The sequence below is a fragment of the Cohnella fermenti genome (assembly GCF_004801405.1).
GTDB classification, from domain to species: domain Bacteria; phylum Bacillota; class Bacilli; order Paenibacillales; family Paenibacillaceae; genus Cohnella; species Cohnella fermenti.
In genome coordinates, this window is sequence record NZ_SSOB01000029.1 from 1 (window position 1) to 57,671 (window position 57,671).

Sequence of the window (57,671 nt, forward strand, 5' to 3'; positions counted from 1 at the left end):
CCGCCTCAAGATGAGATTTCCCAGTAGGTAAGACCCCTGGAAGAACACCAGGTAGATAGGCTCGGGGTGGAAGCGCGGCAACGTGTGGAGCTGACGAGTACTAATCGGTCGAGGGCTTATCCTAAGAAGCAGACGCAAGGCAGGAAGAAGATGCTGAATACACGCTAACTCGTTTCGTATCCGGTTATCAAGGCGCAAGCTTTGAGACGGCGCAAGCCATTCCTATTCCCTGATAGCTCAGTTGGTAGAGCACTCGACTGTTAATCGAGTTGTCACAGGTTCGAGTCCTGTTCGGGGAGCCATATGGAGAGATACCCAAGTGGCTATAAGGGGCTCCTCTGCTAAGGGAGTAGACTGCGTAAGCGGTGCGAGGGTTCGAATCCCTCTCTCTCCGCCACTTCGGTGGCGCAAGCAAGTAAGCAAGTTGTACATAGCGCGGAGCCGTGGTGTAGAGGCCTAACATGCCTGCCTGTCACGCAGGAGACCGCGGGTTCGAATCCCGTCGGCTCCGCCACTTAACAACTTGGCAACAGATCAACTTTGTCCCGACAGATCAACTTCATATGCGGAAATAGCTCAGTGGTAGAGCATCTCGTTGCCAACGAGAAGGTCGCGGGTTCGAATCCCGTTTTCCGCTCCAGATGAACACGACAAGAAGCTCTGCGAGAGAGCTTCTTTTTTTATTAGGGGTGTGCCTCCCGCCGGATGCGAGATTTTATATGAAAATTCACATTGGTGCAGCTCGGAAACAGGCCGTTTGGGCGATTCTATGTGAAAAATAGCATACGTGGAGGAATTTCCGGGCCGAGTTGTCGTATGTATGCTAAAAATCACATAAAACGTCGCAATTCCCGCCAATTCAAGCAGATGAATGCGAAAAATCATATAAAATCACGAGATGCGAACTTAATTCCGCAATGGATTAAAGTTATCTCGAAAAGATGCTATAATAAGGACGTTCCGGTTGAGCCGGCCTAACCTAATGAGACTCAGATCTACGCTAATAAGACTTCCTCTAACGAATTGGAGAGTTGCAAGATGGAGAACGAGCATTCAAGCTGTTGTTCCACCGGTCGCGCTGCCGTCGGCGGCGACGGTCCGACAGACGACACTAGCGTAACCTTTAGCTCGCGTCTGAGAAGAACGCCGGTCGAGGAGACGCCGGATACGTCGGGGATGGTCTACATTCCGGAAGGCTCGTTCCTGATGGGGACGAACGATCGGGAAGGCTTCCCCGCGGATGGGGAAGGGCCCGTTCATCCCGTGCAGATGTCCGGCTTCTATATGGACCGCTATGCGGTGACGAACGATGAATTCGCCCGGTTCGTTCGGGCAACCGGCTATGCGACCGAAGCGGAGCGGTTCGGCTGGTCGTTCGTCTTCCACTTGTTCGTCTCGCCCGCTACTGCGGCTCTGGTTACGAAGACGCCGGCGGGAACCCCGTGGTGGCTGGTTGTGGACGGGGCGTATTGGGCGCATCCCGAAGGGCCGGATTCGAATCTCGACGGTCGCGGCGATCACCCGGTCGTCCATGTCTCCTGGAATGATGCCATGGCTTATTGCCGGTGGTCGGGCAAGCGGCTGCCGACCGAAGCGGAGTGGGAATACGCCGCGCGCGGCGGGCTGCAGCAGAAGAGGTACCCGTGGGGGGACGAGCTGAAGCCGGGCGGCGAGCACCGCTGCAATATCTGGCAGGGCAAGTTCCCGATCAAGGACCACGCCAGCGACGGCTATTCGGGGACGGCGCCGGTCGACAGCTATAAGCCGAACGGCTACGGCTTGTACAATATGGCCGGGAACGTATGGGAATGGTGCGGGGACTGGTTCCATCCGGCCGCTTATGCCAACAGCGAGAAGGCGAACCCGCAAGGCCCCGGCCAAGGCACCGAGAGGGTGATGCGCGGCGGCTCCTACCTGTGCCACAGCTCGTACTGCAACCGTTATCGGGTAGCAGCCCGGAACAAGAATACGCCGGACAGCTCGAGCGGCAACATCGGCTTCCGCTGCGTCGTCTCCGCGACACCGTAACGACCGTTGACGCCTCTATCGCCACACATCGCCGCACCGCAACCATCGATGCCTCGCAAGCATCGCCATACCGTCACACGTCGCCACACCGCAAGCATCGCCGGTATCGCCAAACGTCGCCATATCGCAAGCATCGGCGCCCCGCAAGCCCCGGTCTAAACCCGGTGCAGCTTGCGATGCGCCGATGGCGTCATGCCCAGCTTGGACGTGAATACGCGGCTTAAGTAGAAGCCGTTCTCGTAGCCGCATTGCTGCGCGATCCGGTCGAGCGGCAGCGACGTCTCCTCCAGCAGGCGGCACGCGCGGCCGAGCCGCAGCCCTGTCGTGAAGTCGGATGGGGTCGAACGGTAGGCCGCGCGGAACCGTCTCGTCAACTGCACGGGACTGATGCCGAGAGCATCGGACAGCTCCCTCATCGCGAACGGCTCGAAGGCATGCTCCTGCAGCCAGCGCCGGGCCTCCTGCATGTCCGGGTCGGGTTCGCCCGCCTCCGAGTCCGCCTCGGAAGCGGCCCGGCTCCGTTCCATCTCCAGTTGCCTCCACAGATCCTCCACCATATGCTTCATGCGGCCATGTCCCGGTTCCTGGCGAATGCCGCTCCCGATCTCCTTCAGATAGCGGTACGTCGAGAGCAGACGATCGGCGTCCTTGATCGTCCACCGCCCGCTGCGCAGCTCCGCTTCCTCCGGGGACGGCTGTTCCTCCCAATCGAATTTAATGAAGTGGAAGCTCAGCGGCGTAATCGTCCTCCGGTGAAACGCAATGCCCGGAGGACAGACGACAATATCCCCGAAGCCCGCTTCTCCTTCCCGCTCCCCGATCCGATAGGCGAACTGTCCGCTCTCGACCGCGAACATCGTCCAACTGGCATCCGTGTCATGATCGAGCAGGAACTGCTTCTTGCGATTCCAGAAAATATAAGCGACCGGGCGAATCGACCATGGGTTCGGCAAGGTCAGACACCGTCCTGTTCTCGTGAACCAAAGTGTACGACTATTGTAATGGGATTGTGCTACTTAAACCAGCCCTTCTCCTTGAACCGCGAGATCGCTTCGATGCGGTTGCTTACGTTGAGCTTGTTCAGAATAACGGAGATGTAGTTGCGGACGGTGCCGGTCGTGATGTAGAGGCTGCTGGCGATCTCCTTCGTGTTCTTGCCGTCGGCGATCATGCCGAGCACTTCCGTCTCGCGTTCGGTGAGCGGATTGTCCGGCTGGATCGACTCGTCGACGAGCTCGGGAGCGTAGATGCGCCGGCCGGCCATGACGCTGCGGATGGATGCGGCAAGCTCTTCGCTGGGGCTGTCCTTCAGCAGATAGGCGCTGACCCCGGCGCGGAGCGCACGCTCGAAGTAGCCGGCGCGGGCGAACGTCGTCAGAATGATCACCTTGCAGCCCAGCCCGCGGATCTCCTCGGCGGCGTCCAGGCCGGTCTTGACCGGCATCTCGATATCCATGACGCATATGTCCGGCTTCCGCTCGCGAATCAGCTTCAGCGCTTCTTCGCCGTTGCCTGCCCGGCCGACGACCTGCATGTCGTCTTCCAGATCGAGCAGGGAGGCGAGCGCGCCGAGCAGCATCCGCTGATCCTCCGCGATAACGATTCGTATCATTCCGTTGACCCCCATCCTTGGTTGGCTGCGTCAATCGTAGGCACATGCATGACAATCGTCAACCCGCGCTCCGACCGAAGCTGGAGCGAGCCGTTCACGAACTCCAACCGCTCCTTGATGCCGCGGATGCCGTTCCCCCGCGCCAGTGGCTCGGACACCCCGCGCAGCCCGACGCCGTCATCCCGGACGGTTACGGTCAGGCCGCTCGAATTCCGCTCGATCAGCACCTCGCAGCGCTCCGCTCCGCTATGCTTCACGACATTGGTGACCGCCTCCTTGAGGCACATGCTCAGCACGTTCTCCGTCAGCAGCGTGGCGCCCGTCTCGGCGGGCGGGGCGTCGATGGCGGCTTCGATCTGCGCCGCGCCCAGAATCTGCCGGACGTGGTGCAGCTCCTCCTCGAGCCGCGTTCCCCGCATCTGGGTGACGAGCTCCCGCACTTCCTTCAGCGCAACGCGCGCCGTCTGCTGGACGTCCTTCATCTCCTTCTTCGCCCGGAGAGGGTCGGCCACCGTCAGCTTGCTCGCCAGATCGCTCTTCAGCCCGATAAGCGACAGCTTCTGGCCGAGCGTATCGTGAAGATCCCGGGCGATGCGCTGCCGCTCCTCCATGACGACGAGCTCGGAGATCCGCTTGTTGGCATGCTCCAGTTGTCCTTCCAGCCTGCCTTGCTTCTTGCTGTTGTGAATGTTGAACGGGAGCAGAATGACAACAAGCAAGTTGATGAATATAAACGGGAACTGGGACAGGAACAGAGGCTTGGACGAAGCGAGGCCGTAGTTCATCGTCAGGAAGGTCGTGGCCAGGTTGATGACGTACATCGTAATGAAGCCCGCCCGATTCTCGATCGTGCCGATGAAGTACGCGAGGAACAGCGCGAAGTAGACGTACTCGAACAGCAGCGACATCGTGATCGCGACAACGATCTGCACGCTTGTCCAGAAGTAGACCTTCCAGCCCTTGGACATGAAGGCGAGCCGATAGCTGATGAAGAACACGACAACGAGGACGATGCCGGCGACGACCTGCGGCGTATGGGACGAACGGAAAATGAAGTAGAAGGGCAGAATGCAGAAGACGAGCCATACGTAAGGATTAAGGCCCGTGTTCCGCTGGAATATGGAATACCACTTGTTCAAGGCGATCCTCCAGAGAGCGGCTGTGACATCTCTTCCATCATAGCACAGCGTCGCGGAATCGCACGAATCTTCTGCCGGCTTCGTCCCACAGCTTGAAGCGAAGGGAGGCAAGGCTTGTTCGCAGCGTGATCGTCGTGGCCTGCTGCAGAGGCGGCGTCGCGTTGTGGGCTTCCTCGAGCCGATAATTCGGCACCTTCGGGCTCAGGTGATGGACGTGATGGAAGCCGATGTTGCCGCTCATCCATTGGAGCAGCTTCGGCAGCTTGTAGTAGGAACTTCCCTCGACCGCCGCTTTGACGTAACTCCACTCGTCGTCCTTTTCAAAGTAGGATTCCTCGAATTGATGCTGAACGTAGAACAGCCAGATGCCGAAGACGCCGGAGAACCAGAAGATCGGCACTTGCACGAGCAGGAACGCCTTCCATCCGACGAGCAGGATCAGCGCCGCGTACAGCAGGACGATCAGCAGATTGGTGACGTACGTGTTGATGCGCTCCTTGCGCTTGGCTCCGCGCCGGTTGAACCGATACAGCAGCAGGAAGATATAGATCGGGCCGAGGCCGAACATGACGATCGGATTGCGATAAATCCGGTATTGCAGCTTCTTCCAGACGGAGGCGGCGCGGTACTCCTCGACCGTCAGAATCCAGATGTCCCCGATGCCCCGCTTGTCGAGGTTGCTGCTCGTGGCATGGTGCATGGCGTGGCTGTACTTCCATTGCTCGAACGGAGTAAGCGTGATCGCCCCGGTAATCGTCCCGACGATCTTGTTGAGCTTGCGGTTGCGGAAGAACGACATGTGACAGCAATCGTGGAAAATAATAAACGTACGCAGAACGAACCCCGCGGCGACGACCCCGATAACGAGACTCAGAATAAACGAGACGGACAGGCTGAGGTAGGAACCGTACCAGAGCGCCGCCAGAGGAACGAGGGAGGTGAACAACTGCCGTACGCTTCTCCTCGTGTCCGTGTTCTCGAACGGGCTTACGTCCTTCTTTAATTGCAATTGCTTCTGCTGCACTTGCTTCGCCATGCTCATCCGCCGCAGTCCTCCATTACCCATGCTTAATCGATACTCCCATTGTAAGAAGATTAGGGGAATCGAAGAAGTCATAAGTGTCATATGGGTATATGACGAATGTCATGGTCGAATAGGCTATAATGGGAGAAGCAAGCGGAGCAGGACACGGAGCAGGGCATGACGAGGAGGAGCCATCCATGGAATCAATGGGAACCAAGGCAACGATACATCCGTTCGGGGACAAGCGGCCGGACATTCACGAATCGGCATTCCTGGCGGCAGGGAGCGTCGTGACGGGAGACGTGGAGATCGGCGAGATGACGAGCATCTGGTACAACGTCGTCATTCGCGGGGACGTGGCGCCGACCGTTATCGGGGAGCGGACAAGCATCCAGGACAATTCGACGCTTCATCAGAGTCCCGGCAACCCGCTTATTATCGAGGACGACGTGACGGTCGGCCACAATGCGATTCTGCATAGCTGCATCGTGCGCAAGGGGGCGCTGATCGGGATGGGGGCCATCGTGCTCGACGGAGCCGAGATCGGCGAGGAGGCGATGGTCGCCGCGGGCGCGCTCGTGCCTCCGGGCAAGAAGGTGCCGCCAAGGACGCTGGTCGTCGGTTCGCCGGCGAAGCCGATGCGCGAGCTAACGGAGAGCGACTTCGAGGACATGCGCCGAATTCGCCGGGAGTACGTGGAGAAGGGGCAATATTACAAGGGGCTGGAGTCATAAGCGGGCCGCCTTGCATCCGGCGTTCTCTCCGGCTATACTGTACCTATCCCATCAATAGTAAACGGGTGTTCACGAATGCAGACGCTTAAAGAAGAGATTCACGACCGAATTCTGTCCGCCGCTCTGAACGAATTCGACCAGTACGGGTACAGCCAGTCCTCGATGAGGCGAATCGCGTCCGAGGCGGGCATTACGACCGGCAATATTTATCGTTACTTCGGCAGCAAGGATGAGCTGTTCCAGGCGCTGATCAGGCCGACCTATCTGACCTTCATGCAGCTTATTCTGACGCTTAAGGAAGAGGTCGACCAGGATCTGTTCAAGGATATTCCGGAGCAGATGGGGCTCGTCGACGAGACATTCAGCCGGCTGATCACCCTTCTGGAGGAAGCGCGCCGGGAGACGAAGATTCTGCTGACGCAGAGCGAGGGGTCTTCCTTCGAGCACGCGAAGCGGGAGCTGACCGATATTATCGTTCAGATTTTCTCGAGTGTCATGTTCCCGGGACAAGGGGAGCTCGGCCCGACCGACCGGACGGCCGTCACCATATTAGCGCTAACGATTGTCGAGGGGGTGTGCATTACGCTTCAGACCGTCAGCGAGCGGGAACAGATTCGCCATTCGTTCCTGGAGCTGGCGGCGGTGTTCGCCGCAGGGCTTAAGGAGAAGGCGGCCAGGCAGTGTTGAGCCGGCTTGCTCCGCCTTGCGCCAATAATGAACGAGTGTTTATGTTTGACAGAGAAGAAGTTCAACTTGGAGAGGATCGTGGAGGTTCAACATGGCTAAGCTGCTTTATCGATTGGGAAAATGGTGCGTTCGTCGGCCGTCGGCGGTTATTGCGAGCTGGGTGCTGCTGCTGGGGATTACGGTTGTGCTCGGCATGGTGTTCAAGGGACCGATCAGCAACGACATGTCGATCCCGGGCACGAAGGCGCAGGATGCGCTCGACTTGCTGAATGAAGAGTTCTCTCAAGCCGCGGGAGGCTCGGTTCGCGTCATCTTCGCCGTCCAGGACGGAACGCTGGCCGACGAGGCGAACCAGCAGGCGATTGCAAGCGCTCTGGAAGCGCTGAGGCAGGACCAGGCGGTCATCAATGTGTCCGATCCGTTCGCGACGGGAACCGTCAGCCAGGATCAGAGGATCGGGTACGCCGACGTCACGTACAGCTCGGCCGCTTCGGAAGTGACCGAGGAGTCCAAGGAGCATGTCCTGGACGCCATCGAGATTACCCGCGAGGCCGGCGTGCAGACCGAGCTTGGCGGCGACGTCCAGATGTCCGAGCTGGAGATCATCGGCGTCTCCGAGATCGTCGGCATCGTGTTCGCGTTGCTCGTGCTGATCGTCACCTTCCGGTCGTTCATGGCGTCCTGGATGCCGATCGCGACCGCGCTCGTCGGCGTCGGCATCGGTATTATGTGCGTCTACTACAGCGCGAATATATTCTCCATCACGTCGACCGGAACGATTCTGGCCGTTATGCTCGGGCTTGCGGTCGGCATCGACTATGCGCTGTTCATTATCTCGCGCCACCGCCAGCAGATGGCGGAAGGCGTGGAGGCGAAGGAATCGGTCGCCCGCGCCAATGCAACGGCGGGCAGCGCGGTTATCTTCGCCGGGCTGACGGTCATTATCGCGCTGGCTGGATTGTCCATCGTCCGAATTCCGTTCCTGACCGTCATGGGGCTGGCCGGAGCGTTCACCGTGCTGATCGCGGTCATCGTCGCCGTCACGCTGCTGCCGAGCGTGCTCGGGCTCGCCGGTTCGCGGCTGGCTCCTAAGCAGAAGAAGCTGAAGAGGAAGCCGGCGGAGAAGAAGACGCAGACGCCGTTCGCCTACAAGTGGGCGCGGTTCGCCTCCCGCTATCCGATTCCCGTCGCGCTTGTCGTGATCGCCCTGCTGGTCGTTGTCGCGCTGCCGATGAGGCACATGGAGCTCGGCCTTCCGGACAACGGCTCCAAACCGGTCTACTCGACCGAACGCAAGGGCTACGATCTGCTGTCGCAGGGCTTCGGCCCCGGCTTTAACGGGCCTCTGGTCGTTGTCGTGAAGGGCAGCGGCACGGGCGACATCACGGAGGAAGCGACGGCGGAAGCGGCCAAGGTGCAGCAGCTCGCGGGCGTGGCCTTCGTCTCCTCGCCGATCCCGAATCAGACCGGCGACATCGCGCTGCTGAGCGTCGTTCCGCTGACCGGCCCGAACGACAAGGCGACACAGCAGCTCGTTCACGACATTCGCGCCGCCAGCGACAAGCTGATGGTCACGGGCGCGACGGCGCTGAACATCGACATCTCCGAGCGGTTGAACGACGCGTTCCCGATCTTCGCGACCGCGATCGTCGTGCTCGCCTTTGTTCTGCTGACTCTCGTGTTCCGTTCCATTCTCGTGCCGCTCAAGGCGATCGTCGGCTTCCTGCTCTCGATCTTCGCAACGATGGGCGCGGTCGTCTCGATCTTCCAGGACGGCCATCTGGCGGACGTGTTCGATGTCGCGAACCCCGGCGTCATCCTGTGCTTCCTGCCGATTCTGCTGACCGGGCTGCTCTTCGGCCTGGCGATGGACTACGAGGTGTTCCTCGTCAGCCGCATGCGCGAGGAGTTCACGCATAAGGGCCGCGCGAAGGAAGCCGTCTACGACGGCATGGGCCTCAGCGGCCGGGTCGTCACGGCGGCGGGCCTCATCATGATCTTCGTGTTCGGCAGCTTCATCTTCGTCGACGATCCGATGATCAAGGTCATGGGCTTCTCGCTCACTGCGGGCGTGCTGATCGACGCGTTCCTCGTTCGGATGACGCTTGTTCCCGCCGTTATGGCGCTTCTCGGCCGCTCCGCCTGGTACCTGCCGAAGGGACTGGCGAAGATTCTGCCGAACGTCGACATCGAAGGCGACTCGATCAAGAAGGAGCTCGAGCAGGCGTAGGCGCAGGTTCGATTGGTCGGTTGGTCGGTCGGTCGGCGAGGTGGAAGCCCATTTTATGTGAAAAACCGCATTGGCGCGGCTCCGTAACGGGCAGTTTGGACGGTTTTATGTGATAAATAGTGTATATGGAGGAAGTCCGGCTCAGATGAGCCGGATGTATGCTATAAATCACATAAAACGTCGCGATTCCCGCCCCAGCCAAGCCAACGAATGTGAAAAATAGTATAAAATCGCAAAAGCGTGCGGACTTGATAGGAGGGAGGGAGGGAATGCAATGATTTTTTTTGAGAAGACCAATAAGCTGTCCAATATCTTGTTTGTCCTCTTCGCTTTGTTTCTCATTCTGACGATCGTCTTCTTCGCACGCAGCCAATTCACCGAGGTTCTCTTCGACAACTTCACCAACGATCTGAGAGGGACGGTCTGGATGCTCGTCTGCTTGATGATTGCGATTGCCTCGTTAATAGCGGGAATATCCCTCAAGTGCTTGGTACGAGAAACGAATGAGGAGCTTCGGATGCTGGAGGACAGGATGAAGCGCGGGAGGTAAGGGGAGACAAGACGGGAAGGTGAGAGGGGAAGATAAGAGGACATTGGGATAAGCAAGCCGCATCCGGTGGATAATAATGCTAAATGAACCAAGCTCCGAGAGGATGCGGATGCATGACTTCCAACGATATTCTGGCCGCTCAGGACCATCGTCCTTTTGAATTGCCCAAGGGCAAGTGGCGGATTCGGCAGACGTGGCATGATCTGCTGTTTGCCCATTGGCCCGTCGAACCGGAGCGGATTGCGCCATACGTCCCGAAGCAGCTCGAATTGGACTTGTGGGACGGCGCTGCCTGGGTATCCGTGTCGCCATTCCTGGTGAGCCCCCTAAGCATTCGAGGGCTGCCGACGCTCCCGCTTGCGCGCTCGTTCTGCGAATTGAATATGCGAACCTACGTTGTTTACCGCGGCAGGCCGGGCGTCTACTTCTTCAGCCTGGACGCGTCCAGCCGGCTTGCCGTCGAAGCGGCGAGATTGACCGGCTTGCCGTATTTCCATGCGGCCATCAGCATGAAGCGGGAGAAGGAGCTGATTCTCTACGCTTGCGACAGGAACGATGCCCGGATGCGTTCCGCCAGCTTCGCCGGCATTTACTATCCGACAAGCGGCGAGATCTGCCATGCGGAGCCCGACACGCGCCTGCACTGGCTGACGGAGAGGTATCGCTTGTACTCGGTTAAACGAGACGGCGTGATGGCCATCGATATCCACCACCTTCCCTGGCCGCTGCAGTCGGCGGAATGGATTGCGGACAAGAACACGATGGGCGAGGCATGGGGGATCGAGCTGCCCGATGTGAAGCCGATTCTGACCTACTCGAAGTTTCTCGATGTGCTGATATGGCCGATGAAGATGCTTAATTAAGGGATCATAGCGAACATGGCTTAGAATTCGCCATGCGCATCTTACCTGCGTACATACTTCCTTGACCATCCTCTCTCTATAATGAAGCTGTTGCAGTCAGACCGAATGACTGCGCGAGATGGAGGAAGACGGATCGCGAGGAGGATGTCTATGCAGCCTAACCTATTGTTTGTATTCGCAGATCAATGGCGGCGATCGGCGGCGGGCTATCGAGGGGAAGACCCGGTCCTGACGCCGGAGATTGATGAATTCGCGAAGTCGAGCTTGACGTTGGATCGGGCAATCAGTTGCTTCCCGTTATGCTCGCCGAACCGGGCGGCGATGCTGACGGGAAAATTCCCGCTGACGAACGGGGTGACGACCAACTGCAAGCCGGGCCTGTCCGTCGCGCTTCGGGAAGGGGAGACCGGCATCGGGAACGCTCTGAAGGAGGCCGGCTACGCGACGGGATATATCGGCAAGTGGCATCTTGATCTGCCCGAACAGAATGCCGAACCGGAACCGGCATCCGGCGCGCGTCATTGGGATGCGTATACGCCTCCGGGACCGAAGAGACTCGGCTTCGACTTCTGGTATTCGTACGGGGCGCACGACGAGCATAATGCACCGCATTACTGGATGGACAGTCCGGAGATGATTCAGGCGGACGAATGGTCGCTGAAGCACGAGACGGACGTCGCCATCCGCTTTCTGCAGGAGCGGGACAAGACCAAGCCATTCGCGCTGTATGTATCCTGGAATCCTCCGCACCAGCCGTTCGATCAAGTTCCAGAATGCTATCGCAGCCGGTATTCGGACTGCGAGACGGTTCTGCCCTTGAACGTCTCCGGAGACGGCATCGGGCAAGCCGAAGCGCATCTGCGCGATTATTATGCGGCGATAACCGGAATGAGCGAGCAGTTCGGCAGACTGCTCGACGAACTGGAGCAGGAAGGGATCTCGGACGACACGATCATCGTCCTGACCTCCGATCACGGAGAGACGATGGGGGCTCACGGCTGGCTCGAGCATAAGAACATCTGGTACGAGGAAGCGATCGGAATTCCGTTCCTGATCCGATGGCCAGGCAGGATTGAGCCGGGAAGAGAGGCGGTATTGATCAATAGCGTGGATCAAGCGCCGACCTTGCTTGGGCTTCTGGATATTCCCGTGCCGGAGCCGATGGAAGGAGTCGACCTCTCCGTACATCTGCTGGGCGGGCAAGATACTCTCCCCTCGTCGGCATTCATCTGTCATTATCCGGGCTCCGTCTCGGAGCATGAGGAAGCTCGCCGTCTCGGCCTAGACATAAACAGCTTCGGCTGGCGGGGCATTCGAACCGCGAAGCATACGTATGTGGCGCAACACCCCTTCTCGGCAAGGGAGCAGCCGCCGGTCCGGCTTCTGTACGACAATGCTGCCGATCCGTATCAGTTGCAGCCGAGGAGAATGGAGTGTCCGCCGAATGACCTAGTCGCAGCCGGGCTCGAGAAGGAGCTTCTTGACTGGCTGGAGCGATTGGACGATCCATTCGCGGCCGCTCTGCGCTCTGAATCGCCGATTTGAACATTCCTATGAACCGCCTGGGACGGATCCCCGGCGGTTCTCTCTATGTTCCGGAATGTTTGGCGATAACATGCGGCAAGAAACCTCACTTAAGACGGGGCATCACCAGGGATTAGCCCGGAACCACCCGAATGGTTGCGCTTACGCCAGGCGACCCGTCTGGACCGAATGAATAACAGCGCTTTCTTCTATCATTATGTGTCCGCTAATCTGTCTTCGAAGTGAACTTTTCTTACAATAATCTATACGCACCTTAACCCCTGCCATACCCCGCCCGCCCGGTTGCTCTTACAATAAGGTTACATTCAAGGCAAGATGACAGAGGAAGGGGAGAACGACCGGTGGCCATGACCAAGACGGAGGCCGCCCACGCGGCGAGCCTTACGCTGAAGGAGTCCAATCCGGCAAGAGGCAAGAGGGGGAGGGCCATATGGGAATCGCGATATTTATATGTGTTGCTGCTTCCGCTAATGGCTTATATGGCGCTCTTCCAGTATGTGCCGATGTATGGATTGCTGCTCTCGTTCAAGGAGTACAATTATCAATCGATTACCGGAAGCCCGTGGACCGGCCTTGACAACTTCCGGGAGCTGTTCGGCATGTACGAGTTCAAGCGGGTATTCTCGAATACGCTTATTATCGCCTTCGGCCGCCTGCTCTTCGAATTCCCGGTACCGATTCTGTTCGCGCTTCTTATCAATGAGGTGCGGAGGAAGAGGGCGCGCACTTTCTACCAGATCGTATACACATTCCCGCACTTCCTGTCCTGGGTCATCATCTCGGGCATCATGCTGAACTTCCTCGGCGATATGGGCGTCTTCAATATCATTCTGCAATCGCTGGGAATGGAGAAGACGAATCTGTTGACCGATGCCGGAAGCTTCAAGGGCGTTCTGTTCGGGACGAGCATCTGGAAGGAGCTGGGCTGGGGAACGATCATCTACCTTGCCGCCATCTCCGGCATTAACCCGGAGATGTACGAATCGGCAGAGATCGACGGCGCGGGTCGCCTGCGCAAAATAACGGCGATTACATGGCCCGCGATCAAGGGAACGGTGCTTGTCCTGTTTATTCTGGCGCTTGGCAATGTAATGGGCGGAGCGGGATTCGATCAGATATTCAACATGGACAACGCGGCTGTTCGCGACTCCTCGGATATCCTGGATACTTACATCTATCGAGCGACCTTCCTGCAAGGCGCAAGCTTCGGCTTCACTACCGCAGTCAGTCTGTTCAAGTCGGTCATCAATTGCTTGCTGCTGCTTGCCGCACATTACGCCGTCAAGTCCAGAGGGCATGGAGGGTTGTTCTAATGAAGCAGAGGTTCACATCCGCCGATCTTGGAATTCATGCGATTCTGTTGCTGACGGCAGCCATGATGATTCTTCCGTTCTATAACGTCTTTATCCAGTCGTTCGCAACACCTGCCGCGGTGGCGCGGCAGCCGTTATACCTGATTCCGACCGTCATCGACTTCAGCTCGTACGAGCTGATCTTCAAGGGGCGGGAGGTGTGGGATGCGCTCGGGGTATCGCTGTTCGTTACGCTGGCGGGCACCGCCGTCAACATGATCACGACTGTCTTCGGGGCCTATGCGCTGACCAAGAAAAGAATGCCGGGCAACCGGATCTTCGTCGGACTCGTTATCTTCCAGATGCTGTTCCATGGCGGCATTGTGCCGACGTACCTCGCTATGAAGGATTATCATCTACTGAATAACGTCTTCGCAATGATCCTTCCGGTTATGGTGAACACTTATTATTTGATCATTATGATGAGCTACTTCCGCAATGTACCGGAAGCGCTGGAGGAAGCGGGGCGAATCGACGGCGCCAACGATATCCAGATTCTGATGAGAATTATTCTGCCGATTTCTCTTCCGACGATTGCGGCTATCAGCCTGTTCTATGCGGTCGATCGTTGGAACGAATGGTGGCATGCGATGATCTATATCCAGGATGTGACGAAGCAGCCGCTCCAACTGTATCTGAGGCAGATGCTGTCGGACGTCAGCCAGATGATGAGCGCCGATCTCGCAGCGGACTTCACCGTAGCGGCGAATGTGTTCACGAACGGAATCAAGATGGCGATGGTCGTCGTGACGGTTATTCCGATTATGCTCGTCTACCCGTGGCTGCAGCGTTACTTTACCTCCGGGGTTATGATTGGCGCGGTGAAGGAATAAGGTATTCGGTTTTGAGGCAACGCCTTAAAATAGATGAGTCGAATAGAATAATGGAGGGTTCCACGTGAGCAAAAATTGGACTAATGTCGGTATTATCGCTTCAGTATTCGCCCTGACCGCCGGACTCCTTGCCGGATGCGGCAAGGAGTCCGATCAAGAATCTTCCTCGGGGTCGCCGGCCGCTTCCTCGGCGGCAACGGCTTCCGCTGGAGGGACGGGAGCCTCCAAACCCTACGACGTGACGGTAGCCCTGTGGGATGTGGCGACGAACCTGACGGACCCGGCAACCGATAAGCTGCTCAAGACGGTCGAGGAGAAGACGAACCTGTCGTTCGAGGCGCAGGCCGTCACCTGGAACGACTATAAGGAGAAGTTCAATCTGTGGGCGGCCTCTGGACAGCTTCCGGACATGTTCGTAACCGACTTCCGGTTGACCCCGACGGTGGACACCTGGATCAAGCAGGGGCTGCTGCATGCATTGCCGGACGATCTGAGCGCCTACCCGAATCTGCAGAAGATCATGGAGATGCCAGATGTCAAGCCGCTCGCCATTGACGGCAAGTTCTACTTCATTCCTCGTCTGACGAAGCTGTCCTCCGACGAGTACGCGACGGAGCGGGGCTATGTTGTCCGCAAGGATTGGATGGAGAAGCTGGGGATCGAGACGCCGAAGACGTTCGAGGAATACGAAGCCATGTTCGCCGCATTCGCGAAGAATGACCCGGACGGCAACGGCAAGGCGGACACAATCGGCTTGACGCATAACTTCAGCGACGTATTCGGCACGCTGCTCGCGCTCGGCTCCTCCGTGCCGAACATCAAGGGGTGGATGCAGGAAGACGGGAAGTGGATTCCTTCCATTGCCTCGACGGGAATGACGGATTATCTGACGAAGTTCAAGAAGCTCTACGACGACGGCGCGCTCGATCCGGACTTCGCTCTTCTGAAGACGAACGACGGAATGGACAAGTTCTCGCAGGGCAATGTCGGCGCTCTCGCCGTTCAAATCAGCGACAACTTCCTGTATACCATCAAGCAGAAGTGGGACAAGGCGAATCCGAATCAGTCGTTCGAGGATTCGATTACGATTCTGCCGGGCTGGACGGCTCCGGACGGCAATCAGTATCGCTTCTACCAATCGACCGCGTATTCCGATATTTACTTCAGCTCGAAGCTGAGCGACGACGAATTCGACGCTCTGCTGAAGTTCATCGACTTCAACCTGTCCGAGGAGGGCCAGGATTTGTACTCCTACGGCTTCGAAGGTGAGGACTACACGAAGGAGAACGGCACCATCGTGCCAAGCGAGAACCGCGTGAACTATCCGAGCTACAAGTTCTTCATCTATCTGGACGGAGTCGGCCACAGCCGCAATGTGCCGCGCGAGGTGCGGGCGTCTCTCTACGGCGAGAATCTGGTCAACCTCTCTTATGATATGTACGACAGGCTGATCGCTGAAGCGAAGCCGATTCCGATCAACTTCAATGTCGACCTGATCAATTCGACGGAGAAGAACAGCTTCCAGTCTGTCATTAACGGCTACATGGACGACATCACGAAGATCGTCCTTGGCAGCGAAGACGTCGAGACGGCCTGGGCCAAGCAGCTTAAGGTTTATGAAGGCAAGGGGATGAGCAAGGCGATCGAGGAAGTCAACGCAATCGTTGCGGAGAAGGGCATTCAATAACGAATGCCGGCCAGCCAGTTCGCTCACGGGCGAGCGGGCTGGCCTTTGGCCTTGTTGCGGAGGCGCATGTACCTGTACAATGGGAGGAACCTCGCGGAGAGGGGCCTCGGCCGCGAGCCTGGCTTGTTCCGGACGGCCCTGCATGGATTAAGGCCAAGAGAGAGAGGCGATCGCCCTGCTTCCATTCCTGAGAAGAATGACGCTTAAGAATCAGCTTCTCTGTCTTCTGTTCGGCACGCTGGTCGGCGTGATTGCGTTGCAGATTATATACTTCAATCGAATCTCCAGTGTCATCTACGACAAGAACAACGATTACACGAGCGAGATTATGGCCAATGTAGAGTCCGGCATGATCGACGAGCTTGATGCGCTTGACCGGATTGTCGCCTCCGTTGCCTACAATGACACGGTTCAGCGCTTCTTGCTCGAATCGAACAGCCTGAATAAATATGTACTGTACACGGAGATGACCGCGCTGCTCGAGAAGATGAAGGGGATCAAGCGCGGAATCGTCGATTTCGTGCTTGTGGGAGAGAACGGCAATTCGTTTAATCTTGGGTACGATGCCAAGGTGCAAGAGCATTATCGCGAAGTCATCGAGCAGTTGAGAAGCCATCCCATGCACGGAACCGGCGTACAATACGCGGGGGTCCTGCAGCTTGCGTACAATGGGACGGAAGGGATGTATCTTCTCGTTGCGTCGCCCATTCGCGGAATCGGTCAAGGCTCGCATTACGGGGACATCATCGGGACTTTCTTTATGCTGCTGGATGCAGGGACGCTGAGCCGCACGATCGAGGACATTTCGGAGAAGACGACCGGTTACTTCTACATTCTGGACGAGAGTCGCGTCATTCTCGCGAGCAACGATACGACTCGAATCGGGTTGACGGCAGAGGAGCCCGGAGGGGCGTTCATCGTGACGGAGAAAACAATTCCCGGCATCGGATTCACGATGGTCAGCGTTCTTCCGAAGAATGAGCTTTACGGCGGCATCGAGGTCGTTCGGTCGGATATTGTGATGTTGCTCGCCATCCTGATGCTTGTTCTTCTGATCGTCTATCTGTTAATCGCCCGTAATCTTGTAAGGCCGCTTGGCAAGCTGTTTCACTTCCTCCAAGCCGTCAAGCGGAACGGAGAGACTGCGTTTAACGAGCGGGTCGAACTGGAAGGCTATATGGAGATTCACGTTCTTGCGGCCAAGTTCAACCAGATGCTGGACGAGATTGGGGAGCTGACGGGCGAACTGCTCGATTCGCATTCTCGGGAGTACGAACTGCAGTTGCTTCGGCAGCAAGCCGAGATTGCCTTCCTGAACAGCCAGATCAACCCTCATTTTCTATATAACACGCTGGAGACCATTCAAGGAATCGCCGCCGTTCGCGGTGTTAGGGAGATTATGACGATGACGTCGGCGCTCAGCGGAATCTTCCGTTACAGCATTCAGGAGCAGGAAGAGGTGGCGTTGCGGGAGGAACTCGAGATTGTCAGGAAGTATCTGGAGATTCAACAAATACGCTTCGAGGACCGCTTCGAGGTGGCGTTCGATATCGATGACTCGCTTATGGGCGTTAAGGTGAAGAAAATGCTGCTGCAACCGCTCATCGAGAATGCGGTGTTCCACGGATTGGAGCTGATGCTCGGCAAAGGACTGCTGACGGTTCGAGTATGCGAGGGAGCCGAGGGCGACCTGCGTATCGCCATCGCAGACAACGGGACCGGAATCGCTTCGGACCGGCTGGAGGAGCTTCGGGAAAGCTTGTTGTGGAGGGACGCTCCGGTGGAGGCGCGGAAACAAGGGAGGAACGGGATCGGCGTTGCCAATGTAGGTAGGAGAATTCGAGGGGCTTACGGCGAGCCGTACGGGCTCACGATCGAGAGCGAGCAAGGAGCCGGAACGACGGTGATCTTGCGGCTGCCGGGAAGGGGGGGCGCGAATGTATTCGGTTCTGCTGGTGGATGACGAGAAGTGGATTGTCCGGAGCCTGAGAGCCAAAGCGGACTGGGAGAGCTTCGGCTTCCGAATTGCGGGAGAGGCATACAACGGCGAGGATGCGCTGAGGAGGCTGGAGGAGGAGTGCCCGGATGTTGTTCTGACGGATATCCGGATGCCCGGCATCAGCGGCCTCGTCTTGATGGCCCGAGCCAGAGAACGGGGAATTCAGGCGGAATTCGTGGTAATCAGCGGCTACTCGGAATTCAATTATGTCAAGCAAGCCCTCCAACTGGGGGCGGCCGATTATCTGCTCAAGCCGGTGGACGAGAAGGAACTGGCCGACTTGCTGATCCTCCTCAAGTCGCGTCTGGATCAGGCGAAGCGTACGTCCGGGCTGCTGCTGGCATCGCTGCTGCAGAACAGGCTGCCGGAGGAGGCGCCGCTCATTCGCGACATTCTTCTACGCCACAGGCTCCCGGCCCAAGCGGCCGAATTGAGCGTCATCTGCGTGCTTCGCAACGCACGGGAAGCGGATGCATGCGGAGAGGAAGCGGGAGCAGGGCTGTCGCTCCCGGAGGTTCCGCATCTGCTGCTGAAGACGGGGCGAAGATCGACCGGGGTTCTGATCGACAGAGGGCATCTTGACTCCGTTCTTGCTGCCTTGTCCCGATCTGAGCAGCGGCTGGACGGCGTTGGCGTCGGAGTCCGGGTCCAATCGGAGGAGCGGCTGGAGGCGGCTATTCAGACGGCGGCATGGGCGGCAAGCAGCTACTTCCTCACGGGGGTCAAGGGAGGCGTCCACGTCTATCGCGAGCCCGCAGCGGAGCCGACCGAGCTGCTTCTGCGGCTCGCTCATTCCTTCAAGAGCGCCAATTCGGCGGCGATATCGGACATCTTGAATCAGTTGAAAGCACTCTTCCGCGAGGGACATTCCGATATTCGGCACGCCGTTCAACTCTACGGCCTCGTTCAGACATTGATCATGCGGGGACAGGCGGTCGAGGAGGAGCCGCAAGAATACAGCGTGATGGAAGACTATGCGCCGTCCTATTCGACGCTGCTTGAGCTGTTCGGGGATGCGGGGAGGATGATCGCCTTCTGCGCGAAGGAGCTGCAATCGGCGCTGCTCTTGTCTGCTCCGGCGACGGGAGCCGTCTCGCATGCGGCGATGAAGGGCATTGTCGCCTATATGGAAGAGTACTACGCCGACAACCTGTCGCTGTCTTCCGTTGCCGAGAGGTTCAAGCTGCATCCGAATTACGTCAGCAATTTGTTCCAGAGAGAGCTGAAGTCGACGTTCACGAAGCACCTGATGAAAATTCGGCTCGACCATGCCTGTGCGCTGCTGACGGAGACGGAGCTGTCGATCAACGCCGTCGCTGAGAGGGCCGGCTACGAGGACTACTTCTACTTCGCGAAGATATTCAAGAAGCAATTCGGCGTCAGCCCGAGCCACTATCGGTTGAACCAGGGCTTGTCCGCACGGCTGTAGGACCGAAGCCCGGGCGGAGCCTGCTTTGTTGTGGTATCCTTTATCGGACGTGTTCTTGGCGCATGTCGTCAATTATTAGGAATGGCAATCAAGAGATTCTCGGCCAGAATAGATCGTCCTGATAGGGAGTAGAACCGCTTGAGAGAGAGCAAGCTCTATGGCACGTGGTTCAATCGATTGTATACGTGACGGAGGTGTTACTGATGCAATCTCTTCTATGGGCGCTGCTGCTTACGCCGTCGGTCAGAGCTCGAGCCGCGCGAGATGACGCTGTGGAGCGGCGAGCAGGCGAGGGCCGTGTTCGCGTCGCCGGACCCGGATTGGGCCGTGTTCTACGCGGTGTTCCGCCGGGCGGGCCTGGTCGGCAGCTTCCGCAACGGCTGCATCGCGGGCCGCAGGACGAGGTACCACTACTATTCGTTGAACGGCCAGACGATGAACAACCGGCCCTGGACGGACGGCGCACTCTATGTGCTTCCGCAGGAGCGGTTCGTTCGTCCGGTCGGGTCGGCGATTCCGTTCGAGGAGTGGGTCTGCCGCGAGCCGGTCGCTCCTCTCGGGAAGCTCGGAGTTGCCCCGGACGACTTCCTGTACAGGAACAAGGTGGCCGTCCACCCCGACGGAGAGCCGCTCGTCCGAACATGGTTGCTCTACAAGCTCAGAGCCTGTAGCATAAGATGCAAGCGGTAACAATCCGCAGGCTGGGGAATGGATGCAACAGACGCGGACCATTGGAGACGAAGAGGAGACGGTAAACCATGTTGGATGCCAAGACGATCGAACGACTGAACGAGACACTGAAGACGAGCATTGACCGCCAGGAGATCGCAGGCGCGAATCTGATGATTATTCGCGGCGGCGCAGAACAATATTACCATGAAGACGGGTTGGCTGATCGGGAAGCGGGAACTCCGATTCGCCGGGACTCGATCTTCCGCCTGTACTCCATGACCAAGCCGGTCACGGCGACCGCCGTGATGCTTCTTCTCGAACGCGGAGCGATCGATCTGTTCGACCCGGTCGGCCGGTACTTGCCGGGCTTCCGCAATCAGCAGGTGGCGAAGGACGGCGAGCTCGTTCCGACGGAGCGGGACATGACCCTGTACGACTTGCTGAATATGACGTCTGGGCTTGTCTATGGAGGACCCGGCGAGCCGGGCCGGCAGACCGAAGCGCTGTTCCGGGAGATCGACGAACGCCTGCTCGGCGATTCTCCGCTGGGGACGGTGGAGGCGATGAACCGGTTGGGCGAATGCCCGCTGGCGTTCCAGCCGGGCGCCTCGTGGCAATACGGGACTTCGGCGGACGTTCTCGCGGCGGTCGTCGAGGTTGTCGGCGGCATGAGCTTCGGAGAATTCCTGCGCCGGGAGCTCTTCGAGCCGCTCGGGATGACGGACACGGGGTTCTGGCTGCCTGGCGCCAAGCGCGGCCGGCTTGCGAAGACGTATGCGGCGGACGGGCCGGAGGGGCTCGAGCTGTACGAGGGCAATCATCTGGGAATCGTCCACCAGATGGACCGCGAGCCGGCGTTCCAGTCGGGGGGAGCGGGACTGGTCTCGACGATCGACGATGCGGCGCGCTTCACGACGATGCTGCTGCGGGAAGGGAGCCTGGACGGCGTCCGGCTGCTGCGCCCGGCGACCGTTCGCTACATGACGTCCTCGAAGCTGACGCTGAGGCAGAGGCAGGCGTTCAGCGGATGGCACACCCTGCGCGGCCATGGCTACGGCAACCAGATGCGCATCATGACGGACAGCCGCAAGGCCGGCATTCTCGGCAGCGACGGCGAATACGGCTGGGACGGCTGGCTCGGCGCCTACTTCTGCAACAGCCCGCAGGACGATCTCACCTTCCTGTTCATGACCCAGCGGAAGGACGCGGGAACGCTGCCGATCACCCGCAAGCTGCGCAACATCGTATTCAGCTCGTTGTGAACCGTTCGATTCGGCTTATTCGGCTCCGGGTCTATTCGGCACCGGGCCTGTACAGGCTGCGGAACTGCGACGGCGTCATTCCTTCGGTGCGGCGGAAGCAGGAGATGAAGTAGCTCGACTGGGAGAAGCCCGACCCGAGCGCGATCTCCTTCACGGACAGCGGAGTGGACACGAGCAGCCGCTTGGCCTGGATCAGCCTCGATTCGAGCAGGAAGTCGGAGAACGACCTGCCGAACGTCTGAGATGGAGGTTGTAGTAGCGATCCAGGCCGAGATCCGTCGACCGATATTCGCGATTGACCCGGTGCTCGGGATAATTGCGATAGCCGCCGATAAAGTCCGGGAAGACGACATGCCTGGGGAAGATCGGCTTCGGAAGGAAGAGATGTTCTCGCATGATGGACTCCTTGCTGGCTGTATTTTTCCGAGAGTGTGTATGCGAATGCCAGGATAAGCGCGGAAATTCGTCGCTGCCGACGCGCCCGTCAGGAATGAATGTGAAAATTCATATTCGCGAGGCACGATCACGGGCAACTTGGACGATGATATGCGAAAAATCGCATAAATCGCAAACTGCCACCGCCAACCGCATAAAACCGTTACCTAGAGTATAACAGAGGAGATTGTGCCCATGAAGCTGCTTCCGACTCCCGAGCTGATCGCCGAGATCGAGCGCTCCGAGATCGGCTACTTGACTGATCATATGCGCGCCATTGAAGGCAGGGAAGGCAATCCGGAAGGCATCGAGATCCGTTCGTTCGGCCAGGCGACCGCCTTCTGCAGCAGGACGATGCCGTGGCCGTCGTTCAACACCGTCAAGGGCTTGACTGCAAGCGACATCGATCGGCTGGAGGAGATCGCGGCCTTCTACGCGCAGAGGCAGCGGGAGGTCCGCTTCGAGATCGTGCCGTCCCGGGTCGATTCGCCCTTCCTGGGACGACTGGCCGAGCTCGGCTTCCACGCATCGGGCTTCCACGCCTCGATGTTCGTCGAACCGGAGGCACGACCGGCCCCGGCAGCGGACAGCGGCATCCGCATCGAGGAGCTGGGCGAAGACGGCTTCGAGTTGTACGCCTCCATTCATTGCCGAGGCTTCGGAATGGGGGAACAAGGCATTCCCCACGTCGCCCGGAACAACAAGGTGCTGCATCGCCGGCCGGGCTGGACGTTCCTGCTCGCGAGTCTGAATGACATTCCGGCCGCCGTCGGCGTACTGTATAGGGAGGGTGACGTCGCTTCCCTCACCTTCGCCGCGACGCTGCCCGAATTCCGCCGGCAAGGGCTGCACGGCGAGCTGCTGAACCGGCGCATCGCGGAAGCGTTCCGGCAGCGGTGCCGGCTCGTCGTCGCCCAATGCGGCTTCCTGTCCCCGAGCCACCGGGATATGGAGCGGGCGGGCATGCGGCTGGGCTATGTTCGCTCCCAGTGGACGAAGCTGTCCCCGTGACCGTCGCACCCGAGCCGTTCGCGGGCTTGAATAGCCGAAAGCTATCAACTATATCAAATATTTTTATGAAGCAATAATGCCGACAGACTATGCTATAATCGAACTATGAAAGTTGCGTAATTAGGTAGCTGCCTTGCTTGCCGTGGCGATGAGCAGGAGCGCCTATTTTCTTCTGCAAATCTATAGGGTAAGGACGGTTAACATGAGCACTAAACAATCACAGTCAGACGTAATCCTGATCGGGGCGGGCATCATGAGCGCGACGCTCGGAACCTTGCTGAAGGAGCTCAAGCCCGAGTGGAAAATCACGTTGTTCGAGCGGCGCGCAATCGCGGGAGAAGAGAGCTCCAACGAATGGAACAACGCGGGAACGGGACACTCCGCGCTGTGCGAGCTTAATTACACCAGCCAGAAGCCGGATGGCTCCATCGATATCAAGAAGGCGGTCAAGGTCAACGAGGAGTTCCAGGTGTCGAAGCAGTTCTGGTCCTACCTCGTGAGCAGCAAGCTGATCAAGAATCCGCACGACTTCATCGTGCCGGTTCCCCATATGAGCTTCGTACAGGGAGAGAAGGACGTGAACTTCCTGCGGAAGCGGTTCGAAGCGCTGGCGGCCAATCCGCTGTTCGCCGGCATGGAGTACTCGGAGGACCCCGAGAAGCTGAAGGAATGGATTCCGCTGATGATGAAGAACCGGAAGGCAAGCGGTCCGATCGCCGCGACCCGCAGCGATGCCGGCACGGATGTCAACTTCGGCGCCCTGACGCGCAATCTGCTGACTCATCTGAAGAACAAGAAGGTCGATATTCAGTTCAAGCGCCAGGTCGACGATATCAAGCGCACAGTGGACGGCTCCTGGGAGCTGAAGATCCGCGATGCCGGGAGCGGAACCGTCGAGCGGCATAAGGCGAAGTTCGTCTTCATCGGCGGCGGCGGCGGAAGCCTTCATCTGCTCCAGAAGTCGGGCATTCCGGAGGGCAAGGGCGTCGGCGGCTTCCCGGTGAGCGGCCTCTTCATGGTGTGCAAGAACCCCGAGGTCGTGGCGAAGCACCATGCGAAGGTATACGGCCAGGCGCCGGTCGGCGCGCCGCCGATGTCGGTTCCGCACTTGGATTCCCGGTTCATCGAGAACAAGGAATCGCTGCTGTTCGGACCGTTCGCGGGCTTCACGCCGAAGTTCCTGAAGTTCGGGTCCATGCTCGATCTGATCAAGTCGGTTAAGCCGCATAACCTGTTCACGATGCTGGCGGCCGGCGCGAAGAACGCGTCGCTCACGACGTATCTGATCAAGCAGGTGCTGCTCTCGAAGGAGAAGCGCATGGAGGCCCTCCGTGAGTTCGTTCCGGACGCGAAGAGCGAGGATTGGGAGCTGCTCGTCGCCGGCCAGCGCGTGCAGATCATCAAGGACACCGAAGCTGGCGGCAAGGGAACGCTGCAGTTCGGCACGGAGGTCATCAGCGCGGCCGACGGCTCGATCGCGGCGCTGCTCGGCGCTTCGCCGGGCGCTTCCACGGCCGTGTCCGTCATGCTGGAAGTGATCGAGAAGTGCTTCCCGCAGCACAAGCAGGAGTGGGAGCCGAAGCTTCGCGAGATGATTCCTTCCTACGGCTTATCGTTGCTCAACCACCCGGAGCTTATCCAAGAGCTGCACGAGACGACGTCGCAGACGCTCGGCCTCGCTGCCAAGATGACGGTGCAAGCGGCAGGACGCACCGTATCGTAATTCGCATGGCATCGCAAAACGCACGTCATAAGCAACGATTCAGCGCCTCTCGGTTCGTTTCGGCGGATCGAGGGGTTTTTGCCGCTTCTGTTCTGCCGGATGAATTAGGAATTCCCGATAATCTCTACTCAAACGGTTCGTTATAAGGTAAGATAAGTCGAAAGCCCCTATTATCGAATCCGGTTGGAGTCGAGATAGCTTCTATTTTTTATAAAGCGCTTACATAAAAAGAGAGAAGCAATGGACCCTGTGAAAAGGAGCGGTCGATTATGAAGAAAATCCCGATGAAGATGCAGCTCGCGCTTATTCTGTTCTTCGTCATGGCGATTCCGATCGCCATTCTGACGTGGTACAGCGCCGCGCAGATCGTACACAATTCGGAGAAAGCCGTCGCGGAATCGTCGATCGCCGGGATGAACGCGAATCGCAGGCTGAACGAGAACGCCTTGAGCAATATGGCTCAGGACGCCGTTCGTCTCGGCTCGACAAGCGTCTTCGATCGAATCCGCGCTTACGAGACGTATGCCGAATTGAACTCGAACTACAATTTTATCAGCAACGCGCAGACGGTTTATAATGAATTGGTGAATCTCAATCATCGCGTGGACGGCGTGAAGTCTTCCTTCTTCCTGCTCGAGGGCGCGAACTACGTCGTCTCAAGCGATAAAGGCATTACACCGCTCGAGCGGTACGAGGACGTCTCCTGGATTGAGAAGGCGCTCGAGAACAGAAGAGGAATCAGCGGCGTTGTGTACCCTCGCAAGCTGGAATCGGGAGTTACTGTTATCTCCTATGTGCTGCCGCTTAACCGCCTGTCCACGACGACGCGCGGCACGATCGTTGTCAATCTGCTCGAGAGCCAGATCGGCGGCTACCTGCAATCGACAGGGCATGGGGAGGAGAGCTACCTCTTGCTCGATTCGCAGGGCACGATTATCTCGATGAACGACAAGAGCCTGCTGCTCACCGACGGAAGCAAGCTTCCGTATATGAAGGAAGTGCTGACCAGCGAGTCGAATCAAGGCCATGCTTTCCACGAGGTGAACGGCAAGCGGCTTCTGTACACCTGGTCCCGCACCCCGTTGTACGGCTGGTGGACCGTGCAGATCTATTCCGTCGACGAGTTGATGACCAAGACGTATCTGCTGCAGCGGAGCATCCTCGTGATCACGCTTATCATCGTGTTCGCAGGCACGGTGCTTGCCGTTTCCCTCGCCACATGGCTCTCCAAGCCGCTGCGGGAGCTGGTCCGGGCGATTCGCACGCACGGCAATCTCGGCGAGGCGAACAAGAACGAGCTTGTCTTCCTCGACGCCGCCTTCCGGCGAATGCAGGAGGAGGAAGAGGGGCTGCACCAGCTCCTCAAGGAGCGGGAGCGGGATACCCGCAACCTCGCGGCGAACAACCTGCTGCGGGGCGAAGTGAACGGACAGGCGGAGGAATTGTTCCCGGACCCCTGTTCCCAAGTGTTCGTTGTCTCGATCGACCGCTACCGCCGCTATGTAAGCAAGAACAACCCGGAGACGAGAAGCTACCACCGTTATTTGCTGACAACGCTGTGCGAGAACTCTTTTCCCGAAGGCATGCATGTGCGTTGTGTCTACCAGGGAGAAGGAACGTTCGCGGTGCTGATCAACTACGAGGAATCGGAAGAGGAGCGGGAGGGCATCCAGGAGGCGCTGATCCGCGTCCGGGACGGCGTTCTCGAGCTGATCGGCCACTCCGTGACCATCGGGGTGAGCCGTCCGGCCGACTCGATCGATCAGGTGCCCGAGAAGTTCACCGAAGCGACGGAAGCGCTTAAGCATCGGATGATCCGCGGCAGCGGCTGCATTCTGTATTGGGAGCCGGAATCGGAGCGCAGCAAGAAGTACATGTATCCGGCCAACAGCGAACGGCGGATCGTCAACTTCCTCGAATCCGGCGATCTCGACAGCATCCTGAAGGAGCTTGACGTGATCGGGCAAGACATTCGCGCCGTCGAGCCGATCTCCTACGACAACATTCTGTTCGTCTACAATCAGTTGGTCGGCGTGACAATCAAGCATCTGAGGGAGAACAATATCAGCACGTCCCGCATCTTCGCGGGAAGAGGCAACGTCTACTCGGCCATCGCCTCGATCGATACGCTCGATGAGCTTGAGAAGTACCTGAAGGAATTCTTCGGCGAGATCGTTCAGTACTTGTCCCGCAGCACGTCCGACGCCAACCCGAACCACGGGGAGAGAATCATTCGCTATCTGGACGATAATTATCGCAAGGAGATCGTCTTCGAGGACATGGCCAAGGAGATCGGCATCAGCTACTCGTATATGCGCAAGATCGTTTACGATCTGACGGGCAAGAGTTTGATCGATTACACGAATATGCTGCGAATCGAGAAGGCGAAGGAGCTGCTGCTCGAATCGGAGCTGACGATCGCCCAGATCGCAACCGAGGTCGGCTATTACAATGTTCAGAGCTTCAACCGGTTCTTCCGCAAATTCGAAGGCATGCCTCCGAGCAGCTACAAAGCTTCCAAGGCCCGCACCTCTTGATGAGAATGAAGCCGTCAGGCGGATCGATGACGATCCCCGGCGGCTTCATTTTTGCTTCTATGCATCACATTTGATCATACGGCAGCGGAGGAACCGCATAAGATCGGGCTTTGTATCAAATCTGAACGGCATGATCAATACTCAAGATTTACGATTTCGAAATGTAAGGGTTATCATGAAATCACCTCGCCGATGGGCAGAGCATCGCAAGGCGGAGGAAGTCATCCTGCAAGGAGGTGAGAATGTGAAGGTTGAGAGCGCTTCAGTTTCGGCTTCGCAAAATGTAATCGCTTCAGATCCTAAACGCAAGAAAAACATGGGGATGACGTTTTATCTCCGAAGAGACTGGCAGCTCTATTTGCTTCTAATGGTTCCGCTGGCGTTTGTCCTGGTGTTCAAGTACGGTCCGATGTCCGGGCTCATGCTGGCCTTTAAGGATTACAAGATCGCCAAGGGGTTCTGGGGAAGCGAATGGGTCGGCTTCGAGGTATTCCAGCAGATCTTCGCCAAGCCTGACTTCACAAGAGCGGTGCGGAATACGCTGCTGCTCAATGTTCTTGATCTGATCTTCAGCTTCACGATGCCGATTGTGCTCGCGTTGCTGCTCAACGAGGTCAAGAGCGTTCGGTTCAAGAAGATCAATCAGACGCTTCTGTATCTGCCGCACTTCCTGTCGTGGGTCATCATCGGAGCGCTTGCCTATCAGTTGCTCAGCGAAGGCAGCGGCGTCGTCAACAACGTCATCGAGATGCTTGGAGGCACGCGGATTCCGTTCCTGCAGGAAGACAACAACTGGCTGATCAGTTATCTGGCCATCGGGGTCTGGCAGAGCATGGGCTGGGGAACGATCATCTATCTGGCGTCGATCAGCAGCATCAATCCCGATCTGTACGAAGCGGCCACCGTGGACGGGGCGGGCAGATGGAGGAAGGCGTGGAACGTCACGCTTCCGTCGATCCGCGTCACCATCGTCACCTTGCTGATCATGAACCTCGGCAAGATCATGGAGGGTTCGTTCGAGCGAATCTACGCCTTGCAGAATAAGGCGACAACGGAGTTCACGACAACGATTCCGGTGCTCGTGTACCGTTGGGGGATCGAGAGCGGCAACTTCAGCCGCGCGACTGCGCTAGGCTTGTTCCAGGCCGTTATCGGTGTGGTGCTCGTACTGGCGGCGGACCGGATCGCCAAGAAGCTCGGCGAAGACGGATTGATCTAAGAGGAGGGGAACCATGAAAGCATCTGTCGGCACGCTTGCCGCAACCAGTCGTAAGCGCTTTGATTCCTGGGACGTGCTGATTCACCTCCTTCTGATCATTGCCTCGCTGGCTTGTCTGTTGCCATTCGTCCATGTCGCGGCCAAGTCGTTCAGCGAAGACGCCTACGTCATCGCGAACAAGGTTATTCTCTGGCCGGAAGGCTTCACGATTGAAGCTTATAAGAAGGTATTCGCCGACGCGAGCATCCTGCGATCGCTGTATGTGTCGGTTGTCGTTACGGTGCTGTTCACGATCATCGGCATGCTTCTGACGATCTTCGCCGCGTATCCGCTGTCGCGCAAGACGCTTAAGGGAAGGCGAGTCCTGACATTTATCTTCCTGTTCACCCTGTACTTCCATGGGGGCATCATCCCCGATTACATGCTCATCAATAACCTGGGCATGCTCGATACGATATGGTCCCTCGTATTTCCGCTTGCCTTCAGCGCATTCAACCTGCTCATTATGAAGACCGCGCTGACAAGCAGTATTCCCGACAGTCTGGAAGAGTCGGCCCGAATCGACGGTGCGGGACACTTCCGAATTCTGTGGAGCATCGTTCTGCCGCTGTCGAAGCCGATTATCGCGACGCTGTCGCTCTTCTACGCGGTCGGCCGTTGGAACACCTACCAAGACGCGCTGTTCTACATCAAGCAGAACGTCGACATGAGGCCGCTTCAACTCAAGCTGTATTATCTGGTCATCCAGGCAAGCGAGAGCTTCCAACTGGAGGCGACCAATGTGCAACTGAGCAATCCGGAGGTTCTGAAGGCATCCTGCGTCGTGTTCGCGACGCTGCCGATTCTGTGCATCTACCCGTTCGTTCAGAAGTACTTCGTTCAAGGCGTTATGCTTGGAGCCGTCAAAGAGTAATTCGCGAATTCGACTATTCTTAATTGGGGGAGTTAACACGATGAGCACAAAGAGAATCGCCACGGGGCTGCTTGCCGCCGCCGTCAGCTTCACTGTTCTGAGCGCATGCTCAAGCAACAATAACAACAACACGGCCAGCCCGAGCACGTCGCCTTCCGCAAGCAACTCGGCCAGCACCGCGCCTTCTGAGAGCGCTTCTGCAGGCAAGTACGCCGATTACTCCAATGGCTTCCCGGAGAAGGTTACGCTGGAGATTCCGGTCTACGAGCGCGCCTTCGAAGGCTGGAACGTATCCGACAACTATTACACCAAGTGGGTGCAGAAGGAATTCGGCGACAAGTACAACATCCAGGTGAAGTTCGTGCCGATTACCCGAACGGCCGAAGTGCAGGATTATGAACAACTGCTCGCTTCCCACAAGGCTCCGGACGTTATTTTCCACTATGACATGCCGCAAGCGCTTGCCTACTACGGGGAAGACGTCATGCAGGAGCTCGATTATGATGAGATCGCCAACTATGCGCCGACTTACTGGAACAATCTGAAGTCGACGATTGAGCAGTACGGCACCGTTGACGGCAAGAAGGTATTCTTCTTCGCCGAGCGTCCGGTTGCCGACAACAATACGACGCTGATTCGCAAGGACTGGGTGGAGAAGGTCGGCATGAAGGTGGAGGATCTGACCTCGCTCGAGAAGACGAACGAGATGCTTGTCAAGTGGCAGGAAGCCGGACTCGGCACTCTCGGCGGCTCGCTGCTGCAGAACAGCTATGTGTACAGCTATCCCTTCCGCGAATGGCCGACGGACGCGAAGGAACGCGCTCTGTACTCCGACCTCAGCGTCGCCGATCTGACGAGCAAGTGGACGGAGGACTACCTGCGCAACCTGAATTACGAGTACAACAACGGCCTCATCGACAAGGAATTCTATCTGCGCAATGACGAAGGCAAGATCAAGGCCGAGTTCGTCGCCGGCAAGACAGGAACGTTCAACACTTACCTGACGAGCGGGGCTGACGTATTCGCAGCGACGCTGGCGAACAATCCGACCGCCGAATTCGCTATCCTGCCTCCGAACGCTCTCGTTCCGGAAGGCAAGGCTCCGCAAGGCCGCGCCTACTGGCCGTTCGGTCTGATCATGGGCATCAACTACGAGTCGACAGCCGAAGAACGCGCTGCCGTCTGGATGTACCTCGAGTGGCTGAGCCAGCCGGAGAACCTGTTCTACTTCCAGAACGGTGTCGAAGGCCAGAACTATACGCTTGACGCTGAAGGCATTCCGGCCAAGGTTGCCGACTATGCAGGCGAATCCAAGCTGTCCAACAACAATAACAAGGACTACTGGGCGCTTGTTACCGAGATGGCGGAATTCGACACGCCGGAGAAGACCCGCACCGCCTTCCTGCGCACCTGGGCGCCTCCGGGATACGAATCCCTCGCGAACGACATGGTTAAGTACTACGACGAGACGGCACAATACCGCACGCCGGACGCGCTGTTCAGCGTTGTGCTCGAGAAGGTCAACGAATACAAGACCGATCTGAACGCTCTGTTCCAAGAGCTGTACGTGAAGATTGCGCTGGCGAAGGAAGCCGACTTCGACAAGGTGTACGCCGATGCGGTCAAGACGTACCTTGACGCAGGCTACCAAGAGATTCTCGACGAGAAGCAGAAAGCGATCGACGCGGGCCAATTCAGCTAAAGATACGACATCAGTTCCGGGGCCCCTGCAAGATGCGGGGGCCTTGAATATGGAGGCTTGGAGGATTTGAAGATCAACATGGAACCGGCTCGCTTGAAGGCGGCCATCGACGGCGTCGTTCAGTATACGTTCGGCATGGACCTCACCTGGGATTGGCCGGGCGGCGTCGCCTATTACGGCGTCAGCCGGGCGTTCGAAGTGACGGGAGAGCAGGCGTACCTGCAGCGCATGGCCGATTGGGTAGACGAATATCTGGAGGCAGGGCTTCCGGGCTGGACGGTCAACACGTGCGCGATGGGGCATATGCTGCTTACGCTCTACGACCAGACGAACGAGCAGAAGTACTTGGACCTGATTGTCAGCAAAATCGATTATCTCGAGAACAAGGCGCTGCGATTCGGGGATCGGGTGCTTCAGCATACGGTATCGTCCAAGAACGACTTCCCGGAGCAGGCTTGGGCGGACACCCTCTTTATGGCCGCATACTTCATGCTGAGAGTCGGCATCAAGCTTGGCGAGAAGAGGCTGGTCGACGATGCGCTGAACCAGTACTTCTGGCACATCAACTATCTACAGGACGAGAACACGGGATTGTGGTATCACGGCTACAACAATGTGAACAAGGATCACATGTCCGGCATCTATTGGGCGCGCGCCAACGCTTGGGCGGCGTACACGATGTCCCGGGCGGCGCGGATTCTGCCGGAAGCGTATCTGTATCCGCCGATGATGCACATCTGGAGCTCGGTACGCGATCAGCTTGCCGCCGTCCGGAAGCTGCAGAAGGAAGACGGGCTGTGGGGCACGGTGCTTGACTATCCGGCCGCATACGGCGAAGTGTCGGCCACGGCCGGAATCGCGGCGGCGATGATCACGCAGCACAATCCGCTGCACGCCAAGCATGTGCAGAAGGCGCTCGACGGCGTGCTGGCGAACATCGCGGACAACGGTCGCGTGATGAATGTGTCGGGCGGCACCGCGGTCATGAACAACATCGACGGCTACCTCGGCATCGACCGGAAGTGGGCCCAAGGCTGGGGACAAGGGCTGGCTCTGGCTCTTCTGACGTCGGCTTACGAGGTTGTGGGCGCGGGCGGTACGGAAGTGTAAGCGGTTGGCGATATTGCATCGGTTGCCTGTCGGGCCTGGCTTGAGCTGTCCGGGGCAACGGAATGAGGGATGCTGCAGCAGGAGATCGGCAACCGTGAAGGGCGATATATGTTCCGGGAAGGAGCGAACTCCCTTCCCGATGTCTCTTCCGGTTCGGATACGTGTTGAATTCCTTCTCTCCCTCCTATTTGTAAGCGATATCAATAACTAATAAGTTCTTATTTACCTTTAATAGTTCAACAAGTAATAACAAATATAACCAAACTAGAAAGAGAGGCGGTTTGCTTATGAACAAGAAATGGAGGAAAACAGGTTCACTGCTCGTTAGCGCAGCGATGTTGTTCTCGCTCGTTCTGCCGGCGGCGCCGGGGCAGTCTCAGAAGGCAAGTGCGGCGGAGGTCATCGAGAAGAAGTTCGACTTCGGCACAAGCACGAGTCCGGTTATGGAAGGCTACTTTCAGGTGACGGAAAGCACGCTCTATTCCGAGGCGTTGGGTTACGGACTGGATCAGGCCGTTGCCTCGCGCAATCGCTCGGGCGGGACGGACCTGACGAACGACTTCGTTCTGGGAACCTCATACGGCTTCATGGTGGATCTTCCGAACGGCGAGTATGACGTTAGAGTCGTTTCGGGGGATGTGACCGGATCCGGAACGACCAAGACGACCATCGTCCTCGAAGGGACCACAGCCGGCAGTATATCGGCCAAGACGGACGTAGCAGAGAACACCTACCGGACAACGGTTGCCGACGGCCAGTTGAACGTCGGAATCACCGGAACCGGCGCCGGCGGTTACCTGAATGCTCTTGAAGTCAAGACCGTTGTTCCCGAGCCGCCGGCGGCGCCGACCGGGCTTGCGGTCGACGGATACGGGGCTTCGCCCGTCTCCGTGTCTCTGACATGGGGCAGCGTAACGAATGCCGTGTACTATAATGTGTACCGCGCGGACGGCGACAGCGGAAGCTTCGCGCTCATCGGTTCACCGGCAACGGCTTCCTATTCGGATACGAATGTGGAAGCGGGGCTGTCGTATCAATACCAAGTGACCGCAACGAATGCATTGGGTCTCGAATCGGCTGCCAGCCCTGCCCTTGCGGCCGATGTTCCGGAGCCGTTCGAGAACCCTGACGACGCCGAAGCGCTTCCGGACGGCTTCCCGCTTAAGCTGGACTTCGGTCCGGGCGAAGTCGCGGGCGGCTACTTCGGCATCCAATCTCCGATCTTGTACACGGCTGCGCTTGGCTACGGCTTCACGAATCCGGGAGCCGTGCTGGCAGGGGACAGCGGAACGGGCGATGCCTTGAAGTCCGATTACCTGCTGCCTTCGGGAACCGACTTCAACCTTGATCTGCCGAACGGAGACTACTCCGTGACGGTGACGGCCGGCGACGCGACTTCCGCGACCGAGACGGCGGTGTCCGTCGAGGGCATGACGGCGAGCAAGATAGCCTTGACGTCGAAGGCGGCAGGCGAATACCTGGAGCAGTCCTTCCAGATCGCTCTTATCGACGGCCAGCTCAACATCACGTTCTCCGGTTCGTCTCCGAAGATCAACGGACTTGTCATCGAGAAGCTTCCGGATCGTTCGGCAAGCGAGCTGCCGACCGTCTATATCGCGGGCGACTCGACCGTCCAGACATATGATCCTTACTGGGAGCCGCAAGCGGGCTGGGGACAGATGATTCCCCGTTACTTCTCGAGCGACATCTCGTTCAGCAACCAGGCGATCGGCGGCAGAAGCTCGAAGTCGTTTATTCTGGAAGGCCGTCTGGACAACATCCTGCGCGCGATCAAGCCGAATGATTACTTCCTGATCCAATTCGGCCATAACGATGCGACGATTAGCGTTCCGGAACGTTATGCGTCCCCGGAGGATTACAAGGAATACCTGAAGACGTACATCAATGGCGCGCGTCAGCGCGGGGCGATTCCGATTCTAGTCACGCCGGTCGGTAGATTCGATTACAATACCGAATCCAAGCTGTTCAACGTCAGCTTCCCGGAATACGTGGCGAAGATGAAAGAACTTGCAAGCGAGATGGATGTCGATCTCGTCGACCTGAGCACGCTTAGCCGCGAGTATTACGACACGATCGGTCCGGAAGGAGCGCTCTCCGTCTTCCTGCACGTTCCTGCCGGCATCTATACGGCATTCCCGACAGGCTCGACGGACAACACGCACTTCCAGGAGTATGGAGCGATTCAGATCGCCCGGCTTCTGTCGGGAGGCATCAAGGAGCTTGATCTTCCGCTCGCCGACTATGTGGCGGACACCGAGCCGCCGGCCGAGGTTCCTTCCAAGCCGACCAACGTGCAGGCAGGCAGCGTCAGCAACGCCAGCGCAGTTCTCACCTGGGACGCGGTGGAAGGCGCGGATATTTACAAGGTGTACCGCAAGCTGACGGGGGCGTCGGACTACTCATTGGTCGGCACGGCGACCGTGGCGACGATTACGATTCAAGGGATGGTGGAGGGCCAATCGTATGACGTCATCGTAACCGCGGTGAACGGCAAGGGCGAATCCGACTCCTCCGACGTCGTCGTCATCCAGACGAAGCAAGCGACGATGAAGTACGACTTCGGTCTCGCCGGAAGTCCGGTCATGGCAGGGTACACGGAGGTGAATTTCTCGACGGTGTACACGCCGGAGATCGGGTACGGCATCGTCGATCCGACGGGGATGATCGGGCGCGACCGCGCGACGGGCAGCGACCTGCTGCGCGACTGGCTCGGCTACTTCAATGTCGGTTGGCAGTTCAATGTCGATGTGCCGAACGGCTTGTATTCGGTTAAGCTGTATGTCGGCGATTATCTGGGCAGCGCCCGAACGGACGTAACGATCGAGGGCACGAGCTATGGCACGGTATCGGCCGGAAGCCAATCCATTACGGAGAAGAACATCTCCCAGGTATTCGTCGAAGACGGACAGATGAATTTCGTATTCGGAGGCTCGACCGGCATCGTGAACGGGTTGGAGATTACGCCGATCCTGATGGCGCCTGTCGGTCTTGAAGCGTCGAATCTGAACGCCGATCCGGATGCTCCTTCCGTCACGCTGGCCTGGACGGGAACGGAGGATGCGGCGAAGTACAATGTTTACCGCAGAGACAGCGGAGCGACCAGCTTCGAGCTGATCGGCAGCACGGTGACGACGACTTATGTCGATACTGCGGTCGATGTGGGCATGGAATACGATTATCAAGTGACGACCGTCGATACGGCGAATACCGAGACGGGGCCGTCGAACCGAATTGCCGTCTCGCTGGTCGATCCGGACGTGGCCATTCCTGCCGTTCCGGCCGGTCTGAGCGTCGTCTCCACGAACAAGAACGACGTGACGATCAGTTGGACGGCAAGCCAGGGAGCAAGCTCGTATCGGGTGTATCGCTCGACGAAGGAAGCGGGGCCGTTCGAGCCTGTGGCCAGCGTGAAGACAGCTTCCTTCACCGATACGTCCGTGCTGACGACGATTCCTTACTATTATAAGATAGCTGCCGTCAGCGCCGGAGGCATCTCCGACAAGTCCGATACGCTGGCGACGCCGGCGGTGACCGTGCTCTATCGCCAGATGGAATATCTGGATCGCGCGCTCGTTGCGGTGGGCCAAGAGGATGGCGTCTACGTCGGTTGGAAAATGCTCGGGACCGATCCGGACGACATCGCGTTTAATCTGTACCGCGACGGCGTCAAGGTGAATGAGGAGCCGATTGCGGGGGCGACCAATCTCCTGGACGAAGACGGCTCGAACGATTCCGTCTATTCGCTGAAGACGGTTGCTGCGAACGGTACGGAGAAGTCGGCGTCGCAGGAGGTGGCGGTGTGGGAGAACAATTATTTGTCCATCCCGCTGCAGAAGCCTGAAGGCGGCATCACTCCGGCGGGCGAGGCCTACACGTACAGCGCCAACGATACAAGTGTTGGCGATCTGGACGGCGACGGCACGTACGAGCTGATCGTCAAGTGGGACCCTTCCAATTCGCATGACAACTCGCAATCCGGCTATACCGGCAATGTGTACATCGATGCGTATAAGCTTGACGGCACTCTCCTGTGGCGCATCGATCTGGGCAAGAACATCCGTGCCGGCGCGCACTACACGCAATTCATGGTGTACGATCTGGATGGCGACGGGAAGGCCGAAGTCGCGTTCAAGACGGCGGACGGCACCATTGACGGAACGGGCGCTGCGATCGGAGACCGGAATGCCGATCATCGCAACAGCTCGGGTTACATTCTGCAAGGCCCCGAATACTTGACCGTGTTCGACGGTCTTACGGGCCGAGCGCTGACAACGACCGATTACGATCCTCCTCGCGGTGTCGTAGCCGATTGGGGAGATGCGTACGGCAACCGGGTCGACCGCTTCCTGGCCGCTGTCGCTTATCTGGACGGGGAGCATCCGAGCTTGATTTTCAGCCGGGGGTACTACTCTCGTACGGTCATCGTCGCCTATGATTACGTGGACGGCGAGCTGTCGGAGCGCTGGAAGTTCGATTCGGACGACAAGGAATACGGCTCCGCCTACATGGCCCAAGGCGATCACAACCTGTCCATCGGCGACGTCGACGGAGACGGCAAGGACGAGATTACGTTCGGCGCGATGGCGATCGACGATAATGGCAAGCCGCTCTATAATACCGGCCTCGGCCACGGGGACGCGCAGCATCTGGGCGATCTCGATCCGAGCCGTCCGGGGCTGGAATACTTCAACGTTCACGAGCATACGGATTCCCCTTACGGCATGGACTTCCGCGACGCGGAGACCGGCGAAGTCATCTGGGGCGTCTACACCGGCATCGACACCGGCCGCGGAATGGCGGCGGATATCGACCCGAATTATGTCGGCGAGGAAGTATGGGCTGCGACGATTACGAACGAGCAGCACATTCCGATTACCGGCCTGTACAGCGCTCAAGGCGAATTGATCTCCACCGTGATCCCGTCGTCAACGAACTTCGGCATCTGGTGGGATGGCGATCTGAGCCGCGAGCTGCTGGACTCGAATCATATCGACAAGTGGGATTACGAGAATCAAACGACGAATCGACTCTTCACGGCGGAAGGAGCGTTGTCCAACAACAGCACGAAGGCGACGCCGAATCTGCAGGCCGACCTGTTCGGCGACTGGCGCGAGGAAGTCGTCTGGCGCAACACGGACAGCTCGGAGCTGAGAATTTATACGACGACGGACGTAACGGACACGCGCCTGCGCACGCTGATGCACGATCCGATCTATCGTCTCGGCGTCGCCTGGCAGAACGTCGGCTATAACCAACCGCCGCATACGAGCTTCTTCCTCGGCACGGATATGGAGACGCCGGCAGCGCCGCATATTTACTTGGTCGGCGAACCGGAAGACACCGGCACGACCGATCCGGGCGACGGAGGCACGACCGGTTCGGGCAACAGCGGCACGACGACAGATGGAACGTCCGTCAGCGGCGGAACGTTGGCCGTGAAGGCATCCAAGGATGCAGCCGGTCAAGCGTCGGTGCAGATCGATGCCGCGAAGCTGAAGGAAGCTATCGCTCAAGCGAGCCAAGGCCGAATCGCGATTGAGATCGAAGGCGGTAACGATGCGAAGGGATTGAGTGTCACGATTCCGAGCGCTCCGCTCCAAGACGCGGGAACCGCAGTTAAGGAGATCGTTATCCGCAGCGGCAAGCTGGAAGTATCCCTTCAGCCTGATGTGCTGAAGGGGACAGGCGAGACGGATTCGTACCGGCTGTCCGTGCAAACAGTCGATCCCGCTTCGTTGTCGGACAGCGCCCGCAAGGCAGTTGGCGATAATACGGTATACGACTTTACGTTGACCGCAGGAAGCCAAACAATCGATGAATTCCGGAAGGGCGACATTACGGTTAGCTTGCCATATACGCTGAAGGCAGGACAGAATCCGGAGAATGTCATCATTTACTACATCTCCAGCTCCGGACAATTGAGCATCGTGGCTAACGGGCATTATGATGCGGCGACGGGAACGGTTATCTTCAAGCCTGCCCACTTCAGCAAGTACAGCACGGCGTATGCACAAGTCTCGTTCGCCGATGGGAACCAAGCCGAGTGGGCGAAGACGGCGATCGAAGCGCTGGCCGCACGGGAGATCGTGCAGGGCAACGGCACGGGGTCCTTCCTGCCGACCGCTCAAGTAACAAGATCCGAATTCATTCAGATGGCGATCAAGGCATTCGGTCTGGCATCCGATAAGGCGACGACAAGCCTTGCGGACGTTCGGACGACGGATTGGTATTACCAAGCCGTTGCAACGGCCGAGAGCCTGGGCATCGTAACGGGAAGGCCGGATGGCACGTTCGGGGCATCCGATCCGATCACGAAGCAGGATATGGCGGTTATCCTTAACCGTCTGGCTCAAGTCGCAGGAGTCGGCCTGAGCGCGAGCACCGGCGCGGCGAGCGCCTTCGACGACGCCGGAACGATCTCCAGCTATGCGAGCGCTGCGGTCGATTCCTTGCGCAAGGCCGGCATCGTTAACGGCAACGGGAACGGACTGTTCCAGCCGACCGGCCTGTCGACTCGAGCCGAAGCCGCGACGATGATCTACAAGCTCCTTCTCGCGGATCGCTAACTTGACTCGGCAACTCGGCTCGATAAGACAAATTCGTTAAGATCAACACGGACGGCACCTTCCCTCTCGCGGGGCAAGGTGCCGTTCTTCGCATATCGAGTTGATTGGCGTCCCGGTGCTCTCCGCCGTTATTGCGCGCTCCAGCCGCCGTCCACAATCAGCTCCTCGCCGATGACGAACTTGGATTCGTCGGAGGCGAGATACAGGTAGGCTTGCGCGATGTCGATCGCTTACCTATAAAGTTGCCGCTAGTCGGAATCAAGAGCGGTTGACGCTGGCGGGGAACCGCCTTTTGTGGAATGTATGTGGTTTTTAGCATAAAAAAGGTCGTCCGAGACGGTTGGTGGGCGATTATATGCGGTTTTTAGCATAAAAGTGGTCGTCCGAGGCGGGAGGTGGGCGATTGTATGTGGTTTTTAGCATAAAAGTCGTCGTTCAGGGCAGTTGGCGGGCGGTTGTATGCGGTTTTTCACATAAAAATGTTGTTCGGGGCGAAGGGAGGAGGTTCGATGCAGGAAGTGGCGCAATACGGCGATCTGGGGCCGACCAAGTTCAATACGGCGATCAAATCGCTGACGATTCTTGCCGCGTCGGAGGATTGGGTGTCCAGCAGCACGCTCACGGAACGGCTCGGCGTGGAGTCGAGCTTCATTCGCAAGGTGCTGGCCAAGCTGATGAGCGAGAGCCTGGTCGAAGGCTCCGGCGGCTATAAGTTGATCGCGGACCCTGCCCGACTCACTGTGTACGACGTCTATGTCGCTTTGTCGAAGGATAGCTACATCAAGGATCAGGTTCTGCTCCAGAACAAGACGGACAAGCTGATCGCGAAGATCATCACAGACGCCGAGGTGCAGTTCAGCCAGGTTCTTCGGCAATATACGATCGAGGATCTGAGGCGGACACTGGAGGATTGAGGCAGGCTTGAGGAGGAGCCAACGGGAATAGATGCAATAAGTTCTGTAAAAAGTTGGCGCGCGAGGGTCTTGATCCGTAAGGGGAGGTTCCTGAGCCGAGGGGAGAAGAGGCATAAGCGTCCAGAAGGGGGATAGTGGCCACGCCTGTATTGCAATAAATACCATAATATGGAAGTTGGTGGCGTTCGGTGGCGGGAGGAAGCGGGAGGAAGCGGGAGGAGGCGGGAGGAGGCGGGAGGGGGCTGGAGGAAGCGGGAGGAGGCTGGAGGGGGCGCAGTGTTGCAAGGGCTCTGCCCGTGCCCGCCTGGCCCTCGTCGCCCGCAACCCCGCCCGCCTTCTGCCATACGGACGTAGCGGCGATCCTTACGCCATTCGGACGTAGTAGCGGTCCTTGTGCTGCTCGGCGACGACCGGCGCTTCGAAAAACTCGCTCAGCGTCGCAGTGTTCAGCACATCCGACGTCGCCCCCTGGCGGAACGCTTCGCCTCGCCGGAGGAGCATCGTGTGGCCGAATGCCGGAAGAATCTCTTCCGTATGGTGCGTGACATAGATCATGGTCGGCATGTCCTCCTGCCGGGTCAAGTCTTCGATGCTGGCGAGCAGCCGTTCCCGCGAGAACAGGTCGAGCCCGTTGCACGGCTCGTCGAGGATGAGCAGCTTCGGGTTGGCCATCAGCGCGCGGGCGATCAGCAGCTTCTGCTTCTCCCCCTGCGAGCACGTCCGATACTCGCGGTCCCACAGGTGCGCGCAGCCGAGCGCCGTCATGAGCGCGCCCGCCTTCGCAAAATCGCTCTCTTCCGGGTTCTCGTACAGCCCGATCGTCGCGAATTTGCCGCTGATGACGACGTATTGCGTGCGGTCGGTGCCGTACAGCTTCTCTTGCAGCGAGGAGCTGACCCAGCCGATCGATTGGCGGAGCTCCCGCAAGTCCACTTGTCCGAATTGCTGCCCGAGAACGTTGACCTCTCCGCGTGTCGGCCAGTAGTAGCCGGTGATGATGTTCAGCAGCGTTGTCTTGCCCGATCCGTTCAGGCCGAGCAGCGCCCAATGCTCATGACGGCGAATGCGCCAGTCGATGTCCTTCAGCAGCGTCAGCTCGCCCCGTCTCCATGTAACTCCTTCGAGATGAATGATCTCTTCCACCTGTTGCTCTCCTTTTGGCGCCAAACTTCTATTCTACTATTCTATAAGGTGTCCGGCCGTCTGTCGTTAGCGAAAATTGCGGCGGATCGAAGCAACTTCTGCTATACTCATGGCACATGACTCATGGCATATGGACGAAATGAGGTCGCCCGGATGAAGATCAGGATCGATACGCCGCGTTTGTCGCTCTGGCGGATTGAAGAGGAGCACAGCACGGCTCCGCACATTCATGAGAGGGAATTCCAGATTACGGTGCCCATCTACGGGGGTTGCCGATTCGTCGGCAAGCAGCAGGCCTACGAGCTGGCATGCGGAGAAGGCTTCGTGCAATACCCGGAGGAGCCGCATGAGCTGCATGTGAGCGGCGAAGCCGGCGTCATCGTGCTGCAGGTCGACCGCGACGGGTTCGCGGAGTTCAACGACCGGCAGCCTCTCGAGTTCGATCATCGGCAATCGATCGATCCGGTCGAGCTGAGCGGGCGATTCCGCAAGTGGGCGACGACGCTGCTGCTGCACGATCCCTCGGAGCCGCTCGCGGTCGAAGAGACGGAGGCGCAGGTGCTCTCCTTCCTGGCGAGGTCGCTGCGGGGCAATCAGACGAACCGGCGGGATGCCGCCCTCGTCAGCGCGTCATCGGCCGACAGGCACATGAGAACGGCTCTCGACTACATGCACGAGCACTATACCGAGAAGCTCCATATCGACACATTGGCCGGGATCGCTCTTCTTAGCCGGTTTCATTTTATACGGACGTTTAAGGCCATCCTCGGCATGACCCCGTACCAGTACATTCTGTCCTTGCGGATCGAAGAGGCGAAGGCGAGGCTGGCGCGCAGCGGCGCCACCGTTACGGAGATCAGCCACGACCTGGGCTTCGGGAGCGCCAGCCAGTTCTATCGCGTCTTCGCGAAGAGCGTCGGCGCGACACCGGAGCAGTATCGGAGCGGGGTCCGGGGTTAGGCCCCTGGCTTGGCCAGGCTCATCTCCACGCACATGAGGATAAACGCGCCGGCGCCGTGCAGGTCGTTCTCGCTGGTCGGGCGGGCGATGTAGTGGGCGTAGTCGCCGATGCCCGTGCCGATGCAGATGTTGCCGATAAGCACCCGGCCGTTCTCGTCGAACTTCAGCGTGTCGATCACACCTTGGTAACCCTTCCAGGCGGCGGCCAAGTACGACTCGTCCAGGCAGCCGAAGCGCACTGCTTTGGCAATGGCGTGAACGTACAGGGCGGTGCAGGAGTTCTCCAGCCAGTTGTCCGGCCGCTCGCCCTTGTCGACGACCTGATACCACAGCCCGGTCGCCTCGTCCTGGAACTTCGGCAGCGCCGTCAGCAGATCCTGCAGGATTGCGACGAGCTTCTCCTTGTCCTTATGGTCTTCCGGCATGTACTCGAACATCTCGAGCAGGGCAACCGGGTACCAGCCGATGGCGCGGCCCCAGAATTCCGGCGCGAGCCCGGTGGCCGGATCGGCCCATTCCGCTTCCTTCGTCTCGTCCCAACCGTGGTACAGGAGGCCGGTAACCTGGTCCTTCGTGTGCTTCTCCATCAGAATCGCCTGATACGCCATCATGTCGAAGTAATCGGAATCGCCGAACGTCTTGCCGTACATCGTCGCGATCGGACCCGCCATGTACAGGCCGTCGAGCCACATCTGATTCGGGTAATGCTCCTTGTGCCAGAAGCCGCCGGACGGGTTCGTCTTCCACGACTTGAGCAGCGGAACGATCGTATCGAGAGCCTTCTTGTAGCGCTCGTCACCCGTCTTCTCGTACAGATTGAAGAGCAGGACGCCCGGCTGAATGTCGTCAAGCTCGTCCAGCTTGATCTTCTTGAAGCTGCCGTCCGGCTGCACCTGGCTGTCCACCCAACGTTTGAGGTAGTCGTAATAGCCGTCTTTTCCCGTCTCGCGCCAGCACTTCTCCATCCCGGACAGGAACACGCCCTGGTGATAATGGAAGCGGTCCGGCGGAAGCTGCTCCGGTTCGAACTTCGCCATCAGCGCCTCGCATGCCCTCTCCGCCCACTCGATTGGGGTGAATGTCGTCTTGACAGAACTCATTCTGTTCTCCTCCTGTTCATTCCACACGGTTTATGTCCTCATCTTAGCATTGAGATCTGTACATTTATTGCAGATATGACTCGATTCTTCTTATATCTTGCAACAATTCCGTAACGGACTATAATGGGGGGAAAAGGCAGCGTTCGGTCGGGAGAGACCCCAGTCGCAATCTAAACAGCGGGAGATGAAATCTTGTTACTGCATATCCGCAGCGGTGAATCCTACCATGTTTCGTTCCTAGCATTGCAGCCATATGATATTGAGGAACAGATGAGCGATTGGGAAGAAGCCTTCGACTGGTCCGTTTATTTTGGCAGGAATGGTATTGAAGTGTATAAGATGGTTATACGTGGAAACGGTGTCGTGCAAGGGGCAATTGCTCTTGAGATTAAACAGGATCATATTTGGATACACCTTATTGAGAGTGTTCCAAGCGAGCGCAAGGAGTTCGATTTGATCGGCGAGCATCTCATGGCTTATGCATGCAAACGAAGCAAGGAGCTTGGATTTGACGGTGTGGTCGCCTTCCACTCAAAGAAGAAGCAACGCCTGATGCAATATTACACGAATGTCATTGGAGCATCGCATGTTGGCGGAGGCCTTATGGTTATCGACGAGCGTGCCGCAGAACGTCTGGCTATGTTATACTTAACCTAAAGAGGTGATTGGCGATGAAGAAGAAGATGAGTCTTGATCATGCAGTTCGTCGGTATGCGGGCGGACATTACGTTGAGCAATCGATGCCTGGTGCCAATCCCGAACGCGATAAAACGGTAAGCGATGCTATTGCTAAATTGAAGCAGGATCGACTTGCTGCCAAGGTTCGCCCGTAAGACAAATACGCAAATCCCGAATCCTCTTCGGACCGTCGGTGTCCGGTTCGGACAGAGGAGGCCCCAAGATGGCGGATCATCATTACGAGAATGAGGGGGGCAGCTTCACGGTATCCTACCGGAAGGCGCCGAGCCACCATATGGCGACGAATCACTTCCACGGGACGTACGAGATCTTCTACCTCCTGTCCGGGAGCCGGCAGTTCTTCGTGAAGGATCGGACGTTCGCGGCGAGCGAAGGGGATGTGATCGTCATCGCGCCGAACGTTCTGCACCGGACGACCAACACGGAGAAGCCCGCGTACGAGCGGCTTGTCGTCAACGTCTCCGGCAGCTTGGCGGGAGCGGATAATGAGGCTTCGTTGGAAGCGCTGCGGCCGCTGCGGGAGAAGGATTACCTCGTCGTGAGAGGTTCGCTGCAGGACCGCCTGGCGTTCGACGATCTGGCGCAGGGCATCATCCGCGAGACGAAGGAGAAGAAGCCGGGCTTCGAGCTGTTCGCCCAGACGCTGTCGCTGCAGATGCTGATCGCATGCTGCCGATTGGCCGAACAGGGCGATCGCGAGCCGCCGGCCGCGCCGAGCCCGATGCACGAGCGGATATCGGAAGTCGTCCGCTACATCAACGCCCACTATGCGCAGGAGCTGTCGCTGCAACTGCTCGCCGATACGTTCTACATCAGCCCTTATTACTTAAGCCGGTTCTTCAAGGAGGCGACGGGCTTCACGTTCGTGGAGTACCTGAACAGCGTCCGGGTGAAGGAAGCGAAGAAGCTGCTCGAAGGAAGCGCGATGAAGGCGGCGCTGGTTGCGCGGAAGGTCGGCTTCGGCAGCGTGACGCACTTCGGTCGCGTATTTAAGCAGGTGACAGGCCATGCTCCGCTGTATTATCGCAGGGGGAAGTAAGGGGTTGACGCGGGGCCGGAACCGATCTATGATTAGAATGAACATTCGATCTAATGGAGTCGGGAAGGAGGAGCCGCATGTTCGGCCGATACAACAAGGTTCAGCAGGCCGTGCTGGAGACGACGCTGCGTTTGATCATCGACAAGGAGCTGCAAGCGACGTCGATGTCTCTCATTGCCAAGGAGTCGAAGGTGTCGACAGGGAATATCTACCATTACTTCTCGAGCAAGGAAGACATCATCAATGAGCTCTACAAGGCCATCGTGCAGTTCAACGGCGAGTACGTCACGAAGAACTGGCACGAGGGGGATGGGGTTAAAGAGCGGTTCGAGCGGGCTTGGACGAATTTTATCAAGCTTAGCTTGGCCTATCCGCAAGGGTTCCAATTCATCGAGCAATATTCCTTCTCGCCGTACATCTACGAGCAATCCAAGCTTGACGCGTACGAGACGGGGTGGTGCGCGCCCATGGAAGCTCTGTATGAAGAAGCGATCGGGCAGAAAATGTTTGTCGAGCTAGAGCCGAGACTGATGGTGCAGATGAGCTACGGTTCCCTGGTCTACGCGGTGAAGGCGCACTTGCAGAACAGGGTGGAATTGGATGAGCCCCACGCCAAGCAGATCGTTGCCGCTTGCTGGAACAGCTTCGCCAAGGCGTAACAGGAACGTGATGAACGGAGCGCAAGCTCCTTCACGGCCCCGTTAGATCGAACGTTCGATTTATAAGTTTTATACCTTGTATCCTCGGGAGGAATCATCATGACGAGAACTATTTTTATTACAGGAACAAGCTCCGGACTCGGCCAACGAACGGCGATTCACTTCGCCAAGCTCGGGTGGAATGTGGCGGCGACGATGCGCTCGCCCGAGAAGGATACGGAGCTGGCGGCCTATGAGAACATCAAGGTGTTCAAGCAGGACGTGACCGATGTCGAGCAGACGAGGCTGGCGATCGCAGAGGCGATCCGAGCATTCGGCCGGATCGACGTCGTCGTCAACAATGCCGGCATGGGCAGCTACGGGGCGCTGGAGCTGGCGGCCGAGAGCACGATCGACTGGCAGTTCGCGGTGAACGTTCGCGGTCCGATCAACGTCATCCGGGCGTTCCTTCCGCACTTCCGGGACAACGGCGGAGGCAAGTTCATCAACATCAGCTCCTTCATGGGCGTCACGACCGCGGTGCCGCTCGGCTCTCAAGATTCGGTCGTTCATGGAGAGAAGTGCGGCAGTACATGGAGAACATATGGGCGGGTTATCAATAACGGAGCTGAATAAAATCCCCAACGGCAAAAGCCGAAGGGGATTTTATTCGTTAATGGTTCCGTTCTCGCAGCACGAGCGGCAGGAAGAGGTCGTCGACAATCTCCCGGATGGCCTCGTCGGTAAGCGGAGTGTGGGTCGCAAGCAGCTCGAACCGCACCAGGTCGACGGGCAGCCCGACGACGCGTTCCGGGATCGTGTCGAGCTTGACTTCCCCGCGCTTGTCCGCCTGGCGGAGAATGTCCTTTATCGCCTTAACCAGAATGTCCTCCGATCGCGGAGGCAGGGTCAGCTTGGCGTGCAACTCGTCCCCGTGGAAGTCGACCATCAACCCTTTAATCGTCTCGGAGCCGATAATCTGGATAGGCTTGATCAGTCCTTGAAGCAGCGCAAGCACATCCTCGCGCAAATCTCCCGTATCCGGGGGCTCAAGAGAAGGCTTGGGCGCATGCTTCATCATGGTCGCGACGACCAGCTTGGCCTTGTTGGGCCAGCGGCGGTAGACGGCCGTCTTGTTCGTCTTGGCGCGGGAGGCGACCGCTTCCATCGTCAGCTTGCCGTAGCCCGTCTCCCGCAGCTCCTCCCAGGCCGCCTGCAGAATCGCGTTCTCGAGCACATCGCCGCGCCTGCGCGTGCCCGATGGCGGTTGTTCCTCGCCGGGCGCGGCTTGTTTCGGTTTAGTGTCAGCCATCGTATCGATCTTCTCCTCAACGTGTCGTCCAAGTTCCTGCAAATATTATATTGCATTTTCGGCCAAATTCGAATATTGTATTCACATAAGGTACGGTACGTACCGTACTCTAAATAACGAACCAGAGGTGTTTCCCATGGCAATGGGTCAGATGAAGGCAACAAGCGCCACCCCTCCCAAGGAGAAGATCGATCGTCAAATTCTCAAAGTCGCCCTGATTCTCATATTCGGCGCCGTCGCGTCCCAGTTGGATTCGACGATGATCAACGTGGCCATCGACACGCTCGCGTTCGATCTGCACAGCACGGTAGCGACCATTCAATGGGTGATCACGGGCTACGTGCTGACCATGGGGCTGGCGGTTCCGATCTCGGGGTGGGCGATCAATCGCTTCGGGGGGAAAAGGGTGTATATGTTCTCGCTGTGGATTTTCCTCGGGTCGTCGGTGCTTTGTTCGTTCGCGTGGAATACCGGCAGCCTGATCGGCTTCCGGCTTCTGCAAGGGGTTGGCGCCGGCTTGCTCATTCCGACGATGCAGAACGTACTCGTTCAGTCGGCGGGCGGGCGCGGACTTGGACGGTTGATCGCAATCATTAGCATTCCCGCGCTGCTCGGACCGATTCTCGGCCCCGTTATCGGCGGACTTATTATGGATAACCTTAGCTGGCGCTGGATCTTCTACGTCAATATCCCGATCACGTTGGTCGCGCTGTGGCTCTCCTGGCGGCATATTCCGACGGATGCGCCGCCCAAGGGCAAGCAGACTCTCGACATCGCCGGACTGCTGCTGCTGTCTCCCGCGTTCGCGGCTCTTATCTACGGCATCTCGGAGATCAGTACGCATGGCGGCTTGAACAGCGCAGGGGTGTGGGTTCCGCTTGCCGGAGGGGTCATCTTGATGGCGGGGTATATCGTTTACGCATTGCGAACGAGCCGGACTCCTCTGGTCGATCTACATCTGTTCAAATCGCGGCACTTCCTGGCGTCGAATATGACGTTGTTCCTGGCGGGGATGGTCATGAACGGGGCGCTGCTGCTGCTTCCTCTGTATTATCAGCAGGTTCGCGGCGAGACGGTGCTGGCGACGGGGCTGCTGCTTATTCCCCAGGGGGTAGGGATGCTGCTCACGCGAAGCTGGATCGGGAAGCTGTCCGACCGAATGAGCGCCCGGACGATCGTGACGGTCAGCCTCGCGGTGACGGCCGTCGCCACGATTCCGTTCGCGTTCGCCGAAGCGGCGACGAGCCACCTGCTCTTGGGCGCGGCTCAACTGGTGAGAGGGGCGGCGCTGAACGGGCTGCTGATTCCGATCATGGTGTCCGCTTATGCAGGGCTGAAGAAGGAGCAGGTTCCCCATGCGAGCATCTCGACGCGGATCTTCCAGACGATCGGCGGAGCGTTCGGGTCGGCGGTGCTGGCGACGGTCGTCAGCCATCAATTGGCGAATTCGTCGGCAGCGAGCCTTCAGGCGGTTGCCGAGTCTTACCAGGCGGCCTTCTGGTGGTCGATCGGGTTCACGGTCGCCGCGTTTATTCCGGCGCTGCTGCTGTCGGGGAGCAAGAAGCCGTCGTAACGGCGTCAAGCGGAAGCGGCTAACGACGAACAGCCTTATGTGCAAGCCGGCCAAGGGGCCGTCCTTCAAGTCGCGGGACTTGGGGGACGGCCCCTCTGTTATTCGCTTCGCTCCGGATACGGATCGATCGTGCGGATCGTCCCGTCCGCCTCGTAGAAGAGCTCGGCAAACTTGACGCAGCGCTTGTTGTCGGCGCCGCCGGACAGGGAGCTGTCGTGGTAGAACAAGTACCACTTGTCTTGGTAGCTGACGATCGAGTGGTGGGTCGTCCAGCCGACGACCGGCGTCAGAATCGTGCCCTTGTATTCGAACGGCCCGAGCGGGTCGCTGCTTGTCGCGTAGACGATGCGATGCGTTGTGCCGGTCGAGTAGCTGAGGTAATACAGGCCATTGTGCTTATGCATCCACGGGCCTTCGAAGTAGCGGCGGTCCTCGTCCCCGGCAACGAGCGGCATGCCGTTCTCGTCCACGATGGAGATCTCGCGCGGAGCCTCCCGGAAGCTCAGCATGTCGTCCGCAAGCTCCGCGATACGCGGCCCGAGCGCGGGAGCGATCCAGGCGGGTCCTTCGGCGTCGGCGATGAACTCGCCGGTCTGCCACTTCTCAAGCTGCCCGCCCCACAAGCCGCCGAAGAGCATGTAGCTCTTGCCGTCGTCATCGACGAACACGGCCGGATCGATGCTGAAGCTGCCCTCGATATAGTTCGGTTCCGGGCGGAACGGACCGGCGGGCTTGTCGGACGTCGCGGCTCCGATGCGGAAGATGCCGTCGTGGTCGCGGGCCGGGAAGAACAAATAATACTTCCGGTTCTTGTACGCGGCATCCGGGGCCCACATCTGCTTGGAGGCCCACGGCACGTCGCGAACGTGAAGAGCTTCCCCGTGATCGGTGCATTGCGTCAGCTCTTCGTTCAGCGAGAGCACATGGTAATCTTCCATGTCGTACTGGTCGCCGTTATCGTTCGAAGTCATCTCGTGATCCAGATCGTGGGACGGATACACGTACAGCTTGCCTTCGAAGACGTGAGCGGAAGGGTCCGCAGTATACATGTGAGTGACGAGCGGTTGATTGGAGCTGATCGAATTCGACAAGGCAGTTCCTCGCTTTCGTGCTTTCATGTAAACGCTAACTTGCAGTCTCTTTTTTATATTAACAATGCTGGAGAGCGGCGCAACCCCACAATTTACTGTTTTTACACCAAAATCTTTAGTTTCTGACCGAACGAAGGCCGAGTCAAGAGGGGCAGCGGTTGTCTGTCGCTTGCGTGGCTTTTATGTTACAGTAGACGGGAATCGGACTCTAGGGGCGGAATGGTGGCGGAGGCATTGTCGAAGTGGAGCGGGATCAATACGCTGCGGAACCAGATCTTCGCCGGATTCACGGTTACGATGATTGCGGTGCTGGTATTTGCAGGCGTTTACATTTACGGGCAGGTGTCCGATCTGCTGAAGAGCAGCGCGGTGAAGCATATCCAGCAGACGGCGGTGCAGATGAACGGCCGGCTCGACGCCTTGCTGGAGCAGATCGATTCGCTCTCGACGCAAGTCGCGACAAGCTCCTATGTTCAGAAGCTGCTCCTGAGCGAAGCGAACGGCGTTCCGGCGAACTTCAACGAGCGGCAATCGCTGCTTCAGATTGCGAACGGTTACATGGCCTACTCCTCGGGAATCCAATCGCTTGAATTGTATACGCGGGATTACCGTCGGCTGTTCCCGCTGGACGACATCGGCTTGCCCAGCCGCGTGGCGAAGGAATGGATCGACGAAGCGGACCGGAAGAAGGGGAGGCTCGTCTGGGTCGGCATCGACCCGAGGCAGCCGGATACGGTGCTGGCGCTCCGCCGAGTGAGCCTGATCGACCAAGGGTATTCGGCGGGAGGTTATGTGGCCGTGCATATTCACCGCGCCTACTTCGAGATGAACGAAGCGGCGGAGGAGGACGGTTCGGCGAACGGAGAGTTTATGCTTCTGGCCGACAGCAACGGGCAGACAATCATGTCGGACCTGCCGATTGAAGACGCCGGCGCGGTGCTCAGGCAGAGCGGAGGGACGGTCACGATTGTCGGAGATCCGTACTTGGCCGTACGGCAGAGCTCGGCGACGACCGGCTGGACGCTTGTGCTGCTGACCCGGATTCAGGCGACGACGGAAGGCATCTCGGTTCTGCGAACGGCGATTCTGGTCTCGATCGGCATTGGGGCGGTCGCTTTTCTCGTGCTGAGTCTGTTCTTGTCCACCGTCGTCACCAGGCCGATCCTGAAGCTGATGCGGACGATGCGGGGAGCCAGGCTGGGCGGTCTCAAGCCGAACCCGTCCCCGTCGCCGCAGATCGCTTCGCTGGAGATTCGCGAGCTCAACAACACATACAACCAGATGGTCACGCACATGAACGAACTTATTCAGGTTGTCTACGAGAAGGAGATCACGCAGAGCCGGACGGAGCTGAAGGCGCTTCAGGCCCAGATCAACCCGCACTTCCTGTTCAACACGCTGGAGGCGATCTATTGGTCGCTCGAAGACAAGGAAGAGGAAGAGCTGGCGAGCATTGTCGTGGCGATGTCCGGCTTGTTCCGCTACGTCATCGGCAGGAGCGGCAACGACGACGAGTGGGTTACGGTGAAGGACGAGCTCGAGCATGTCGAGCGCTACTTGCAGATCATGACGATGCGCCTGGGCGATCGGCTGAGCTGGAGAATCGAAGCGCAGCCCGGGCTGGAGCACGCGCCGATTCCGAAGCTGCTGATCCAGCCGCTTGTCGAGAACGCGATTCTGCACGGGGTCGAGAGCAAGCTCGGCCCCGGCTCGGTCGTCGTCGAAGTATTCGCCTCCGCCGCGCATCCGGGGTGTGCCGTCGTTAAGGTCACGGATGACGGGCCGGGCATGGACGAGGAGACGGTGGCGAAGCTGATGCGCTCCGCCGAGAACCGCGCTCCCGACTCCGGCTCCAGGGGAACGGGAGTCGCAATCGCGAACGTGCAGCGGAGGCTGAAGCTCTACTTCCCGGAAGCGCCGGAAGCGGCTTCGGCCGGCAGTTTGAAGATAGACAGCGTACCCGGCGAAGGAACGTCGGTCAGCTTCGAGATCTCGATACCGAGGGGAGAGGAACGAACGAGATGAAGACGCTATTGATCGTGGACGATGAGCCGCGCACGCGGCAAGGAATCAAGAAGACGCTGGAGGCTTGGTCGGCCGGACGGATGCGGATCGAGACTGCTGCGAGCGGAGTGGAAGCACTCGAATGGATGAAGGACAATCCGGCGCATCTCATCATTACCGACGTGCGCATGCCGGAGCTCGGAGGCTTGCAGATGCTCGAACGGATGGCCCAGGCGGCGCCGAAGCCGATCGTCATCGTGATCTCCGGTCATGCGGAGTTCGAATATGCCCATAAGGCGCTTCAGCTTGGCGTCGTCGAATACCTGCTGAAGCCGCTCGATAAGACCAAGCTGATTCAATCCGTGGAGAAGGCGCTGGAGCTCGAAGAGGATCGCCTTCGCATCGGAAGAATGGAGAAGCTCGTGGACCGGAAGCTGATGGAAGCGGGGGAGGAGGAAGCCAAGTACGGCCAGCATGTGCGCGACGCGATCGCCTACATCGACGGGCATCTCGGAGAGCCGATCGGCATGAAGCAGGTTGCGGATCACCTGCACATGAACGCGAGCTACTTCAGCGTTCTGTTCAAGGAGCAGACGGGAATTACGTTCAGCGATTACCTGACGAGAAGGCGGCTGCAGCGCGCCAAGGAGCTCCTCGCCCAATCCCGGCTGCCGGTCGGGGAGATTGCGGAGAAGGTGGGCTATCAGACGGCCAAATACTTCGTCAAGGTGTTCAAGGACAGCGAGTCCGTCAGTCCGACCCAGTACCGCCAGCGGGTGTCGGACCCGGACGAAACGATCAAATAAAAGTGGAATTTCTCCCAATGGCCGTTTCCTTATGCAAGGGGACGCGCAGTGCTAGAATGTTGACAGCGGTTACAATGTAACTGTTTCCAGCACATAAGGGGAGGAATAGAAATGAAACGTATTCTGGCCGTTACCACAACTGCGCTTGTTATGGCTTCTGCACTCAGTGCCTGCGGCGGCAACTCGAACTCGTCCGACAACGCAAGCTCGGGCTCGGGGGCAAGCGCCAACTCGTCCGCAAGCACCTCCGAAGTATCTTCCAACGGCTCCGGGGAGAAAGTCACGGTTAACCTCTGGGCCTTCACAGACGAGATTCCGAACATGGAAGCGAAGTTCCTCGAGACCCACCCCGACCTCAATGTCGAATTCAAGAACACGGTAATCGCCACCACGGACGGAGCGTATCAACCGGCTCTCGACCAGGCGCTCAATGCCGGCGGCAAAGACGCTCCGGACATCTATGCGGCCGAATCCGCGTTCGTCCTCAAGTACACGCAAGGCGACGCCTCCAGCTACGCCGCGAACTATGCCGACCTTGGCCTTACCGACGACATGGTGAAGGAAGCGGGCATCGCCCAATACTCCGTCGACATCGGCACTCTGGACGGCAATCTGAAGGGCCTCGGCTACCAAGCGACCGGCGGTTCGTTTATCTATCGCCGCTCGATCGCCAAGGAAGTGTTCGGCTCGGACGATCCCGCTACGATCAAGAACGCGGTCGGCCCCGGCTGGGATAAGTTCTTCGACGCGGCGGCCAAGCTGAAGGACAAGGGATACGCGATCGTATCCGGCGACGGGGACATCTGGCACCCGATCGAGAACAGCTCCGACGCAGGCTGGATTGTCGACGGCAAGCTCCACATCGATCCGAAGCGCGAGCAGTTCCTCGATTATTCCAAGAAGCTGACGGACGAAGGCTATTCCAACGGCACGCAGGATTGGCAGGAAGCTTGGTACGCGGACATGTCCGGCTCCGGCACGAAGCCGGTGTTCGGCTTCTTCGGTCCTGCTTGGCTGATCAACTACGTCATGAACGGTCAAGTGAAGGACACGAACGGCGATTGGGCGGTAACCGAGCCGACGACCGGATTCTTCTGGGGCGGCACTTGGGTTCTCGCCAACAAGGACGTCACCAAGAACGAAGCCAAGGCGAAGGTCGTTGCCGAATTCGTCAAGTGGATTACGCTCGACACCTCCGATACGGGCCTCCAGAATTACTGGGCGAACGGTACGCTTAAGGACGGAGAGCAAGGCACGAAGGACAGCGTCGCTTCCTCCGTCGTCATGGCGAAGTCCAACGGCACGGTCGATCTGCTCGGCGGACAGAACATGTTCGACGTGTTCGTTCCGGCCAACGCCAATGCGACCGGCAAGAACCTGACACAGTACGACGAATCGATCAACCAGATCTGGCGCGATCAGGTGCGCGCGTATGCCGCAGGCAAGAAGAGTCGCGAAGACGCGCTCAAGGACTTCAAGCAGACTGTCAAGGATCAACTGGACATCGCAAGCGAATAAGGTGGCGCCAATGGGGCGGCGGAGTTTTCCCGCCCCATTTTTTTAAATGAATGGGGGGAGAGAACATGCGCCGCAAAGGTGTAAGCTATGCGAAGTACGGTTATATCTTCAGTCTGCCTTTTATCCTCGTGTTCCTGGTCTTCTCGTTGTACCCGATCTTGTACACCGCAGCCATTGGATTTACCGATATGAAGGGATTAATTCCGAAGCCGATCCACATCCTGGACAATCCGTTCCAGAACTTCAAGGATCTTCTGCTCGACAACGCCTCGTTCCGGCAGTCCCTCGTCAACACCGGGCTGCTCTGGATCATCAACTTTATTCCTCAGATTATTCTCGCGCTCTTGCTCACCGCTTGGTTCACCAACAAGAGGCTTAACCTCAAGGGACAAGGCACGTTTAAGGTTCTTCTCTATATGCCGAACATCATTACGGCAAGCACGATCGCCGTGCTGTTCAGCACGTTGTTCGCTTATCCGATGGGGCCCGTGAACAGCCTGTTCCATGCGCTCGGCTGGTCCGATGCGCCGATTAACTTCCTCCAGGACAAAATGACGGCTCGAGGCATCGTGGGCTTCATCCAATTCTGGATGTGGTACGGCAATACGATGATCGTCCTTGTCGCGGGCGTTCTGGGCATTAACCCGGCCTTGTTCGAAGCGGCGTCCATCGACGGAGCGAACGGTGTTCAGACGTTCTTCCGCGTTACCCTGCCGAGCCTTCGGACGATCATGCTCTATACGCTGATCACTTCGATGATCGGCGGGCTGCAGATGTTCGATATTCCGCAGCTGTTCATCACCCCGGCAGGCGGACCGGACAATGCGACGCTCACCACGTCCGTGTTCATCTATGGGCAAGCGTTCAAGGGCAGCTACATGTATAACAAAGCCGCAGCCGCCAGCATGATCATGTTCGTTATCGCGGCGGTGCTGTCCGCCTTGCTGTTCTACCTGATGCGCGATCGCGACGCGTCGAAGCTGAAGAAGCAATTGAAGAAGCAGAAGCAAGCCGCGAAAGCGGCGGCAAGGGGGGCGTAACCGATGGCCAATCTTCAGAGGAACGTTCCCGTCTCCCACGGAATCAACAAAACGATCATCTATATCGTCTGTATTTTCCTGGCGGTGCTGAGCATTCTTCCGTTCTGGATCATGTTCGTCAATGCGACTCGTTCCACGCCGGAAATCCAGAGCGGCCTGTCGCTGATCCCGTCAACGCACCTCAAGACGAACTGGGACGTGCTGACGAGCAAGAGCTTCGATCCGCTTAAAGGGTTCTTCAACTCGCTTATCATCTCCGGCTTCTCGACGCTGTGCGCGGTCTACTTCTCGTCCTTGACCGCTTACGGGTTGGTCGTGTACAACTGGAAGCTGCGCCAGCCGTTCTTCACGTTCATCATGTGCGTTATGATGGTTCCGGCGCAGGCCAGCGCAATCGGCTTCTACCAGTTCATGTATCAGATGCACTGGACGAACAACTTCCTGCCGCTTATTCTGCCCGCGATCGCCTCTCCGGCGATAGTCTTCTTCATGCGCCAGTACCTGCTCGGGGCGCTGAGCCTCGAGATCGTGGAGGCGGCCCGGATCGACGGGTCCGGCGAGTTCTCCACGTTTAACCGAATCATCCTGCCGATCATGGTGCCGGCCATCGCAACGCAAGCGATCTTCGCCTTCGTCGCGAGCTGGAACAACCTGTTCATGCCGCTCATTCTGCTGACGCAGAAGGAGAAGTATACGCTGCCAATCATGGTCAGCCTGCTGCGCGGCGATATTTACAAGACGGAGTTCGGCTCGATCTATTTGGGACTGGCGCTGACTGCGCTTCCATTGTTTGTGATATACTTCTTGCTGTCTAGGTATATTATCGCAGGCGTGGCGCTTGGCGGCGTGAAGGAGTAATTCCGACTTCTCCCGGAGCGCCAGCCGAGCGAAGATTGGCATGGGGGATGCGGACGTGTACAACAGAACGCGGGTGCTGCACAGAACGCGGGTGCCGCTGGCGCTGGCAGCCGGTCTTGCTCTTGTCGCAACGGGCTGCGCGGCCCATTCGGACAACGATAATCCCGATCTGGGCGGGGCTTCGGACGGGACGGTAACGATCAATATGATGCATCTGTACCCGCAAGCCGGGGCGGCAGGCCAATACCGGATCGTGAGCAAAATCATCGACGAGTATCAGTCGGAGAATCCGAACGTCGTCATCAAGCAGGAAGTGTTCGACAACGAGCAGTACAAGGCGAAGATCAAGGTGCTGTCCGCCATCAACGAGCTGCCGGATGTCGGCATGACTTGGGCGGCCGGCTACTTGCAGCCGTTCGTCGGCGGCGAGCTGTTCGCGCCGCTCGACGATCTGCTCCAAGGAGACCTGAAGGATTCGTTCGTTGCCGGCACGACCGAGGCCTATGCCATCGAAGGGAAGACATACGCGCTGCCGCTCGAGTTTAATCTCGCTCCGATCTACTACAACAAGCAGATTTTCGAACAATATGACCTGCAGGTTCCGACGACCTACGCCGACTTCCTGAACGTCGTCCGGACGCTGGAGGACCACGGCGTCGTTCCGATTGCGCTCGGCAACAAGGACCGCTGGACCGGTTCGCTGTGGTACATGTACATGGCCGACCGCGTCGCGGGTGCGGAGAAGCTGGCGAATGCGCTTAAGGGCGAAGCGAGCTTCACGGACCCGGGACTCATCGAGTCGGCGAAGATGCTGCAAGAGCTTGCGGGGATGAACGCGTTCAACGAAGGATTTAACGGGCTCTCCAACGATGAAGTGAAGGAACAATTCATTCAAGGCAAAGCCGCCATGTATCTGATGGGAACGTGGGAGCTCCCGAACTACACGACCAATCAGAAGGTGGCGCAGCAGCTCCGCAACAACATCGGATTCTTCAAGTTCCCGACCATCGCCGGCGGCAAGGGGAACATCGATAGTTGGGTGGGCGGCCCCGGCGTCGGCCTGTTCGTTGCCGAGAATTCCCCGGTGAAGGAGGAGGCGAAGAGGTTCGTCGAATACTTCGTGAAGCGATGGGGAGAAGAGTCGGTCACGGGCGCAGGCGTCATTCCGGCGACGAAGGTCGATACGGCGAAGGTTCGGCTTCCGCAGCTCTACACCGATCTGCTCAACGAGCTGAACAAGGCGACGAGCATTACGCTGTTCGCCGACGTTCAATTGAATTCGAGCGCGGCTGAAGTCCACTTGAACCAGATCCAGGCGCTGTTCGGCGGGGCCGTCACCCCGGGCCGATTCGCCGCGGAGCACGACAAGGCCGTCAAAGCCGGCGGTCCATAGGCCAGCATGGGAAGAAGGCCGTTCCGCCGACTGCGGGGCGGTCTTGCCCCGAATGGCGGGGCGATTGCGATTGCCGGATTGCAACAATCGCCCGGCGGCCTTCGCTGGAGCGCGGGAGTGGCCGGGGAGCGGCGGGAGAGCGTTGCGAATGCCGGAAAAACCGGCATTTGGGGCGCGGGAGTGGTCGGGGAGTGGTGCGAATGTCGGAAAAACCGACATTTGGGGCGCGGGAGTGGAGGGAGAGCGTTGCGAATGTCGGAAAAACCGGCATTTGAGGCGCGGGAGTGGTCGGGGAGTGGTGCGAATGTCGGAAAAACCGGCATTTGAGGCGCGGGAGTGGCCGGGGAGCGGCGGGAATGTCGGAAAAACCGACATTTGGAGCGCGGGAGTGGAGGGAGAGCGTTGCGAATGTCGGAAAAACCGGCATTTGGGGCATTGGAGCAGATGGGGAGCGGCGCGAATGTCCAAATTTATGTGAAATTTCATATTGGCGCGGCTCGATAGGGGGCGATATGGCGGATTTTATGCGAAAAATCACATTCGTGGAGGAAAATCCCGCTCGAATTGTCGCATATATGCTAAAAATCGCATAAAAACTCTCTATTTGTTCCAATTCATGCCAACGAATGTGAAAAATCATAAAAACCGCAAAAGTTACCGCATCGGCAGACCACAAACGCATCTGTAGGCCACAAGCGCA

At 58.3% G+C, this 57,671-nt stretch carries 48 protein-coding genes, 4 tRNA genes and 1 rRNA gene; 42 read left to right on the top strand and 11 right to left on the bottom strand.

Annotated features, from left to right (window positions below; all coding sequences use genetic code 11):
* From E6C55_RS20775 to E6C55_RS20800, 6 genes are all read left to right on the top strand, one after another.
* Positions 1-124, top strand: a 23S ribosomal RNA gene (locus E6C55_RS20775); the annotation flags it as partial.
* Between the two features lie 102 nt (positions 125-226).
* Positions 227-302, top strand: a tRNA-Asn gene (locus tag E6C55_RS20780).
* Positions 303-305: 3 nt separating this feature from the next.
* Positions 306-397 (top strand) — tRNA-Ser (locus E6C55_RS20785).
* A 40-nt stretch (positions 398-437) separates the two neighbouring features.
* Positions 438-514: transfer RNA gene (locus E6C55_RS20790), tRNA-Asp, on the top strand.
* A 51-nt stretch (positions 515-565) separates the two neighbouring features.
* A tRNA-Gly gene (locus E6C55_RS20795) sits at positions 566-640 on the top strand.
* Positions 641-1,038: 398 nt separating this feature from the next.
* Positions 1,039-2,028 (top strand): formylglycine-generating enzyme family protein, encoded by a 990-nt coding sequence (locus E6C55_RS20800; RefSeq protein ID WP_136371747.1) that lies wholly within the window; start codon positions 1,039-1,041, stop codon positions 2,026-2,028.
* Between the two features lie 155 nt (positions 2,029-2,183).
* Here E6C55_RS20800 and E6C55_RS20805 read toward each other — a convergent pair whose 3' ends face one another.
* The 4 genes from E6C55_RS20805 to desA are packed head-to-tail and all read right to left on the bottom strand — an operon-like array spanning position 2,184 to position 5,815.
* Positions 2,184-2,981, bottom strand: coding sequence for a helix-turn-helix domain-containing protein (locus E6C55_RS20805; RefSeq protein WP_136371748.1), 798 nt, complete (start codon positions 2,979-2,981; stop codon positions 2,184-2,186).
* Between the two features lie 59 nt (positions 2,982-3,040).
* Positions 3,041-3,640, bottom strand: a complete 600-nt coding sequence (locus E6C55_RS20810) for a response regulator transcription factor (protein WP_136371749.1) — start codon at positions 3,638-3,640, stop codon at positions 3,041-3,043.
* Positions 3,637-4,779: a sensor histidine kinase gene (locus E6C55_RS20815; RefSeq protein ID WP_136371750.1), complete on the bottom strand. Its 1,143-nt coding sequence runs from the start codon at positions 4,777-4,779 to the stop codon at positions 3,637-3,639. The genes E6C55_RS20810 and E6C55_RS20815 overlap by 4 nt, the downstream gene beginning before the upstream one ends.
* A gap of 37 nt (positions 4,780-4,816) precedes the next feature.
* A complete protein-coding gene (gene desA, locus E6C55_RS20820) occupies positions 4,817-5,815 on the bottom strand; it encodes a Delta(5) desaturase DesA (protein WP_136371819.1) in 999 nt (332 codons plus the stop codon).
* A 185-nt stretch (positions 5,816-6,000) separates the two neighbouring features.
* Between desA and E6C55_RS20825 the strand changes: the two genes are divergently transcribed.
* The 13 genes from E6C55_RS20825 (at position 6,001) to E6C55_RS20885 (ending at position 21,646) form a co-directional block, all read left to right on the top strand.
* On the top strand, positions 6,001-6,537 hold the full coding sequence (locus E6C55_RS20825; RefSeq protein WP_230986780.1) for a gamma carbonic anhydrase: 537 nt from the start codon (positions 6,001-6,003) through the stop codon (positions 6,535-6,537).
* 75 nt (positions 6,538-6,612) lie between these two features.
* The gene (locus E6C55_RS20830; protein ID WP_136371751.1) at positions 6,613-7,224 is read left to right on the top strand and encodes a TetR/AcrR family transcriptional regulator; all 612 of its coding nucleotides are present in this window, start codon (positions 6,613-6,615) and stop codon (positions 7,222-7,224) included.
* Positions 7,225-7,315: 91 nt separating this feature from the next.
* Positions 7,316-9,454: an MMPL family transporter gene (locus E6C55_RS20835; protein ID WP_136371752.1), complete on the top strand. Its 2,139-nt coding sequence runs from the start codon at positions 7,316-7,318 to the stop codon at positions 9,452-9,454.
* Positions 9,455-9,728: 274 nt separating this feature from the next.
* A complete protein-coding gene (locus E6C55_RS20840) occupies positions 9,729-10,004 on the top strand; it encodes a hypothetical protein (protein ID WP_136371753.1) in 276 nt (91 codons plus the stop codon).
* Positions 10,005-10,117: 113 nt separating this feature from the next.
* A complete protein-coding gene (locus E6C55_RS20845) occupies positions 10,118-10,867 on the top strand; it encodes a YqjF family protein (protein WP_136371754.1) in 750 nt (249 codons plus the stop codon).
* A gap of 150 nt (positions 10,868-11,017) precedes the next feature.
* On the top strand, positions 11,018-12,412 hold the full coding sequence (locus E6C55_RS20850; RefSeq protein ID WP_136371755.1) for a sulfatase family protein: 1,395 nt from the start codon (positions 11,018-11,020) through the stop codon (positions 12,410-12,412).
* Between the two features lie 347 nt (positions 12,413-12,759).
* On the top strand, positions 12,760-13,725 hold the full coding sequence (locus E6C55_RS20855) for an ABC transporter permease (RefSeq protein ID WP_136371821.1): 966 nt from the start codon (positions 12,760-12,762) through the stop codon (positions 13,723-13,725).
* Complete coding sequence (locus E6C55_RS20860; protein WP_136371756.1) at positions 13,725-14,597, top strand: carbohydrate ABC transporter permease; 873 nt, start codon at positions 13,725-13,727, stop codon at positions 14,595-14,597. The genes E6C55_RS20855 and E6C55_RS20860 overlap by 1 nt, the downstream gene beginning before the upstream one ends.
* Positions 14,598-14,661: 64 nt before the next feature.
* On the top strand, positions 14,662-16,284 hold the full coding sequence (locus tag E6C55_RS20865; RefSeq protein WP_136371757.1) for an extracellular solute-binding protein: 1,623 nt from the start codon (positions 14,662-14,664) through the stop codon (positions 16,282-16,284).
* A 196-nt stretch (positions 16,285-16,480) separates the two neighbouring features.
* The gene (locus E6C55_RS20870; RefSeq protein ID WP_136371758.1) at positions 16,481-18,247 is read left to right on the top strand and encodes a cache domain-containing sensor histidine kinase; all 1,767 of its coding nucleotides are present in this window, start codon (positions 16,481-16,483) and stop codon (positions 18,245-18,247) included.
* Positions 18,222-19,712, top strand: coding sequence for a response regulator (locus E6C55_RS20875; RefSeq protein WP_136371759.1), 1,491 nt, complete (start codon positions 18,222-18,224; stop codon positions 19,710-19,712). The genes E6C55_RS20870 and E6C55_RS20875 overlap by 26 nt, the downstream gene beginning before the upstream one ends.
* A gap of 264 nt (positions 19,713-19,976) precedes the next feature.
* On the top strand, positions 19,977-20,402 hold the full coding sequence (locus E6C55_RS20880) for a hypothetical protein (protein WP_136371760.1): 426 nt from the start codon (positions 19,977-19,979) through the stop codon (positions 20,400-20,402).
* 68 nt (positions 20,403-20,470) lie between these two features.
* Positions 20,471-21,646, top strand: coding sequence for a serine hydrolase domain-containing protein (locus tag E6C55_RS20885; protein WP_136371761.1), 1,176 nt, complete (start codon positions 20,471-20,473; stop codon positions 21,644-21,646).
* 31 nt (positions 21,647-21,677) lie between these two features.
* Here the strand turns inward: E6C55_RS20885 and E6C55_RS35235 are convergent, their stop codons facing one another.
* Together E6C55_RS35235 and E6C55_RS34810 are read right to left on the bottom strand one after the other, a co-directional pair.
* Entirely contained in the window at positions 21,678-21,935 is a 258-nt protein-coding gene (locus E6C55_RS35235; RefSeq protein WP_330999645.1) for a helix-turn-helix transcriptional regulator, read from the bottom strand.
* Positions 21,839-22,042 carry a hypothetical protein gene (locus E6C55_RS34810; RefSeq protein ID WP_230986781.1) on the bottom strand — a complete coding sequence of 68 codons (204 nt, stop codon included), beginning with the start codon at positions 22,040-22,042 and terminating at the stop codon, positions 21,839-21,841. Before E6C55_RS34810 ends, E6C55_RS35235 begins: the two co-directional genes overlap by 97 nt.
* A 234-nt stretch (positions 22,043-22,276) precedes the next feature.
* Between E6C55_RS34810 and E6C55_RS20895 the strand changes: the two genes are divergently transcribed.
* The 8 genes from E6C55_RS20895 to E6C55_RS35240 all read left to right on the top strand — a co-directional run bounded on the left by E6C55_RS20895 (position 22,277) and on the right by E6C55_RS35240 (position 38,883).
* On the top strand, positions 22,277-23,092 hold the full coding sequence (locus tag E6C55_RS20895; protein ID WP_136371762.1) for a GNAT family N-acetyltransferase: 816 nt from the start codon (positions 22,277-22,279) through the stop codon (positions 23,090-23,092).
* Positions 23,093-23,240: 148 nt separating this feature from the next.
* The gene (locus E6C55_RS20900; RefSeq protein WP_136371822.1) at positions 23,241-24,815 is read left to right on the top strand and encodes a malate:quinone oxidoreductase; all 1,575 of its coding nucleotides are present in this window, start codon (positions 23,241-23,243) and stop codon (positions 24,813-24,815) included.
* Between the two features lie 269 nt (positions 24,816-25,084).
* Positions 25,085-27,352: an AraC family transcriptional regulator gene (locus E6C55_RS20905; protein WP_136371763.1), complete on the top strand. Its 2,268-nt coding sequence runs from the start codon at positions 25,085-25,087 to the stop codon at positions 27,350-27,352.
* 316 nt (positions 27,353-27,668) lie between these two features.
* Positions 27,669-28,571: an ABC transporter permease gene (locus E6C55_RS20910; RefSeq protein WP_230986783.1), complete on the top strand. Its 903-nt coding sequence runs from the start codon at positions 27,669-27,671 to the stop codon at positions 28,569-28,571.
* Between the two features lie 13 nt (positions 28,572-28,584).
* Entirely contained in the window at positions 28,585-29,484 is a 900-nt protein-coding gene (locus tag E6C55_RS20915) for a carbohydrate ABC transporter permease (RefSeq protein ID WP_136371765.1), read from the top strand.
* A 40-nt stretch (positions 29,485-29,524) separates the two neighbouring features.
* Entirely contained in the window at positions 29,525-31,186 is a 1,662-nt protein-coding gene (locus E6C55_RS20920) for a type 2 periplasmic-binding domain-containing protein (RefSeq protein ID WP_136371766.1), read from the top strand.
* 78 nt (positions 31,187-31,264) lie between these two features.
* The gene (locus tag E6C55_RS20925; protein WP_136371823.1) at positions 31,265-32,296 is read left to right on the top strand and encodes a glycoside hydrolase family 88/105 protein; all 1,032 of its coding nucleotides are present in this window, start codon (positions 31,265-31,267) and stop codon (positions 32,294-32,296) included.
* A 287-nt stretch (positions 32,297-32,583) separates the two neighbouring features.
* On the top strand, positions 32,584-38,883 hold the full coding sequence (locus tag E6C55_RS35240) for a rhamnogalacturonan lyase family protein (RefSeq protein WP_136371767.1): 6,300 nt from the start codon (positions 32,584-32,586) through the stop codon (positions 38,881-38,883).
* A 128-nt stretch (positions 38,884-39,011) separates the two neighbouring features.
* Here the strand turns inward: E6C55_RS35240 and E6C55_RS20935 are convergent, their stop codons facing one another.
* Complete coding sequence (locus tag E6C55_RS20935; RefSeq protein ID WP_211093622.1) at positions 39,012-39,110, bottom strand: SDR family oxidoreductase; 99 nt, start codon at positions 39,108-39,110, stop codon at positions 39,012-39,014.
* 282 nt (positions 39,111-39,392) lie between these two features.
* On the opposite strand from E6C55_RS20935, the gene E6C55_RS20940 reads away from it, so the two are divergent.
* Positions 39,393-39,797, top strand: a complete 405-nt coding sequence (locus tag E6C55_RS20940; RefSeq protein ID WP_168735783.1) for an RrF2 family transcriptional regulator — start codon at positions 39,393-39,395, stop codon at positions 39,795-39,797.
* A 363-nt stretch (positions 39,798-40,160) separates the two neighbouring features.
* Here the strand turns inward: E6C55_RS20940 and E6C55_RS20945 are convergent, their stop codons facing one another.
* Positions 40,161-40,940: an ABC transporter ATP-binding protein gene (locus tag E6C55_RS20945; RefSeq protein WP_136371769.1), complete on the bottom strand. Its 780-nt coding sequence runs from the start codon at positions 40,938-40,940 to the stop codon at positions 40,161-40,163.
* Positions 40,941-41,093: 153 nt separating this feature from the next.
* On the opposite strand from E6C55_RS20945, the gene E6C55_RS20950 reads away from it, so the two are divergent.
* Positions 41,094-41,900, top strand: coding sequence for an AraC family transcriptional regulator (locus E6C55_RS20950; protein WP_168735784.1), 807 nt, complete (start codon positions 41,094-41,096; stop codon positions 41,898-41,900).
* On the opposite strand, the gene E6C55_RS20955 is transcribed toward E6C55_RS20950, so the two are convergent.
* Entirely contained in the window at positions 41,897-43,000 is a 1,104-nt protein-coding gene (locus tag E6C55_RS20955; RefSeq protein WP_136371771.1) for a glycoside hydrolase family 88/105 protein, read from the bottom strand. The two genes, E6C55_RS20950 and E6C55_RS20955, sit on opposite strands and share 4 nt — an antisense overlap.
* Positions 43,001-43,192: 192 nt before the next feature.
* On the opposite strand from E6C55_RS20955, the gene E6C55_RS20960 reads away from it, so the two are divergent.
* From E6C55_RS20960 to E6C55_RS20975, 5 genes are all read left to right on the top strand, one after another.
* Positions 43,193-43,657, top strand: a complete 465-nt coding sequence (locus E6C55_RS20960; protein ID WP_136371772.1) for a hypothetical protein — start codon at positions 43,193-43,195, stop codon at positions 43,655-43,657.
* Positions 43,658-43,671: 14 nt separating this feature from the next.
* Entirely contained in the window at positions 43,672-43,833 is a 162-nt protein-coding gene (locus E6C55_RS33910) for a hypothetical protein (protein WP_168735785.1), read from the top strand.
* Positions 43,834-43,901: 68 nt separating this feature from the next.
* Positions 43,902-44,738 (top strand): AraC family transcriptional regulator, encoded by an 837-nt coding sequence (locus E6C55_RS20965; RefSeq protein ID WP_136371773.1) that lies wholly within the window; start codon positions 43,902-43,904, stop codon positions 44,736-44,738.
* Positions 44,739-44,815: 77 nt separating this feature from the next.
* Positions 44,816-45,397 (top strand): TetR/AcrR family transcriptional regulator, encoded by a 582-nt coding sequence (locus E6C55_RS20970; protein WP_136371774.1) that lies wholly within the window; start codon positions 44,816-44,818, stop codon positions 45,395-45,397.
* 99 nt (positions 45,398-45,496) lie between these two features.
* Entirely contained in the window at positions 45,497-46,012 is a 516-nt protein-coding gene (locus tag E6C55_RS20975; protein ID WP_136371775.1) for an SDR family NAD(P)-dependent oxidoreductase, read from the top strand.
* Between the two features lie 37 nt (positions 46,013-46,049).
* Here E6C55_RS20975 and E6C55_RS20980 read toward each other — a convergent pair whose 3' ends face one another.
* Complete coding sequence (locus E6C55_RS20980; RefSeq protein WP_136371776.1) at positions 46,050-46,688, bottom strand: TetR/AcrR family transcriptional regulator; 639 nt, start codon at positions 46,686-46,688, stop codon at positions 46,050-46,052.
* Positions 46,689-46,824: 136 nt separating this feature from the next.
* On the opposite strand from E6C55_RS20980, the gene E6C55_RS20985 reads away from it, so the two are divergent.
* Positions 46,825-48,261 carry an MDR family MFS transporter gene (locus E6C55_RS20985; RefSeq protein WP_136371777.1) on the top strand — a complete coding sequence of 479 codons (1,437 nt, stop codon included), beginning with the start codon at positions 46,825-46,827 and terminating at the stop codon, positions 48,259-48,261.
* Positions 48,262-48,359: 98 nt separating this feature from the next.
* Here E6C55_RS20985 and E6C55_RS20990 read toward each other — a convergent pair whose 3' ends face one another.
* Positions 48,360-49,310, bottom strand: a complete 951-nt coding sequence (locus E6C55_RS20990) for a glycoside hydrolase family 43 protein (RefSeq protein ID WP_230986789.1) — start codon at positions 49,308-49,310, stop codon at positions 48,360-48,362.
* A gap of 276 nt (positions 49,311-49,586) precedes the next feature.
* Between E6C55_RS20990 and E6C55_RS20995 the strand changes: the two genes are divergently transcribed.
* The 7 genes from E6C55_RS20995 (at position 49,587) to E6C55_RS21025 (ending at position 57,564) form a co-directional block, all read left to right on the top strand.
* Positions 49,587-51,377, top strand: a complete 1,791-nt coding sequence (locus E6C55_RS20995; protein ID WP_330999644.1) for a cache domain-containing sensor histidine kinase — start codon at positions 49,587-49,589, stop codon at positions 51,375-51,377.
* On the top strand, positions 51,374-52,162 hold the full coding sequence (locus tag E6C55_RS21000; RefSeq protein WP_136371780.1) for a response regulator transcription factor: 789 nt from the start codon (positions 51,374-51,376) through the stop codon (positions 52,160-52,162). The genes E6C55_RS20995 and E6C55_RS21000 overlap by 4 nt, the downstream gene beginning before the upstream one ends.
* A 111-nt stretch (positions 52,163-52,273) precedes the next feature.
* Positions 52,274-53,680: an ABC transporter substrate-binding protein gene (locus E6C55_RS21005; protein ID WP_136371781.1), complete on the top strand. Its 1,407-nt coding sequence runs from the start codon at positions 52,274-52,276 to the stop codon at positions 53,678-53,680.
* A 65-nt stretch (positions 53,681-53,745) separates the two neighbouring features.
* Complete coding sequence (locus E6C55_RS21010) at positions 53,746-54,720, top strand: carbohydrate ABC transporter permease (RefSeq protein WP_136371782.1); 975 nt, start codon at positions 53,746-53,748, stop codon at positions 54,718-54,720.
* A 3-nt stretch (positions 54,721-54,723) separates the two neighbouring features.
* Complete coding sequence (locus tag E6C55_RS21015) at positions 54,724-55,578, top strand: carbohydrate ABC transporter permease (protein ID WP_136371783.1); 855 nt, start codon at positions 54,724-54,726, stop codon at positions 55,576-55,578.
* Between the two features lie 55 nt (positions 55,579-55,633).
* Positions 55,634-56,971 (top strand): extracellular solute-binding protein, encoded by a 1,338-nt coding sequence (locus E6C55_RS21020; protein WP_230986784.1) that lies wholly within the window; start codon positions 55,634-55,636, stop codon positions 56,969-56,971.
* 356 nt (positions 56,972-57,327) lie between these two features.
* Entirely contained in the window at positions 57,328-57,564 is a 237-nt protein-coding gene (locus tag E6C55_RS21025; protein WP_136371785.1) for a hypothetical protein, read from the top strand.
* The last annotated feature ends 107 nt before the right edge of the window (positions 57,565-57,671 follow it).

What these genes read in the sequence shown, in the direction of transcription:
- E6C55_RS20885 (WP_136371761.1), top strand. Translation starts at nt 20,471, where the DNA reads ATGTTGGATGCCAAGACGATCGAACGACTGAACGAGACACTGAAGACG.
- E6C55_RS20895 (WP_136371762.1), top strand. Translation starts at nt 22,277, where the DNA reads ATGAAGCTGCTTCCGACTCCCGAGCTGATCGCCGAGATCGAGCGCTCC.
- E6C55_RS20835 (WP_136371752.1), top strand. Translation starts at nt 7,316, where the DNA reads ATGGCTAAGCTGCTTTATCGATTGGGAAAATGGTGCGTTCGTCGGCCG.
- E6C55_RS20800 (WP_136371747.1), top strand. Translation starts at nt 1,039, where the DNA reads ATGGAGAACGAGCATTCAAGCTGTTGTTCCACCGGTCGCGCTGCCGTC.
- E6C55_RS20840 (WP_136371753.1), top strand. Translation starts at nt 9,729, where the DNA reads ATGATTTTTTTTGAGAAGACCAATAAGCTGTCCAATATCTTGTTTGTC.
- desA (WP_136371819.1), bottom strand. Translation starts at nt 5,815, where the DNA reads ATGGCGAAGCAAGTGCAGCAGAAGCAATTGCAATTAAAGAAGGACGTA.
- E6C55_RS20855 (WP_136371821.1), top strand. Translation starts at nt 12,760, where the DNA reads ATGACCAAGACGGAGGCCGCCCACGCGGCGAGCCTTACGCTGAAGGAG.
- E6C55_RS20860 (WP_136371756.1), top strand. Translation starts at nt 13,725, where the DNA reads ATGAAGCAGAGGTTCACATCCGCCGATCTTGGAATTCATGCGATTCTG.
- E6C55_RS20980 (WP_136371776.1), bottom strand. Translation starts at nt 46,688, where the DNA reads ATGGCTGACACTAAACCGAAACAAGCCGCGCCCGGCGAGGAACAACCG.
- E6C55_RS20955 (WP_136371771.1), bottom strand. Translation starts at nt 43,000, where the DNA reads ATGAGTTCTGTCAAGACGACATTCACCCCAATCGAGTGGGCGGAGAGG.
- E6C55_RS20900 (WP_136371822.1), top strand. Translation starts at nt 23,241, where the DNA reads ATGAGCAGGAGCGCCTATTTTCTTCTGCAAATCTATAGGGTAAGGACG.
- E6C55_RS21015 (WP_136371783.1), top strand. Translation starts at nt 54,724, where the DNA reads ATGGCCAATCTTCAGAGGAACGTTCCCGTCTCCCACGGAATCAACAAA.
- E6C55_RS20880 (WP_136371760.1), top strand. Translation starts at nt 19,977, where the DNA reads ATGACGCTGTGGAGCGGCGAGCAGGCGAGGGCCGTGTTCGCGTCGCCG.
- E6C55_RS20850 (WP_136371755.1), top strand. Translation starts at nt 11,018, where the DNA reads ATGCAGCCTAACCTATTGTTTGTATTCGCAGATCAATGGCGGCGATCG.
- E6C55_RS20875 (WP_136371759.1), top strand. Translation starts at nt 18,222, where the DNA reads ATGTATTCGGTTCTGCTGGTGGATGACGAGAAGTGGATTGTCCGGAGC.
- E6C55_RS21005 (WP_136371781.1), top strand. Translation starts at nt 52,274, where the DNA reads ATGAAACGTATTCTGGCCGTTACCACAACTGCGCTTGTTATGGCTTCT.
- E6C55_RS20830 (WP_136371751.1), top strand. Translation starts at nt 6,613, where the DNA reads ATGCAGACGCTTAAAGAAGAGATTCACGACCGAATTCTGTCCGCCGCT.
- E6C55_RS20810 (WP_136371749.1), bottom strand. Translation starts at nt 3,640, where the DNA reads ATGATACGAATCGTTATCGCGGAGGATCAGCGGATGCTGCTCGGCGCG.
- E6C55_RS33910 (WP_168735785.1), top strand. Translation starts at nt 43,672, where the DNA reads ATGAAGAAGAAGATGAGTCTTGATCATGCAGTTCGTCGGTATGCGGGC.
- E6C55_RS20985 (WP_136371777.1), top strand. Translation starts at nt 46,825, where the DNA reads ATGGCAATGGGTCAGATGAAGGCAACAAGCGCCACCCCTCCCAAGGAG.
- E6C55_RS20990 (WP_230986789.1), bottom strand. Translation starts at nt 49,310, where the DNA reads ATGTATACTGCGGACCCTTCCGCTCACGTCTTCGAAGGCAAGCTGTAC.
- E6C55_RS20910 (WP_230986783.1), top strand. Translation starts at nt 27,669, where the DNA reads ATGGGGATGACGTTTTATCTCCGAAGAGACTGGCAGCTCTATTTGCTT.
- E6C55_RS21010 (WP_136371782.1), top strand. Translation starts at nt 53,746, where the DNA reads ATGCGCCGCAAAGGTGTAAGCTATGCGAAGTACGGTTATATCTTCAGT.
- E6C55_RS20870 (WP_136371758.1), top strand. Translation starts at nt 16,481, where the DNA reads ATGACGCTTAAGAATCAGCTTCTCTGTCTTCTGTTCGGCACGCTGGTC.
- E6C55_RS20825 (WP_230986780.1), top strand. Translation starts at nt 6,001, where the DNA reads ATGGAATCAATGGGAACCAAGGCAACGATACATCCGTTCGGGGACAAG.
- E6C55_RS21000 (WP_136371780.1), top strand. Translation starts at nt 51,374, where the DNA reads ATGAAGACGCTATTGATCGTGGACGATGAGCCGCGCACGCGGCAAGGA.
- E6C55_RS20915 (WP_136371765.1), top strand. Translation starts at nt 28,585, where the DNA reads ATGAAAGCATCTGTCGGCACGCTTGCCGCAACCAGTCGTAAGCGCTTT.
- E6C55_RS20940 (WP_168735783.1), top strand. Translation starts at nt 39,393, where the DNA reads ATGCAGGAAGTGGCGCAATACGGCGATCTGGGGCCGACCAAGTTCAAT.
- E6C55_RS20925 (WP_136371823.1), top strand. Translation starts at nt 31,265, where the DNA reads ATGGAACCGGCTCGCTTGAAGGCGGCCATCGACGGCGTCGTTCAGTAT.
- E6C55_RS20905 (WP_136371763.1), top strand. Translation starts at nt 25,085, where the DNA reads ATGAAGAAAATCCCGATGAAGATGCAGCTCGCGCTTATTCTGTTCTTC.
- E6C55_RS20970 (WP_136371774.1), top strand. Translation starts at nt 44,816, where the DNA reads ATGTTCGGCCGATACAACAAGGTTCAGCAGGCCGTGCTGGAGACGACG.
- E6C55_RS20920 (WP_136371766.1), top strand. Translation starts at nt 29,525, where the DNA reads ATGAGCACAAAGAGAATCGCCACGGGGCTGCTTGCCGCCGCCGTCAGC.
- E6C55_RS20965 (WP_136371773.1), top strand. Translation starts at nt 43,902, where the DNA reads ATGGCGGATCATCATTACGAGAATGAGGGGGGCAGCTTCACGGTATCC.
- E6C55_RS20845 (WP_136371754.1), top strand. Translation starts at nt 10,118, where the DNA reads ATGACTTCCAACGATATTCTGGCCGCTCAGGACCATCGTCCTTTTGAA.
- E6C55_RS20975 (WP_136371775.1), top strand. Translation starts at nt 45,497, where the DNA reads ATGACGAGAACTATTTTTATTACAGGAACAAGCTCCGGACTCGGCCAA.
- E6C55_RS20950 (WP_168735784.1), top strand. Translation starts at nt 41,094, where the DNA reads ATGAAGATCAGGATCGATACGCCGCGTTTGTCGCTCTGGCGGATTGAA.
- E6C55_RS21025 (WP_136371785.1), top strand. Translation starts at nt 57,328, where the DNA reads ATGTCGGAAAAACCGACATTTGGAGCGCGGGAGTGGAGGGAGAGCGTT.
- E6C55_RS35240 (WP_136371767.1), top strand. Translation starts at nt 32,584, where the DNA reads ATGAACAAGAAATGGAGGAAAACAGGTTCACTGCTCGTTAGCGCAGCG.
- E6C55_RS34810 (WP_230986781.1), bottom strand. Translation starts at nt 22,042, where the DNA reads ATGCGAGAACATCTCTTCCTTCCGAAGCCGATCTTCCCCAGGCATGTC.